This is a genomic window from Nocardia sp. NPDC050435, assembly GCF_040655395.1.
Lineage (GTDB): Bacteria > Actinomycetota > Actinomycetes > Mycobacteriales > Mycobacteriaceae > Nocardia.
Window position 1 is genome coordinate 251,157 of record NZ_JBFAJW010000002.1, and the last position, 56,225, is coordinate 307,381.

Genomic DNA, 56,225 nt, shown 5'->3' on the forward strand with positions numbered 1-56,225 from the left:
GCCCTGCGCACCCACAGAATCCCGAGCCTGCCCGGCCCCGCCCTGCGCACCCACAGAATCCCGAGCCTGCCCGGCCCCGCCCTGCGCACCCACAGAATCCCGAGCCTGCCCGGCCCCGCCCTGCGCACCCACAGATCCCTGAGCCTGCCCGGCCTCGCCCTGCGCATTTACAGAATGCTGAGCATGCCCGGCCCCACTCTGTGCATTCACAGAATGCTGAGCCTGCTCGGCGACCTCCTGCGGCTCCGCAGATGGCCGAGTCTGCTCGAAGTTCGCATGCGCATCCGCAGAATGCGGGGCCCGGCCCTGCCCCTCCGCAGGCGCCTGAGCCTGCCGGGCGAAATCCTGCCCATCTTGCCGCTCCGCGTGCGCACCATGCGAACTCGCACCCTGTGCCGCCCCGTCGCCATCGGCCGAACCGTGCGCAGCCGCTATGGAATCACGGTGCGCCGGCGCGGATGTCTGCTCGGCCGCGACTCCGTCAGGTGCAGTCCGCGCTTCTCGCGCAGCCTGGCTCGAACTCTGGGCGGCCACACCCTGCCCCGCGCCCGTATCGGCTCCGACCGGGTGTCGAGAACCATGAGCGGGCCGGTCGGTTTCCGACGCAGCCGGAGTGGCGGTCGCGGCCCCTTGTGCCACAGACGTGTCGGGAGCAGCGGTCGGCCCGTGCGCCGTAGACGTGTTCTGCGCGGCGGTCGCTCCCTGCGCGGCAGATGTGCCGTGCGCGGCGGACCCAGCGTGCGAGCCCTGAGACGCAGACATGCCCTGCCCGGCAGACCCGGCGACCGCTCCTTTGGCCGCAGACATATCCCGCATAGTGGTCGCCCCTTGGGCACCGGAGATGTCCGGCGCGGCGGTCGCCCCCTGGGCGGTAGACGTGTCCTGCACGGCAGGCGCCGCGGTAGACGCCTGGGCAGCAGACGCGTCCTGCGCGGCAGGCGAGGAGATCGCCCCGGCCGCTGACGTTTCCCGCGTCGCACGGGTCGAAGCCTGATCGACAGGAGCGGCGTGGTCGGTGTGTTCCCGCGCGGGTGCGGCCGGGCCCTGCCCCGAGGCGGAACGCTGCCCGGCGGGTTGACCGGGCTGCGGGCCCGTGGTCGAGGCTCCTTCGCGCTCGGCGCGGAGCGCGGCCAGGGCTTCGGCACCGCGGCGGCGGCCGGGTTCGGCAACGGCCGGGCGGGCCGCCGGGGCCGAATCCGGAGCGGCGGCGGGCGCCGCGCTCGAAGGGGCCGCCGGGGCGATGGCCCCGGTGGCGACGCCGCGTTCGAGGCGCTCCAGGCGCTGGAGGGTGGCCGACTCCGTGTCCGAGACCGAGGGGAGCAGCATGCGGGCGCAGACGATTTCGAGGAGCAGGCGGGGGGCGGTGGCGCCGCGCATCTCGCCGAGGCCCTCGTGCAGGAGTTCGGCGTAGCGGGCCAGGGTGGCCGCGCCGAGGCGCTGGGATTGGGCGCTCATGCGCTCCAGGACATCGCCGGGGCCGGTGACGAGATTGCGTTCGATGGCGTCGGGGACGGCGCGCAGCAGGATCAGATCGCGGAAGCGTTCCAGCAGGTCGACGGCGAAGCGGCGCGGATCGTGCCCGGCCTCCATGACGCGGTCGACGGTGCCGAACAGGGTGGCGCCGTCGTCGGCGGCCAGGGCTTCCACGGCGTCGTCGATCAGGGCGACGTCGGTGACGCCGAGCAGCGAGACCGCGCGGTTGTAGGTGACGCCCTCGGGCCCGGCGCCCGCCAGCAGCTGATCGAGCACGCTGAGGCTGTCGCGCGGGGAGCCGCCGCCGGCCCGGATGACCAGCGGATACACCGCCTCTTCGACGGCGACGCTCTCCTGCTCGCAGATCCGCCCGAGCAGCCCGCGCATGGTGGCGGGCGGCAGCAGCCGGAACGGGTAGTGGTGAGTGCGCGATCGGATGGTGGGCAGCACCTTGTCCGGCTCGGTGGTGGCGAAGATGAAGATCAGGTGCGCGGGCGGCTCCTCGACGATCTTGAGCAGCGCGTTGAAGCCCGCGGTGGTGACCATGTGCGCCTCGTCGACGATGAAGACGCGGTAGCGCGATTCGGCGGGCGCGTAGAAGGCGCGGTCGCGGAGTTCGCGGGTGTCGTCGACGCCGCCGTGGCTGGCGGCGTCGAGTTCGATGACGTCGAGATTGCCGGGCCCGCCGGGCCCTAGCGCCACGCACGAGGGGCAGACGCCGCACGGCGTGGACGTCGGGCCCTGCGCACAGTTCAGCGAGCGCGCGAGGATGCGGGCGGAGGACGTCTTGCCGCAGCCGCGCGGGCCGGAGAACAAATAGGCATGACTGATCCGCCCGGTGTCGAGCGCGGTGCTGATCGGGTCGGTGACGTGCTCCTGACCCACTACCTCAGCGAACGTTGCCGGTCGGTACTTCCGGTACAGAGCCACGGCCAGAGGTTACCGGCGACCACCGACAAAACCCACACCCGCCGCAGCGCCCCGAGACACACGGTGCCGGGCCCGGGCCACCACCAGCCAGTGTGATGCAGATCACCAACAGTACGGCTCCCTTTTCCGGCCCGCCGATCTGCGCGAGTGATAGCTACGTGTCAGCAATCACAAGGTCTCGGGCAGTTGGTTTCCGATTTACACCGGCGAGAGCACCGTCCGATCTGCAATTATTCGGACATCCGCCCCGTTACCGCCGGAAATTTCGGAAGTAACGAATCCATTACCGGGAATGACATCACGCAATCGGCTGGCTACCGTGGCAATCGGCAACTTCGGTAGCCAAACCTTCATCAGGTTGGTGGCCCCGGCCGGTCCCTCATCCCGGCCGGGGCACAACCTGAATCGAGTCCCTTCCGATCTCGACGAACCGCCCTGGAGGAATCTCCACCGTGCCGTCTTGTGACGACATCGCCTCGGCCTGGCTCTCCAGCACCGACTTCGCTGGAAACCGCACTGCGGTCGATCTCCTCAGCCGTGCCATCAGCCCCCAGGACTTCGCCCTCAAGCGCGATTCACTACCGGTAGCCGCGGCCGCCGATCCCGCCACCGCCGCCGCCATCCTCGAACTCCTCGAACGCGGTCAGGTGCCCACCATGGCCGCGATCCGGACCCTCACCGCGCAGAACGAGATGCGCCGCGAGGCCGAGCGGATCGAACGGCTGGGCCGGCGCGCCCAGCGCAGCATCGACGATTTCGGCAAGGTGCTGGCCCGGCTGGCGCACGAACACTGGACCGCGCACGGCACCGGCCCCACCCGCCGGGACGTGCTGTCCTCCGAACCGGTGATGGCGCTGATCGCGGACCGCATCGGCGAGATCGCGCCGTCCGCCGTCAAGCACCTCTGGCTGATCGAGCGCGCCCAGCGCGCGGGCTGGATCGCCTCCAACGCCAATCCCCAATCCCTGTGCGCCGCACGCCGATTCCACGCCGCCAAGTACGGCAACCGGGTCTCGCTGCGGCCGGTGAACACCATCGGCACCCTGGTCGCCGGATTCCTGCGGGACTACCGCGCCGCCAACGGCCGCCCGCCGCGCTGGTCCACGCTGGCGCGGGAGTTGCGCGACGACCGCGGCCGGCGCCTGTTCCACGACACCGCCGACGCCCGGCTGCAGCAACTGTGGCTGACGACCGCGGAGTGGATCGCGCTCGAGGAGGACCTGCCGGTGCCCGGCCGCCGCGGCGTGCGCACGCTCGCCCGCAAGGCCCGAGGCTAGCCCGCCTTACACCTCACAAATCGCCGCGACCACTGGCGAAACAACCGAACGTGACGTAGGTCGCAGGGTGAGTATCAGTTAATTTCCTTGCAACGCATTCCGCGTTGAAGGGAGTTTCTGTGTCCTCGATCGATCCTGCGGCCACCGCGTGGCTGCTCGTCAGCACCGCCCTGGTGTTGCTGATGACGCCCGCGCTGGCCATCTTCTACGGCGGAATGGTGCGCTCCAGCGGCGTGCTCAACATGCTGATGATGAGCTTCATCGCGATCCCCCTGGTGACGGTGGTCTGGCTGCTGGCCGGCTATTCCCTCGCCTTCGGCGAGGACGCGGGCGGCGGGCTGATCGGCAACCTGGACCACTTCGCCCTGGCGGGCATCGACCCGAACTCGGTCAAGGGCACGGTGCCGGAACTGCTGTTCGTCACCTTCCAGCTGACCTTCGCGATCCTGACCGCCGCCCTGGTCAGCGGCGCGATCGCGGACCGCGCGAAGTTCGCGGGCTGGATGGTCTTCGTGCCGCTGTGGACGCTGGCGGTGTACGTGCCGATCGCGCACTGGGTGTGGGGTCCCGACGGCTGGCTGCTGCACTTCGGCGCCCTGGACTACGCGGGCGGCCTGGTCGTCGAGATCGCCTCCGGCGCTTCGGCGCTGGCGCTGGCCATCGTGCTCGGCCCGCGCATCGGCTTCAAGGTGGACGCGATGCGCCCGCACAACCTGCCGTTCGTGCTGCTCGGCGCGGGCCTGCTGTGGTTCGGCTGGTTCGGGTTCAACGCCGGCTCGGCGCTCTCGGCCAATGGCACCGCGGCCGCGGTCTTCCTCAACACACTGGTCGCGGGCTGTCTGGGCATGCTGGGCTGGCTCGCGGTGGAGCAGATCCGCGACGGCCGCCCGACCACCTTCGGCGCGGCCTCGGGTGTCGTGGCGGGCCTGGTCGCGATCACTCCGTCCTGCGGCTCGGTGAACACGCTCGGCGCGATCATCGTCGGCCTGGTCGCCGGCGTGGTGTGCTCGTTCGCGGTGGGCTGGAAGTTCCGGGCGGGTTACGACGATTCGCTGGACGTGGTCGGCGTGCACTTCGTCGGCGGCGTCGTCGGCACCATCCTGATCGGCCTGCTCGCCAACCAGATCATGACCGGCGGCGTCGAGGGCCTGCTCTACGGCGGCGGCCCGGCACAGCTCGGCAAGCAGCTGGTGGGCGTGCTCGCGGTCGCGGCCTTCGCGTTCACCGTCAGCTTCGTGCTGGGCAAGCTCATCGACAAGACGATCGGCTTCCGCATCACCAAGGAGGACGAGACCTCGGGCATCGACTTCGCCCTGCACGCCGAGACCGCGTACGCCGAAGGCGTGCACGGGCATTCGACCGGCAAGAGCGTCTTCGGCAGCAGCCACTGACCGTTCGTCAGCTGACGGCCGCGGCCGCCGCCGTGAAGGTGTTGCACTGGGCGGTGCGGTTCTCGTCGACGCCGATCTCGAACCAGTTGCCGCTGTTCTCGGCACTGCCGTGGTCGCGGGCGTCGGTGGGGCCGTCGCCGCGGCCGTTGGCGTCGCGCTGGGCGACGGTCATCTGACCGCTGGACAGCGCGCCGCCCTTGTTCGCCGAACCCAGGTACATGCCGTTGAAGCACTGGGCCTGCAGTTCCACCCGGCGTGACAGTTCCAGCCCGCGGGCGCTGCGGACGCCGGCGTCGACGCGTTCGGCGTTGGCGCGCCGCAGGATTCCGGACGCAGCCTGCACGTGGTGGCCGTACTCGTGGGCGAACACCGAGAGATAGACCACCCAGTTGTTGCGGAAGATGTCGGTCTGCAGCTGGCTGATCGGCATGTAGATGGTCTTGTTGGCCGGGCAGTAGAAGGCGGCGAAGCTGCTGGTGGTGCCGGTGCACGGGGTGGTGATGCCCTCGGTGCTGGCGCTGACGTTCAGCGTCGGCGGCTCGAAGCTCAGATTCTGCTTGGCCAGCAGCGGTTTCCAGGCGTCCTGCAGGCAGTCGGCGGCGGTTTCGAAGAATGTGCGCGCGGTCTCGACCTCGGTGCTCCAGGCCGTATACGCGCACTTGGCGGGCAGCAGGGTCGCGTCCTGGTCGGTGAGCAGCGGGTTGGCGCCGGGCGAGCCGGTGCCCGCGGCGTCGGAGGCGACGGCCGGTTCCTTGCCGTCGCCGCTGCGCACCGCGTTCAGTACCAGCCCACCGGTGACCAGCACGACCACCACCAGCAGCAAGGCGAACAGGCCACCGCCGCCGCGCTGTTTGCGCGGCGGGCGCGGGGCGCCGCCGGAGGGGCCGTAGGGCAGCGGCGGTGGGATGGGGGGACGGTGTGCGGGCGGCTGATTCGGCCGGAGCGCGGGAAAGCCCTGCGGTGCGCCGTATCCCGGGCCCGGGCGGTAGCCGGGGCCGGGCGGCGTGCCGTAGCCCGGCGGCTGCGGACGATATCCGGGCGCCGGAAAACGCTGTCCACCAGGTGGAATGGATCCATGTCCGTACGGTGGCTGTGTCACTCCCCCGTACCCCCTCGTCTCAGTTTCGTCGTCACGCTCCGCTGACGCAGGATAGCAACCTGTCTAAAGTAGGCTGCCATGCTGACTTTTCGGGGGATCCGGGCCGCAGCGCTGCTGCTCACAGGCCTCGGGTTGATCGCGAGCGCACCGCAGGCACACAGCCAGCCCGCCGCACCCGGCGCGACCATCGTCGCCGACCTGACCCTCACCCCCGACGGCGTCCTGCGGGTCGAAGAGGCGATCACGGTGCCGCCGGGCGGCGATTTCACCATGGCGCTGCCGCTGCGCCTGCAGCTGAAAGACGACGTGTTGCGCAGCTTCCAGGTCACCGACGTCACCGTCACTGGGGCGGGCACGTCGAGAATCGCCGACGACCAGTTCATCGTCGACGCCGATCCGGGCGAGTCCAAGTTCAGTTACACCATTCACAACATGGTCACCGACGCCCCGTCGGCGCAGCAGTTCCGCTGGCTCGGCGTGGTGAACAACGACATCGCCTCGCTCAGCGTGTCGCTGATCAGCCCGAGCTTCGAAATGTCGATCGTGGACTGCAAACTCGGGCCGCCCGGCAATACCCGGGCGTGCGCCGACGTGCGCGTCGAGGCCGACGGCGTGCTGTTCCTGGAGCAGACCGACCTGCGCAAGGGCGACGCCATCGACCTGAGCCTGCAACTGCCCCCGGGCACCGTCGCGGTCGCGGCGGAGAAGGCGAATCCGTTCGCCGTCACCACCCCCGCGCTGCTCGCCTTCGGCGCGCTGCTGCTCGCGCTGGCCGGGCTCGCCGCCTACGCCGCCCGCGCGCGCCGCCAGGACGCCGCGGCCACGGCGGGCGCCGAGGTGATCGATCCGCTGCGCCGCGAGGACGGGCAGGTCCAGTTCACCTCGCCCGGCGGCCTGCTGCCCGGCGAGGCGGGCCTGGTGGTGGACGGTTACGCCGACCCGATCGATATCGCCGCCACGGTGATCGACCTCGCGGTGCGCCGCTACATCTGGGTCACCCCGCTCGGCGCGGACGCCGCCGATTGGCAGATCACCCGGGTGAACACCCCCGACGATCAGCTGCGGGACTACGAGCGGGGCGTCTACACCGCGCTGCTGCCGGACGGCACGGATTCGGTGCGCGTCGGCGAGCTGCGCGGGCGCATGCCGGTCTCCGAGATTCGCAAGGCCATCATCGCCGACGCCGTGGCGCGCGACGCCCTGGTCGACCGCACCCGCCCCGGCCCGGCCACCTGGTTCGGCGGCGCGCTGATCCTGGCCGGAATCGTGACGACGATCGCGCTCGCCGTCACCGCCGGGCACGCGCTGGTCGGTGTGGCGCTCCTGCTGGGCGGTGTGGCGGCCGTGCTGCTGCCGAAGTACCTGCCGGCGCGCACCGCGCTGGGCCGGGAGCTGGCCGGGCAGGTCCGCGCGCTGCAGCGCGGACTGGATGCCATTCGCGCCGAACAGATTCCGGCCGCGGATCAGGAGACGGTCTTCTCCCGCGCGCTGCCCTTCGCGGTCGCCTCGGGCCGCACCGACAACTGGATCCGCACCTTCCGCAACGTCAATCCGGCCGCCGATTCACAACCGGGCATCTATTGGTTCGGCGGTTTCGAGCACGATCGGGATCTGCTGCGGTTCGCGAGCCACTTCCCCTACTTCATCACCGCGATGGAGGGCCTGTTCGGCAAGCAGGGCAGTGACTAGCCGCCCGCGCGCAGTCGTCCGGTGGCGACCAGCTCGAGGGTGAGCAGCACCGCGGCGGCCTCGATCGCCAGCAGCCCGATCAGCACCAGCAGCTGGGTGGCGCCCGCGGCCACCGGACCGGCTCCGCCCAGCAGCACCCCGACGAACGCGCCCGGGAGTGTGACCAGTCCCACCGTGCGGGTCTGATCCAGCGCCGGGGCCAGCGCCGACCCGGCCGCGTCCCGGCACACCTCGAGCGCCGCGTCGCGCGGGAGCAGTCCGAGCGCCAGCCCGCCCTCGTACTCGCCGTGCCGGGTGCGCAGTTCGTCCAGGGCACGGCGGCCCGCGAGCGCGCAGGCGGTCATGGCTCCCCCGACGAAAATGCCCGCGATGGGCAGCACGGCCACCGGGCGGGCCGGCACCAGGGTGGAGCCCACCAGCAGCGCCAGCACCGGCGTCACGCCCGCGAGGATCGGCAGCAGCGTCCACCAGCCGGGCCCGCGCGTGGAGCCGGTGATCCGCCGCCCCGCGGTGCCCGCCGCGACCACGACCATTCCCGTCACGAACAGCGCCGTCCATCCGGTACTGCGCAGCACGGCCGCGATGAGCAGCGCGACGATGGTGAGCTGCGCGGTCGCGCGCACCGCCGCGACCCAGACCTCGCGCGCGGTTCCCGACCCGGCGATCCGGACCAGCACCGCCGCGACAGCGGTGAGCAGCAGCAGGATCATTGCCAGTAAGGGACCGACGGCGACGTTCATCCCGATAACGCTGCGGCGCAACCGGATCGAGAGCAAGAGAAAGGCCCCGATCGAATGATCGGGGCCTTCTCGTGGCGGAGGATAGGGGATTTGAACCCCTGAGGGCTGTTAACCCAACCCGCGTTCCAGGCGAGCGCCATAGGCCACTAGGCGAATCCTCCGTCGAGCAGCATACCGGGTACCCACGGGTGAGTACCAAATGCCCCTGTCAGAGGGCTACTTCTGGAGCCCCGCGAGGGCTTTGCGGACCTGTTCCTTGGCGACCTGGGCGACTTCCTCCTTGTTGAAGGAATCGCCGTCGGCGCGGTCGACGCTGATCTCGACCTTGATCGAGACATTGCTGTCCTGCACCGCGACGGTGTACTCGGTCATGGCGTAGCTGGAGTAGTCGCGCACCTCGGAGTGCCAGTAGCCCTTCTCACCGATGCCGGTGACCTCGCCGGAGGAACGACCGGTGCCGGTGGTGCCGGTGTCGTAGTCCTTCCAGTTGTCGTAGTCGTGCTTGGCGAAGGAGCCGTCGCCGAGGAAGGAGACCTCGAGATCGATATCGGCGGTGTTGGTGTGGTACTTGCTGGTCGAACTGGTTTCCTTGCTCGACGCCTTGCACTTGAGCTCACCGCCGGTGTAGCTCTTGGGCTGGGTCTCGGTGTGCTCCGGCGTGCCCGAGGGTGTCTTGGCCCACTTGGTGATCACGTTGGTGTCGATCAGGCTGCAGGCGTTGGTGATCTTGTCCATCGCGTACTTGCCGTCGGCGTTGCCGCCGCCGGTGTTCAGCGAATCCTTGGCCGAGTCGACCAGTGCCACGCAGCCCGCGAACAGGCCGAGCACCAGGACCAGCGCGACGCCGCCCGCGATGAGCCACGGCGTCTTGCTGGACTTGGGCCGCTGATAGGGCGGCGGCTGCGGCGCGAAGTTCTGCGGCGCACCGTATTGCGGCGGCGGCGCGTAGGACGGCTGCGGTGGCGGCGGCGCGTACGGCTGCGGCGGCGGGGTGTACTGGTCGTATCCGGCGAAAGGCGTTGTGGGACCGCCGATCATGGTCGGTTCGGAACGCGCCGGATCGGGTGCGTCGCCGGCCGCCGTCGGCTGCTCCCACCAGTGCGCGGTCGGCTCGGCCGGACTCGCACCCGCCGGTGTCGAATCGCCGTTGGGTGGATTCTTCTCAGTCACGCGACCGGTCCCCTCGTACCTTCTGCGGGTAATGCCCCTCCGATGTTGGACCGATCGTAGCCACAATGCCCGAATTCGGGGCACCCGATATTCGCCGCCCGGCATCCGCTACACTCGTCCTCGGATCCCGCGCGGCGCGCATCCTGTGAACTCCCCCAGGGCCGGAAGGCAGCAAGGGTCAACGGGCTCTGCCGGGTGCGCGGGGTCCCCTTAAATGTTGAGCGCTCGGCCGTGCCATCCCCTCCCGTGAAACGTCCGGGTGGATCCCATTCCGGCCCTGAACAATCCCCTCCACTTCGGAGCGACACCCGGGTACGGTGTGACGCGGTCCGCCCTACAGGTCCGGGCCGCCAACTACATGCCCCTTCGCCTGCTTGGAAAGGCTGCACAGGATGCCCCGGCAAACGCAGATCGGTTTGATGAGCCACGAGGAGCTCGTGTCCGAACACGAGACCCAGACCGCGAACTACGCGACGCTCCAGACCGAGAAGCTCACGCTGGACCTGACCAGGGGTAAACCTTCACCGGAGCAACTCGACCTGTCCGCCGCCCTGCTCTCGCTGCCCGGTTCGGGCGATTTCCGCGACGGCTCCGGCACCGACTGCCGCAACTACGGCGGCCTGCACGGTCTCCCGGAACTGCGCGCCATCTTCGGTGAGCTCCTCGGCATCCCGGTCGAGAACCTGCTGGCCGGCAACAACGCCAGCCTCGAGCTCATGCACGACGCCATCTCCTTCGCGATGCTCTACGGCACCAACGATTCCGAACGCCGCTGGGCCGCGGAGGAGACCATCAAGTGGCTGTGTCCCGTTCCCGGCTACGACCGTCATTTCGCGATCACCGAGGCGCTCGGCTTCGAAATGATCCCGATCCCGATGGACCACGACGGCCCCGACACCCGCGCCATCGCCGAACTGGTGGCGAACGACCCGCAGATCAAGGGCATGTGGGCGGTACCGAACTACTCCAACCCGACCGGGCACACCCACTCCGAAGAGATTGTGCGCGAACTGGTTTCGATGCCCGCCGCGGCGCCGGACTTCCGCCTCTTCTGGGACAACGCCTACGCGGTGCACCCGCTGACCGACACCGCGGAACCGGTGATCGACGTGCTCGGCCTGGCCGCCGCGGCCGGTCATCCGAACCGGCCCCTGGTGTTCGCCTCCACCTCGAAGATCACCTTCGCGGGCGCGGGCGTCAGCTTCCTGGGCGGCTCGGCGGCGAACCTGGACTGGTACCTCTCGCACGCCGGCAAGAAGACCATCGGCCCGGACAAGATGAACCAGCTGCGGCACCTGCGTTTCTTCTCCGACGCGGCGGGCGTGCGCGCCCACATGCAGAAGCACCGGGAGATCCTGGAGCCGAAATTCGCGCTGGTGCTGAAGATCCTGGAGGACCGGCTGGGCGCGTCGAAGGTGGCGTCCTGGACCGAGCCCAGGGGCGGCTACTTCATCAGCCTCGACGTGCTCGAGGGCACCGCGGCCCGGGTGATCGCGCTGGCCAAGGACGCGGGCATCGCGCTCACCGCGGCCGGTTCGGCGTTCCCGTACCGGAATGACCCGGAGGACAAGAACATTCGCATCGCGCCGAGCTTCCCGAAGCTGCCCGAGCTGGAAAAGGCCATGGACGGCCTGGCCACCTGCGTGCTGCTCGCGGCGACCGAGAAGCTGCTGGACAAGTAGGTCCGAACGACGAACGGCGGGTGCCCCCTGGACACCCGCCGTTCGTCGTTCCGATTCACTCGGGCTTGTGTGCCGAGACCGCGAACATCGTCACCGACAGATGGATGTCGCCGCTCTCGGCGCCGTGCCGCAGCTCCGCGAGCAGGGTGTCGCGCTGCGCCTCGCTGATCGAGCCGCGCGCCACCGCCATCGCCGAGATGCGATGCACCAGCGAACCCGCGCCGACGGAGCGGTCCTGGATCAGCGCGTGCGAGCCGATCTCATCGATGACCAGGCCCGCGGCGCTGAGCAAGCCCGGAAGCCGCCGACCGGAGAACGGATTGGTGGTCGCCGCGACCAGGGTGTCGACCACGCCGCGCACCACGTCGCGGTCGCCCGGGTGCACGATCGCGGTGCCCCAGTCGACGTCCACCACCACCGCGCGGCCGCCGGGGCGCAGCACCCGGGCGATCTCGGCGGCGGCGCGCGCGGGTGCGGTCAGATGCTGGAACACGCGCTCGCACAGGGCGGCGTCGAAGCTGTCGGCGCCGAAGGGCAGGCCGTAGGCGTCGCCGGAATGGAATTTGGCGTGCGACCCGGCGTCCTTGGCACGGCGCTCGGCGGAGGCGAGCAGGTGCGGGTCGGGTTCGACGCCGATCGCCGTGCCGGTCGGGCCGACGGCGTTCGCGAACGCCATCACCTCGGAGCCGGTACCGGAGCCGATGTCCACCGCGCGTTCGCCGGCGCGCAGGGCGAGGGCGTCGTGCGCCCAGTCCCGCAGCCGGTGGATGCCGGGCAGTGCTGCTTGCAGGTCACGCACGTCGACCAGTTGGTCCTGGCCGGCGCGATCGAAACGATCCGGACGCGGCGCGTAGGTGTCGCGGAGCCGATCCGGGGAAGAGGCCGTCGTGTGAGGCATGGCCGGGAGCATACGCCCAGCTGTGACGCAGCGCACTCGGATGATCGCACGGACCGGGGTGGGATGATCGATGCCGACCGCTGGCTACCGACCGGAGAAAGGATCGACGGTGACCGTCACATTGTGTCTCGCCCAGGAACCGGAGGCGGATCGGCTGCTCTCCGAGGATCCGTTCGCGCTGCTGACCGGAATGCTGCTGGACCAGCAGTATCCGCTCGAGCACGCCTTCCGCGGGCCGAAGAAGATCGCCGACCGGATGGACGGCTTCGGCATCGACAAGATCGCCCAGGCGGATCCGGAGGCGTTCGAGGACCTGTGCTCGACCCCACCGGCCATTCATCGCTACGGCCGGTCGATGGCGCGGCGCACCCAGGAGCTGGCCCGCTACGTGCAGGAGCACTACGACGGCAAGACCGAGCGGATCTGGACCCAGGGCGATCCGGACGGCAAGGAAGTGCTGCGCCGGCTCAAGGACCTGCCGGGCTACGGCGATCAGAAGGCGCGAATCTTCCTGGCGCTGTTGGGCAAACAACTCGGAGTCCGGCCCGCGGGCTGGGAGGCCGCCGCCGGCGCCTACTCCGAGCAGAACTCGCGCCGCTCCGCCGCCGACATCGTCGATCAGGAGTCGTTGCTCGAGGTGCGCGCGTTCAAGAAGGAGGCGAAGGCCGCCGCCAAGGCCGCCGGAAAGTAAGAATCGGCCTGCGTTTTTCCCTGGTCACCAGCTATTTGCTCAATGAAGCTGAGCCCTCGACAAGCATCAACCGGATGAGGGATAGCAGTACATGAGGATCAGGAAGCTGGCCGTTGTGGCCGCATTGGTGACGGCGGCGACCGGGGTCACCGCCGGTACGGTCAACGCGGCCCCCGCCGAGACCGACGCGCCGATCAACTACACCATCGACAGCACCGACACCCAGTCGATCCTGTCCATCGACCAGGGCTCCATCGTCGCCGAAGACGGCGCCCTCAAAATCAAGGACGCCGCCGGCAACCTGGTCGCGGGCACCCCGCTGATCATGAAGATCGACGAGTTCGAATTCCCCATCGCCGCCGACATCTCCGGCCGCACCGCCACCCTGACGCCCCAACTCGAGGTGAGCAAGGCCGTCTACAAGCCCGTTGCCCTGCCGTTCGAGAACCAGGCGCCCTGGAAGACCGAGTACGAGCGTGAGCAGGCCGCGTGGTCCCGTTTGACCTCGACCATTTCGATGGGCGCGACCATCGGCACCCTGGTCGGTGGCCTCGGCGGCGCGGCCGTCGGCTGCGTCCTCGGCGGTGCCACCGGCGCGGTCCTGTCCTCGGCTCTGACCGCTCTGCTGGGTCTGCCCGCCGGTTTCCTCGCGGGCTGCGTCGCGGGCGTGCTGCTCGTCGGCGCTCTCGGCACCCTGGCGGGTCAGATCCTCATCACCGGACCCGTCGCGGTCGGTGCGGTGATCCAGTACTTCACCACGATCGGCACCCCCTTCACTCCCCCGGCCCCGGCACCCAAGTAACCGATCCGGAAACCCGCCCCGCCCAGCAGCTTTCGCCGGGCGGGGTTTTCCGCTGCGGAGCGCCGGTGCGTCGCAGCGGCCGCGCACCGGCGCGTCGGTGATGATGCTCGGCATGCCCACCGGATTCCAGACCAAGCGCGCCTACGACGCACCGGAGCCCAGCGACGGCTACCGGGTGCTCGTCGATCGGCTGTGGCCGCGCGGGGTGAGCAAGGAGCACGCCGAGATCGACGAGTGGGCCAAGGACGTGACCCCCTCCAACGAACTGCGGACGTGGTTCCACCACGATCCGGGCGCGAATTTCGCCGAGTTCACCGCGCGATACGAGGCGGAACTGGCCGGCGATGCCCGTCAGGAGTCGCTGCGCGCCTTGCGAAAGCGGGCCGAACACGAGCGCGTCACCCTGGTGACCGCGACGAAGGATCCGGAGCACAGCCATGTGAGCGTGCTGCTCCGCTCACTCCGGTCAGGGCGCTGACCTGCGCAGATAACTGTGGCGTCGCGCACCCCGGCAGAACAGGGCTTGGTCACGGGTCCGGTTCGATGTTAACTTCGTTTGGTGTCTACCAATCCCACCACCGCGATGCGGGTCACCTATGTGACTGCCGCGCTGGGATTGCGGCTGCCCCTCACCCGGGAACTGTGTTGTTCCCGCTGCCGCGGCTGAGTTCTTTCGAATCGGCCGCCTCGTCGCCGACCCCGTAGACATGTCCCGCCGTTCGGCCGGGACTCGAAGCTTGGACTCTCCCATGGCTCTCTCCACCCTCGAGCGGCCCGGTTCCCGGGCCGCCGCCACCGGTCGCACCCGCGTGCAGCGTCCCGTCGTCGCGCCGGAATTCCGGATCGCCGACAACCCCGCCGCGGCCGTGCTGCGGGCCGCCACCGGCGGGCCCGTCTCGCGCGACAATGCCGCGCGGACAACGGGTTCCAGCATCGCGACGGTCAACCGTCAGGTGTCCTCGCTGCTCGCGGCCGGACTGCTGCGCGAGCGCCCCGACCTGGCCACCTCGGGTGCGGTGGGCCGGCCCCGGGTGCCGTTCGAAATCGACAACGACGCCTTCCTCACCCTCGGCGTCCACATCGGCGCGGCCGCGACCAAGATCGTGGTCGCCGACCTGCGCGGCCGCATTCTCGGCGGGCTGGCCATCGCCACCCCGCAGACCGGCCAGGACTTCGCGACCACCACGGTCGCGCGCAGCGCCAAAGCCTTCCTGCAGCGGTGGCACCGGCGAAAACCACTCTGGGCCGGCGCCGCTATCGGTGGCCGGGTCGATCCGGCCACCGGCCTGGTCGACCACCCCAAACTCGGCTGGCAGGGCGCCGCGCTCGGCGCCGTCCTCGGTGACGTGCTGGAACTACCGGTGTCGGTGGCCCCGCACGTGGAGGCCATGGCCGCCGCGGAACTGCTGCTGCCCACCCCGGAGCCGCGCCCGGGTCAGGAGCGCGGCAGCAGCCTCTACTTCTATGTTCGCGAAATGGCCGGTGTCGCGGTGACATTGGACGGTCGCGTGCACACCCCGAGCAACGGCCCCGGCTCCATCGCGCACCTCCCGACCGGATCCCAGGTGCAGTGCACCTGCGGCCGGCGCGGCTGCTTGGAGGTCACCGTGGGTGATCGCGCGCTGCACGCGCGCGCGGTCGGTCTCGGGATCATTCCCGCGCACAACGGGACCGCGGGCACCACCGTCGCCGACCTGTACCGGGCGGCCGAGGGCGGTTCCGCGCCGGCCCGTGAGCTGCTCCAGGAACGTGCCACGATCCTCGGCGACACCGTCGCCCTGGTGCGCGACATGTTCAACCCGGATCGCGTCATCCTCGGCGGCCAGGCCTTCACCGCCTACCGGCCCGGCATCACCCACGTCGCCAACGCTTTCCGCCAGAGCACCACCCTCCCGCCCACCGACATCCGGATCAGCGGTTTCGGCGGCAAGGTCCAGGAGTTCGCCGCGGTCGCCACCTCCCTGAGCGCGATCTACGCCGACCCCCTGGCCGCGGCCCGCCGCATCGGACTCACCGACTGAGCCAACCCGCCGAGGGGCGCGACCGGAACTCCGCCGGCCGCGCCCTCCGGTCTTTCCCGAAGTCGCCTCACGACAACAGCTTTGGCGGCCTACCCGGGAGCGAGGCGGGGCTCCGTTACATCGCGAGCACCGAAGCGTCGGGTTTCGCACAGCGACACCGAGCGGCGACATCGGCCACTCGGCACCTGCGCGCCCTACCGATCGTCGAGTGGGCGCCGGTCGCCAGGCAGGTGCGCAGCCGTCACCCGAGCCACCGCCCCGCGAAGCAGATCGGCGTAGGCGTCGATATCCGGCATGGCGGCGCTGTCGGCATGGATCGAGATCGTGACGGTGTCGCCTAGGCCGTGGACACCGTGGGTGAGGTGCATGACCGTCCCGATGGCGGGGAAGCCCGCGGTGAACAGGGACGGGCCGCCGAAGGTGAGGTCGGCCGGGCCGCGGTGAACGCTGGAGACGACGGTGTGGCCGGCGAGGGCGTCGGGGACGGTGTCCAGGGGGTACCCCGCTACGTCGCGGCGCAGGAGGAGGGCGGGCGTTACCGCGGTGACGGCGTCCTGGGCCGTGAGCAGCGGGTGGGTCGCGCGGACACGGCGGGCGGACTGGTCGGCGGCGATGGCAGCAGAGCGTGCGGTCAGGTCGGATTCGCTGAGGTGCAGGTCGACGCCGAGACTGCGGTAGTGGTTGCGGGCCGCGGATTTTCCGGGGAGCGCCATCGGGACCTGCGCCCCGGAGCGTTCGACCGGCCGGCCGCGCTGGGCGAGATATTCGGAGAGCGCCACCGAGACGGCGGTCAGGGCCGCGACGGTGACCGTGCGGTCCGGCAGCCGTAAGGCAGCGGCGTCGAAGACGAGCATCCGGACGCGGTGCTCCGAATCGGCCGGGGCGGCAGCCGGATTCACCAGGCTGGGCGCGAAACTCGGTGCGGGCCCGGGTAGTCGGCCGGATTCGGACAGCGCAGCAAGCTCCCGCTGCGCACGATACGCCCGATATCCGCTGGTCAATGTCCGCACCGCCTGCACCGGAAAGCGCGATACCCCGAGCGCGGGCGCAAGCGCCGCTGCCACGCTCCGCGCACGATTCAGCCCGACGCCGGTTGTGCCGGGCTTCTTGCCCGACGCGGCCGCGAGCGCGCCCGGCACACTATCGACCGCAGCACCCACGGCAGGTGGGTTCACCGCACCGACCTCTTCCGCACCGAACAACGCCCGGGCAAGGGCCGCCCCGTGCCGCCCGTCGGCCAGCGCGTGCGACATCTGCAGAACCACCACCGTGCACGGATCGTCGGCGGCCATCGGGGCCCCCGCGACACCGCGGAACAGGTGCAGCCGCCAAGGCCGGTCCGCCGCGTCCACTCCGGTGCCGAGCAGGTCGCCCACGGCGGCCTGCAGGTGTGGCCAATCCGGCTGCGGCAAAGGGTGTTCGACGAACTGGTCACTGGCGAAGGCGCACGGCACCCAGGACGGGTAGTCGAGATCGCGCGGCACGGCGCGCAAGCGGACCCGCAGGCCGGGGATGTCCGCCACCCGCCGGAGCACCTGGGCGCGCAGGTCCGCGGTGGGGACGCCGCGGTCGCGGAAGGCGTAGAGCAGGAACAGGTCGTTGCGCGTGCGCTGGGACAGCCAGTACATGGTGGCGTCCGGCGCGGCCACGCGGTGCCGTTCGTACATGCGCTGACTCCCTGCGGCCGGATCACTGACTGCGCCGACCATATCGCCGGCGTCCCCACAGCTCACCACCGCGGCGGCGGAACGACGAATGATCTTGATGGGCACAAGATTTCAGAAAACCATCGATTCCACCGGAACCCACTGCTACCGTCTGTAGTAGAACTATTCGACTCACCCAGGGGCGGGGTGCAGGCCATGACCATTCCGGTAGCTCGCAAAGCCAGTGCGCAGGCCGATGAAGCGGATCAGCGATATCAGGCGGCCGCGTTCCTGAAACGGTCCATCAACAAGGTGTTCCCGACCCACTGGTCGTTCCTGCTGGGCGAGATCGCGCTGTACTGCTTCATCATCCTGCTGCTGTCCGGGGTGTATCTGACGCTGTTCTTCGACCCGTCGATGAGCGAGGTCGTCTACGACGGCGCCTACCAGCCGCTGCGCGGGGTCACCATGTCCCGCGCCTACGAGACCTCGCTCAACCTCTCCTTCGAGGTGCGCGGCGGGCTGTTCGTCCGCCAGGTGCACCACTGGGCCGCACTGCTTTTCGCGGCCTCGATCATCGTGCATCTGCTCCGCATCTTCTTCACCGGCGCGTTCCGCAAACCGCGCGAACTGAACTGGGTGCTGGGCTCGATCCTGCTGATCCTGGCCATGTTCGAGGGCTACTTCGGCTACTCGCTGCCCGACGACCTGCTCTCCGGCACCGGCCTGCGCGCCGCGTTCTCCTCGATCACGCTGGGCATGCCGGTGATCGGCACCTGGCTGCACTGGCTGATGTTCGGCGGCGACTACCCCGGCACCATCATCATTCCGCGCCTGTTCATCGCGCACGTGCTGCTGATCCCCGGCATCATGCTCGCGCTGATCGCGGCGCACATCGCGCTGGTCTGGTATCAGAAGCACACGCAGTATCCGGGTCCCGGCCGCACCGAGAAGAACGTGATCGGCGCTCGCATCGTGCCGGTGTTCTCGCTGGACCAGGGCGCGTTCTTCGCGTTCACGCTGGGCACCGTCGCCATCATGGGCGGCCTGCTGCAGATCAACCCGGTCTGGAACATGGGCCCGTACAACCCGGCGCTGGTCTCGGCCGGCACCCAGCCCGACTTCTACATGATGTGGACCGACGGCATGATGCGGCTCATCCCGCCCTGGGAGATCTACCTGTTCGGGCACACCGTGCCCGGGTCGTTCTGGGGCGCGATGATCATGGGCCTGGTGTTCACGCTGCTCATCGGCTACCCGTGGATCGAGAAACGCCTGACCAAGGGCGTGGCGACGCACAATCTGCTGCAGCGTCCGCGGGACGTGCCGGTGCGCACCGCGATCGGCGCGATGGTGCTGACCTTCTACGTGGTACTCACGCTGACCTGCGTGAACGACATCATCGCCTACAAGTTCGACATCTCGCTGAACGCGACGACCTGGGCCGGGCGCATCGGCGTGCTCCTGCTGCCGCCGCTGGCCTACTTCCTCGCCTACCGGATCTGCCTCGGCCTGCAGCGCAGCGACCGGGCCGTGCTCGAGCACGGCATCGAGACCGGCGTGATCCGGCGGCTGCCGCACGGGGAGTACATCGAACTGCACCAGCCGCTCGGCCCGGTCGACGCGCACGGGCATCCGATTCCGCTGGAGTATCAGGGCGCGCCGGTGCCGAAGAAGATGAACAAGCTGGGCGCGGCGGGCAAGCCGGGCACCGGCGGCTTCTTCCGGCCCGATCCCTGGCAAGAATCCGAACGCAACCTGGCGTTCGATCACGAGGAAGAGCGCAAGCAGCTCGCGGTGCTGCGCCGGGTGCAGGACGAGGCGGCCGGCAACGGCGGCGGTCCGGCCGCGGGCTGAGCCGCCGATAGCGCACACACCAAGGCCCCGAGTCTGTGCCGACCCGGGGCCCCGTGCTGACTATCTCGCAGCGCTACCTGTGTTTCAGGCGCGCCCGAATTCCCCAGCGGATACGCCGCTGAGGAACGCATCCCATTCGCCCGGGGTGAATGCCAACACCGGGCCACAACCGTTGTCTTTGGTGTCCCGAACTGCGACGTTGCCGTCGCCCACCATCGCAACCTCTACGCAGTTCCCGTCGGGACCGCTGTATGTGCTCTTATGCCACACAGCATCAGTCAAATCGAGCTCCACGGCACTAGCTCCTTTGCTATTCGAAACGAGGAATTGTTTGGACCGTTTCCAACTAGCACCGGCACCCGGCAAAACAGCCGAATCCCCGTGCGCGCCCGTTAGCAACGCGCAACATTCACGGTGCGTCGTTTTCGCACTGTAGTTCGAGGTGAATTTCACCCCCGGGGCTGACCCCGCGCGGTAGACACTAGCAGGTATCAACAGCATTTGCCGATATCTTGCTCGGTCAAACATCATTTCTGCCAATGTTGCGAAGTTATCTGGTAGCTACAGCATTGCTAGTACTCCACAATTCTTCCACAGGCCGTCCGCCCGCAAACTTTTGGTCGTCGTGATTACTTTGTAATCCAGGCTTAATGACCCTTTCAAGATCAAGAGAGGTGACGCGGCGGTGCCGTGTCAGGGATGATGGCTTTATGGTCGAACGTCCCCGCGACGAGGCAGGTCGCGCCCGCAACCCCCGTCCCCGTGACCGATTCGGTCGCCCGCTGCCGCTCGGCAGCGTCGGCGTCCCGCGAATTCCGGATGATCTCGATCTTCCGCCCCAGCAAACTCTAATCCTCGCCCAGCAACTGCTGGATGACGGCTTGGCATTCAACGCGCACGAGGTATTGGAGTCCGCATGGAAGAACGGACCGTTCGCCGAGCGGATGCTATGGCAGGGCCTGGCGCAATACGCGGTCGGTATCACGCACATCCAGCGCGAGAATCCCAAGGGCGCGCGCACCCTGCTCGAGCGCGCGGTGACGAGACTGTCCCGCTACGCGCCGGTAGATAGCCACAAAACGGACACCCGGCCGAATGGTGACAATTGCGAAGACAATCCTGGCGACTACCAGAATGCGAAAGCGCCGTACGGGATCGACCGTGACGGCCTGATCGCGCACGCCCGCGGCCTGCTGGCCGCGCTGGACGCCGGTCGGCCGATCGGCCCGGAAGAACTCAAGCCGCGCCTGGCAAAATGATCTTCGTGCCCGCCGACTCCGCCCCGCCGACCGGTCCGGGCGCCGGGCGGTACGCCCCGAGCCCCTCGGGTGATCTGCACCTGGGCAATCTCCGCACCGCGCTGCTGGCCTGGCTGTTCGCCCGCAGCACCGGCCGCCGCTTCCTGATGCGCGTCGAAGACCTGGACCGGGTGCGCCCCGGCGCCGCCGAGCGGCAGCTCGCCGATCTGGCCGCCCTCGGCCTGGACTGGGACGGCCCGGTGGTCCGGCAATCCGAACGACTGCCGCTCTACACCGCGGCCATCGACCGCCTCACCGAGGCCGGCCGCACCTACGAATGCTTCTGCACCCGAAGGGAAATCCAGCAGGCGGCGACCGCACCGCACGGGCCCATGGGCGCCTACCCCGGCACCTGCCGGGACCTCGGCGCGGCGGCGCGGGCCCGGCACCTGGCCGACGGCCGCCCCGCCGCGCTGCGCCTGCGCGCCGAGGCCGCCGATTTCGAGATCGTCGACGAATTGCACGGCCGCTACCGCGGCGCGGTCGACGACCTGGTGCTGCGCCGCGGCGACGGCATGCCCGCCTACAACCTGGCCGTGGTGGTCGACGACGCCGCCCAGGGCATCGATCAGGTGGTGCGCGGCGACGACCTGCTCTCCTCCACGCCCCGGCAGGCCTACCTCGCCACCCTGCTCGGCCTCCCCGTTCCGCACTACGCGCACGTGCCGCTCGCCCTCAACACCGCGGGGCAGCGACTGGCCAAGCGCGACGGCGCCGTCACGCTCGCGGACCGCCTGGCCCTGGGCAACACGCCCGAAGAAGTGTTGAACCTACTGACCGGTTCGCTCGGATATATTGCGAGCTCACCGGCCCAGCTCCTGGACCGCTTCGACCCCGCGCGGCTGCCGCGCGAGCCGTGGATCGTGGATGAGAACGGGTTGGTACAACCCGAGGCAGGTCCGTAACGTACGCAGGCGACCGAAGTTGGCTGATCAACCGATCACGACGCGGACCGAACTCAGGGTCTGGAGGCGGTAGCGCAGCGTGACCACGCAGGACCCAGCGAGGGCCGCACATCCGACACAGAGGGACAACCTATGACTAGCGGTGGCTACGACCCCAACCAGAATCCGCAGGGCGACCAGCCGTATGGGCAGCCCTATCCCCAAGGCGGGCAACAGTATCCGCAGGGCGATCCCTACGGGCAGCCGCAGTACCAGCAGCCACAGTACGGCCAGGATCCGTACGGCCAACCGCAGTACAGCCAGGACCCGCAGTACGGCCAGCAGCAGTACGGTCAGGACCCCTACGCGCAGCAGCAGGGCTACGGTCAGCCCTACGGCCAGGGCTACACCTACGCCGGGTACGGCACCCCGGCGGATCTCGGCGTCCGCGTCGGCGCCCGCGTCATCGACACGCTGATCGTCCTGGTCCCGGTGAACATCATCATGCGGCTCATCTACGACAGCGGCACCGGCTTCTTCGTCGGCGTGAGCGTGCTCGGCGCCCTCGCGCTCACCGCGTATTTCGTGCTGATGGAGACCAAGCAGGGCACCACCCTGGGCAAGAAGCTGCTGGGCCTACGCGTGCTCGGCCCCGGCGGAGCGCCGAAGGTCACCCTCGAGCAGTCGGTCAAGCGCAACCTGTACGCGATCCTCTACGTCCTCCCCTGCATCGGGCAGATCGCCTCGCTCGCGCTCATCATCTACATGATGATCACGACGTCGCAGGATCCGAACAAGCAGGGCTGGCACGACAAGTTCGCCGGCGGCACCCAGGTCGTCAAGGCCTGACGGTCAGATCGTGGTGGCCAGACTCAAGGTCCAGTACAGGATGGTGACCACGATCCCCGCCGCGCCGACCCAGATGCCGGCCTGGGCCATGCCGCGACCCTCCTGATACGGGTTCTCCTTGAGCTGGTTCAGCGCCATCACGCCCAGGACGATGCCCACCAGCGAGCCGATGCCGCAGCTGCAGAACCCGATGAGCGAGGCGACCAGCGCGCCGATCGCCAGGCCGTTCGTCTGGCTCGGTGCGGGCCCGTAGCCGTAGGGCTGATACCCGGGCGGGCTGGGGTACGCCGGCCCGCCGGCCTGCGGAAACGGTTGCGGGCCGGACTGATACGGCGCCGCGGGCTGCTGGGGATACCCCGGCCCGGACGGCGGCTGCGCGGGGTACTGCGGAGCCGACGGGTACCCGGACGGCTCGGAAGTCGGATACTGCGGAGTCGACGGCTGTGCACCGGAATCAGCCGACACGCCTTCACCGCCGTACTGCTTCCACCATTCGTCGGAATCGCCGGGCTTCGTCATGGATACAGCCTAAGTGAGACCTGGTTGTATAAACCTTGTGAGTGACTTACAGACGAACCCAGCACACGACGGGTCTGGACGCCCCGCGCCGAGCCACGCGGCATTCGCCCAGGTTGCGCGGGGGTACTACACAGCGATCGTGGCGCTGTTCACGGCCACGCTGATTATTTCCAATGTCTGCGCCAGCAAGGGCGTGGAGTTCTTCGGCGGCGAATCGCTGACCATCGGCCCGTTCCAGATCCTGCCGATCGGCACCGACGGCGCCTTCTTCCTCTTCCCGCTCGCCTACGTCCTGGGCGACGTGCTCAGCGAGGTGTACGGCTTCCGCGCCACCCGCCGCGCCATCTACTACGGCTTCGCGGCCCTGGTGCTGATGGTGGTGTGCTTCACCATCGCGGTGCGGCTGCCCGCCGCCGGGTTCTACGAGCACCAGGAAGCGTTCCGGACGGTGCTCGGCACCAGCTGGCGGCTCGTGCTCGCCGGGCTGCTCGGATACTTCGTGGGTCAGCTGCTGAACTCCGCCACCCTGGTGCTGATCAAAGAGCGCACCAAGGAGAAACACCTGTGGGCCCGGCTGATCGGCTCCACCGTGGTCGGTGAATTCGCCGACACCCTGATCTTCTGCTCGATCGCCGCCGGCGTCATCGGCATCGACACCTGGGAGCAGTTCCTCAACTACCTGATCGTCGGCTTCCTCTGGAAGACGCTGATCGAGGTGCTGGTCATGCCGATCACCTACCGGGTGATCGCGCTGCTGAAGAAGCACGAACCGACCTACGCCCCCAAGGAAACCGAACCACTGCACGCCTGAGACCCGCTGCGCGCGCCCCCGCCGATCGGCGGGGGCGCGTCGTTGTCTCGGCCCGGCTAAGGTCGGCACTCGTGTCCGCTCCGCATTCGCTCGCCGAAGTCCGCGCCCGTATCGATGCCCTCGACGGCGAACTGATCCGCACGCTCGCCGAACGCCAGGCCCTGGTCCGGGCGGCGGCCGCGTTCAAGACCGACGAGCAGGCGGTGCGCGCGCCCGACCGGGCGGCCCGGGTGGTGGCGCTGGCCCGCGAACGGGCCGCGGCCGCCGGACTCGCGCCCGCGGTCGCGGAAGCGGTGTGGCGCGCCATGATCGGGGCGTTCATCGAGCTGGAGCTGACCGAGCACGCCGCACTCACCCGCGATGCGGACTAGGACGGGACCTTGATGCGGCCCTTCCACGTACCCAGCGTCTCGACCTTGTACTCGTCGAAGTAGCCGCCCAGGATCGACTCCCGGATCCGGTCCACCAGGCGCACCGTGTAGCGCTCGTTGTGGATGGTGCACAGCGTCGCGGCCAGCATCTCCTTCGCCTTGAACAGGTGATGGATGTAGGCCCGGGTGTAATTGGCGCAGGTGTAGCAGTCGCAGGTGTCGTCGATCGGGGTGAAATCGCGGCGAAAACGGCTGGTGTTGATGTTGAACCGCCCCTCGGCGACATAGATCGCGGCATTGCGGGCGACCCGGGAGGGGTTGACGCAGTCGAAGGTGTCGGCGCCGTTCTCGACGGCGGTGAAGATGTCCTCCGGCTCGCTGATGCCGAGCATGTGCCGCGGCTTGTGCTCGGGCAGTTCGGCACAGCACCAGCCGACGATCGTGCCGAGATTGTGCTTCTCCAGCGCGCCCCCGATGCCGTACCCGTCGAAGCCGGTGCCGCCGGCGCCGCGCAGTTCCTCCAGGCCGCGGCAGGCCGAGCGGCGCAGATCCTCGTACTGCGCGCCCTGGATCACGCCGAACAGCGCCTGATAGGGCCGGTGCGACCGCTCGGCGGTCAGCTTCTCGTGCTCGTCCAGGCAGCGCTTGGCCCACAGGCGCGTGCGCTCCAGCGACTTCTCCTGGTAGCCACGGGTATTCAGCAGCGTGGTGAGCTCGTCGAAGGCGAACATGATGTCCGCGCCGAGCTGGTGCTGGATGCCCATCGACACCTCGGGGGTGAACCGGTGCCGGGAACCGTCCAGGTGCGAGCGGAAGGTGACGCCGTCGTCGTCGACGGTGGCCAGGCGCTCCTTGCCCTTGGCGATCACGTCGTCGTTCTGCACGCCGACGGCCTCCATGGCCAGCACCTTCTTGAACCCGACGCCCAGCGACATCACCTGGAAGCCACCGCTGTCGGTGAAGGTGGGGCCGGACCAGTTCATGAACTTGCCGAGACCGCCGGCCTCGTCCACGATGTCCGGCCCGGGCTGCAGATACAGGTGGTAGGCGTTGGCCAGCAGCGCCTGTGACCCCAGCTCCCGCATGGTCTCCGGCAGCACCGCCTTCACCGTCGCCTTGGTGCCCACCGGGATGAACGCCGGTGTCGCCACCTGGCCGTGCGGCGTGCTGATCACCCCCGCACGGCCGTGCCGCCCGCCGTCCAGCCGGGCATCGATGCGGAAGGAGAACTGTTCGGGGTCAGACACCCGCCCATCCTCCCAGGTCCGCTCGATCGGCCCGGTGCGGGCTCGCGCCGGTCAGACGTCGGCGGCCGCGGCAGCCGCGAACTGGGCGTTGTAGAGCCGGTAGTACGCGCCGCGCTCCTGCAGCAATCGCTCGTGGTTGCCGTGCTCGACGATCCGGCCCGCCTCCATGACGACGATCAGGTCGGCGTCGCGGATGGTGGACAGGCGATGCGCAATGACGAAGCTGGTGCGATCACGGCGCAGGGCCGCCGTCGCGTGCTGCACGAGCAGCTCGGTGCGGGTGTCCACCGAGCTGGTCGCCTCGTCCAAAATCAGGATGGACGGCTTGGCCAGGAATGCCCGCGCGATGGTGATCAGCTGCTTCTCGCCCGCGCTGACGCCCGAGCCCTCCTCGTCGATGACGGTGTCGTAGCCGTCGGGCAGCGCGTGCACGAACCGGTCGACGTAGGCCGCGCGCGCGGCTTCCAGCAGCTCGGCTTCGCCGGCGTTCGGATTGCCGTAGGCGATGTTCTCCCGGATGGTGCCCTTGAACAGCCAGGTGTCCTGCAGCACCATGCCGATGCGGGAACGCAGGTGATCGCGGGTGATCTCGGTGATGTCGACGCCGTCGATGGTGATCGCGCCGGAATCCAGCTCGTAGAACCGCATCAGCAGGTTGACCAGCGTGGTCTTGCCCGCGCCCGTCGGGCCGACGATGGCGACCACGTGCCCGGGCTCGGCGACCAGCGACAGCCGTTCGATGATCGGCTTGTCCGGCTCGTACCGGAAGGAGATGCCTTCGAATTCGACCCGGCCGCGGTCCACCGGGCGGGTGTTCTCCATGACCGGATCCGGCGATTGCTCCTCGGCGTCGAGGATCTCGAAGATCCGCTCCGCCGACGCCACGCCGGATTGCAGCAGGTTGGCCATCGCGCCGATCTGGGTGAGCGGCTGACTGAACTGGCGCGAGTACTGGATGAACGCCTGCACCTCGCCGAGCGAGAGGTTGCCCGTCGCGACCCGCAGGCCGCCGACCAAGGCGACCAGCACGAAGTTCACGTTTCCGAGGAACATGATGGCGGGCATGATCAAGCCGGAGATGAACTGCGCCTTGAAGCTCGATTCGTAGAGCTCCTGGTTCCGCTTGTCGAATTCCTGACCGACCTCGCGGCCGCGGCCGAACGCGGTAACCACCTCGTGCCCGGTGTAGGCCTCCTCGACCTGGGCGTTGACCATGCCGGTGTACTTCCACTGGTTCACGAAGTGCGGCTTGGAGCGCTTGGCGATCTGCGCGGTGATGATGATCGCCGCGGGCACGGTGAGCAGCGCGATCAGCGCCAGCAGCGGCGAGATCCAGAACATCATGATCAGGATGCCGATCACGGTGAACAGCGAGGTGAGCAGCTGGCTCATCGTCTGCTGCAGACTCTGCGAGACATTGTCGACGTCGTTGGTGACCCGGCTCAGCAGGTCACCGCGCGGTGCGGTGTCGAAGTAGCGCAGCGGCAGCCGGTGGATCTTGTCCTCGATGTCGCTGCGCAGCCGCTTCACCGTGCGGTTGATGACGATGTTGAGCAGGAACGCCTGCAACCAGCCGAAGACGGCCGCGCCCACGTAGAGCGCGAGCACGAGAACGAGCACCCGGCCGACCGCGCCGAAATCGACGCCGACGCCGGGGGTGACGTCCATCGCGCCGAGCATGTCGGCGAAGGTGTTGTCGCCCTTGGCGCGCAGCTGCTCGATCACCTGCTCCTTGCTGGCGCCGGCGGGCAGCTGCTTGCCGACCGCACCGTCGAACACCAGGTTCGTCGCCTTGCCGAGCAGGTAGGGGCCGAGGGTGTTGAGCACCACCGAGGTGACGACGAGGCCGATGATCACCCCGACGTAGAACCGTTCCGGGGCGAGCCGGCGCAGCAGCCGCTTGAGCGACGGGCCGAAGGACTTCGGCTTCGCGTCCGGCGCACCGGGATTGACTCCGGGTCTCATCGCACTTCCTCCGCGGACAGCTGGGATTCGACGATCTCCCGGTACTCGGGACAATCGCGCAGCAACTGCTCGTGCGTGCCGATGCCCGCCATCGCACCGTCCTCCAGCACCACGATCTGATCGGCGTCGCGGATGGTGGAGATCCGTTGCGCCACAATGACGACCGACGCTTCCCGGGTCACCGGCACCAGCGCCTCGCGCAGCCGCGCGTCGGTGGCCACGTCGAGCGCGGAGAACGAATCGTCGAACAGGTAGATCCGCGGCTGCCGCACCAGGGCGCGGGCGATCGCCAGCCGCTGGCGCTGACCGCCCGAGACGGTGGTGCCGCCCTGGGCGACCGGGGTATCCAGGCCCTGCGGCATCTCCCGTACGAAATCATCGGCCTGCGCGACTTCCAGCGCGCGCCACAGTTCTTCGTCGGTGGCGTCGGGCTTGCCGTAGCGCAGGTTGCTGGCGACCGTGCCGGAGAAGAGATAAGCCTTCTGCGGCACCAGGCCGATCTGTTCGCGCAGCAGTTCCAGATCCAGGTGGCGGACATCGGTGCCGCCGACGTACACCGCGCCGTCGGTGACATCGATCAGGCGCGGGATCAGATTGAGCAGCGTCGTCTTGCCCGCGCCGGTGGAACCGACAATGGCGGTGGTGGTGCCCGGCCGCACCTCGAACTCGATCGCCTTCAGCACCGGCTTCTCCGCGCCGGGATAGGCGAACTCGGCGTAGGAGACGTCCACCGCGGCCGGATCGGCGGTGAAAGGCTGCGGGAACTTCGGCGGCGCCACCGAGGTCTCGGTGTCCAGGACGGCGGCGATCCGGTCGGCCGAGACCGCCGCGCGCGGGGCCATCATGGCCAGGAACGAGGCCATCATGACGGCCATCAGGATCTGCATGATGTAGGACAGCATCGCGGTGAGCGAGCCGATCTGCATCGTCCCGGATTCGATCAGGTGCCCGCCGAACCAGATCACCGCGACCGCGGTGACGTTCGAGATCAGCATGACCGTCGGGAACATCAGCGCCATCAGCCGGCCGACCCGCAGCGAGGTATCGGTCAGCTCATTGTTCGCCAGCCCGAAGCGCCAGGTCTCCTGGCGCTCCCGGACGAACGCGCGGACCACGCGGATGCCGGTGATCTGCTCGCGCAGCACCCGGTTCACCTCGTCGATCCGGAACTGCATCTGCCGGAAGCCCGGCACCATGCGGGCCACGATGAGCGCCATCGAGATGCCGAGCGCGGGCACCGCGATGAGCAGCAGCCAGGACAGCCCGAAATCTTCGCGCAGCGCCATGAAGATGCCGCCGAAACACATGATCGGCGCCATCACCAGGATGGTCGCCGACATCACGATGAGCAGCTGCACCTGCTGGATGTCATTGGTGTTGCGGGTGATCAGCGAGGGCGCCCCGAAGACGCCGACCTCGCGCGCGGAGAAGGTGCCGACCCGGTGCAGCAGCGCGCCGCGCATGTCGCGACCGGCCGCCATCGCGGCCTGCGCGCCCAGGTACACCGAGCAGGCGGAGGCGACGATCTGCACGCCGGTGACCGCGAGCATCCACAATCCGGTGTTCCAGATGTAGCCGATATCGCCCCGGGTGACGCCGTTGTCGATCAGATCGGCGTTCAAGCTGGGCAGATACAGCATCGCGATGACCGAGATCAGCTGTAGTACAACAACCCCGGCCAGCTGGCCGCGGTACGGCGCGAGATGAGTGCGGAGCAGTCGGATCAACATGATGCCAGCGAGGCTACCGGCTGGCGGTGACGCCCGTCGCGTAGATTACCGGCCCGCATATATCCAGGTAGTTCAGCTCGGCTGGACGTGCGGCTCGCGCCGCGCCCAGGCGCCCGGGTCGGCGACGAGATCGCCGACGAAGCCGGGCAGGCGATCACCGGCGATGTCCTCGATCGAGACGTTCTCCAGGACCGCGCGCAGGTTCACCCGCACCGCGATCCAGACCCGCTGCAGCGGCTCGGCCACGCCGTCGTAGCGCACGTCCTCGGGGCGCTCACCGCGCACCGAGGCCAGCGGCCCCTCGACCGCGCGGATCACGTCGGCGACGGAGATGGCCGCGGCCGCGCGCGCCAGCCGGTAGCCGCCGTCGGGACCGCGCCTGCTGATCACCAGTTCGGCGCGGCGCAGCTCGCCCAGCACGGTCTCGAGCACCTTGGGCGGAATCCGCTGCGCGGTCGCGATGGCGTCGGCCTTGAGCGGGCCGGACTGCGCGGCGCGAGCGATCTCGAGCAGGGTTCGCACCGCGTAGTCGACCTTCGCGGTGATATGCACTGACTGCTCCCTGAACGATTCGGCGGGCGGTTCGCTGAGGAATCTACTGCGCTACCGCGTGCCGCAGGCGGTCAGGACACAGGTCGCCGCGTCCAGCAGCGTCGACTCGACGAGCGCCTCGTCCGCCTCGGGCACGGTCTCGCCGGAGAACAGCGCCACCTCGAGCACCTGGAGCGCGGCCGCCGCCCGCAGTCGCGCCTCCGGGCTCGGGTCCGGACCGGCCAGCCAATCCCCCAGCCGCCGGCCGAATTCGAACATGTCGGGGTAGCGACCGGCCATGGCGTTGAGGATCGCGACGGTGTCGCGCACGCACAGCGCGCCGGCGTCGCGGTTGGCGAGCATGCCGCGGATGTAGTTGCGCAGCACGTCGCGCACGCCGTCCGGGCCGTAGGGCACGGTGTCGATTTCGTCGGCCACGGCCTGCATGTGCTCGACGATCGGGCTGATGATCGCGACGAGCAGATCCAGCTTCGAGGGGTAGTGATAGTAGAGCGAAGCCTTTGTGATTCCCACCGCATCGGCGACCTCGCGCAGGCTCGATTGCTCGAATCCCTTGCTGCCGAAGAGCTTCACCGCAGCGTCTCGAATCGCCGTTTTGGTCCCGCTACCTGCGGAAACGGATTCTTCCCTCGCCGAAGTACGCATCGGATGTCCTGTCCTACCTACTGTGCCGCGCCAACAGTGCCACTGAAAATAGAGGTTGTACCTCCGCTTAGTCGCAAGTTAGAGTCTACCTACCGCACGGTAGGCAAAAAACGTCAATTGGAGGCGGGTCGTTCCCCAGTCTGGATATTGATTCCACGACATCGCTGGGCACCCGCGCGAACGCACTGTCTGACCGGCACGACCCGGCCAACCCAGTAATCGCTAGGAGTACCCTCTCGTGTCCGTATTTCTGTACAGATGGGGAAAGTTCGCTTTCCGCCGCAAGTGGATAGTGCTTCCCGTCTGGCTCGTGCTGCTGATCGTCGTCGGCGGCGTCGCCGGCGCGATCAGCAAACCCATGAACGACGACTTCTCCATGCCGAACCTGCCGTCCGAGCGCGCCAGCGACATCCTGGACAAGCACTTCCCGGGCATGTCGGCGCAGTTCAGCATGGACGCCGTGCTCGGCACCTACGTGATCAAGGCGCCGGAGGGGCAGAAGCTCACCGATCCCGCCAACAAGACCGCCATCGACGACCTGATCGCCAAGCTGCGCGAGCTGCCGATCGTCGATACCGCCAATGAGAACAAGCCGCTGGTCAACCCGGTCACGGTCGCCGAGAACATGCCGATCGGCCCCGAGAAGACGCTCGACTGCGTCGCCGTCGACCGCACCAGCGCCGACGCCAAGTCCTACTGCGCCGGAGCGCCGTTGAACGTGCTGGGCGAGCAGCCCGGCACCGTCGCGACGCTGGACGTGCCCTTCAAGATCGCGAACATCTCCGATGTCACCCCGGAGGATCGCAAGCTGGCCTACAACGTGGCCGACGCCGCGCGGCACGCCGGCCTCACCGTCGAGATGAGCGGCTCGCTGCCGCTCGAGCAGGAAGCGCCCAGCGGCTCCTCGGAGGCCATCGGCTTCGCCGTCGCCTTCGTCGTCATGATCATCGCCTTCGGCGCGCTGATCGCCGCGTTCGTGCCGCTGCTCACCGCGATCGTCGGCCTGGGCCTGGCGGTCTCGACCATCACCATGGGCACCTCGTTCCTGACCATCCCCACCTTCACGCCGATCCTGGCGACCATGATCGGCATCGCGCTGTCCATCGACTACGCGCTGTTCATCGTCTCCCGGTACAAACACGAACTGGTGGTACAGGATTCGCCCGAGGAAGCCGCGGGCATCGCCCTGGGCACCGCGGGCTCGGCGGTCGTGTTCGCCGGCCTGACCGTCATCATCGCGCTGGCCGGGCTCAGCATCGTCGGCGTGCAGTTCCTGACCTACATGGGTCTGGGCGGCGCCATCGCCGCGGCGTTCGCGGTGCTCACCGCCGTCACCTTCCTGCCCGCGCTGATGGGCGCGTTCGGCCGGTACCTGTTCAAGCCGAAGGTGCCCCTGGTCGCCAAGCACGACCCGGAGGACGACACCGCCGTCACCAACGGCACCCGCTTCGCCCGCGTCATCGGCAAGATGCCGCTGCTGACCTTCATCCTGAGCATCGTGGTGCTCGGCGCGCTGGCGGCTCCGGCGGCCGGGATGAACCTGGGCCTGCCCGGCGAGGGCAGCATGTCCAAGGAAACGACCGTCCGCAAGGCGTACGACATCCGCACCGAGGGCTTCGGCGAGGGCAGCAACGGCGTGCTGAACGTCGCGGTCGATCTCGGCACCGTCCCGCAGGACCAGCGCGACGCGGCGCTCACCGCGCTGCGCGAGCGGATCGCGTCCTACCCGGACATGGACTACCTGACCGCCACCATCCCCAGCCCCGACGGGGCGGGCGCGATGTTCAACGGCGTGCCGAAGGCGGGGCCGAACGAGCAGGTCACCAAGGACCTGGTCAAGCACGCCCGCGACGCCGAAGGCGAGTTCAAGGACCGGTTCGGCATGGAGTACGGCGTCACCGGCGTGACGGCGATCTTCGCCGACGTCGACAACGTGCTGCTCGGCAAGATCGTCCCCTACCTGGCCATCGTGGCCGGCGCGGCGTTCCTGCTGCTGATCCTGGTGTTCCGCTCGATCCTGGTCCCGCTCACCGCCGCGCTCGGCTTCCTGCTCTCCATGGCGGCCACCTTCGGCGCGACCGTGCTGATCTTCCAGGAGGGCGCGTTCGGCCTGATCGCCGATCCGCAGCCGATCATCTCCTTCCTGCCGATCATGCTGATCGGCCTGGTGTTCGGCTTGGCGATGGACTACCAGGTCTTCCTGGTGACCCGCATGCGCGAGGAATTCGTGCACGGCAAGTCCGCCAAGGAGGCGATGATCAGCGGCTACCACCACGGCGCCCGCGTGGTCACCGCCGCCGCGGTCATCATGATCTCGGTGTTCGGCGGCTTCATGCTCATGCCGGACGCGACCGCCAAGTCGATGGGCTTCGCGCTGGCCGCGGGCGTGCTGTTCGACGCCTTCATCGTCCGCATGGTGCTGATCCCATCGCTGCTGGTGCTGATGGGTAAGTGGTCCTGGTGGATCCCGACGTGGCTGGACCGGATCCTGCCGGACATCGACGTCGAGGGCGCCAAGCTGCAGGCGCTGCAGCCCAAGACCGTCGAACTGAACAAGGAGCCGGTCGGCGTGAGCTGACCCCGGCAGCCCTATGCTCGGCCCCGCATCCGCTCGGATGCGGGGCCGAGTGCGTTTCCCCTTCATAACAGGTGGCCCCGGAGTTCTTGATCTTGTGCGGCCACCGCAGCAGACTCAGGAACAAGTTCTGTTCAGTTCGGTAATCCACCGGTGCGCTCCAGACCGGTGTGGCGTGTCCTTCCAGGCTCGATCCGATCACCGCGAGGAGAACCCGTGTCCGTGTTGCTCTATCGGTGGGGCAAATTCGCCTTCCGCCGCAAATGGCTGGTCCTGCCCGTCTGGTTGCTACTGTTCCTGATCCTCGGCGCCCTGGGCAACGGCCTGAAGGAGCCGATGACCAACGACTTCAGCCTGCCGAACCTGCCGTCGGAACGCGCGACCGAGATTCTGGACAAGCACTTCCCGGGCATGTCGGAGGGCTTCAAGTTCGACGCGGTGACCGGCACCTACGTGATCGGTGCACCGGCCGGGCAGAAGCTGACCGACCCGGCCAACCGGGCCGCGCTCACGGACCTGATCGGCAAGGTCGAGGCGCTGCCGATCGTCGATCGCGCCAAGCCGGTCGTCGACCCGATCGCCGCCACCGAGCAGCTGGGCTGCCTGGTGCCCGACGCCGACCCGAGCAAGTGCAGCGGCGCGCCGCTGAACGTGCTGAACAAGACCGCCCCGGAGACAGTCGCGTTCTTCAGCGTCCCGTTCACCATCACGGATTTCACCAAGGTCACCGACGAGGACCGCAAGGCCGCCTACGACGCGGGCGCCGCCGCGCGGGCCGCCGGTCTGACCGTCGAGCTGAGCGGCACCATCGCCGTCGAGCAGGAGATGCCCAGCGGCAAGTCCGAGATGATCGGCATGGCCGTGGCGTTCGTCGTGATGATCATCGCCTTCGGCGCGATCGTCGCGGCCTTCGTCCCGATCATCACCGCCGTCATCGGCCTGGGCGCGGCCACCTCGCTGATCTTCCTGGGCACCTCGGTGCTGTCGGTGCCGAGCTTCACCACCTTCCTGGCCTCGATGATCGGCATCGCGCTCTCCATCGACTACGCGCTGTTCATCGTCTCCCGCTACAAACACGAACTGGCCGTGCAGGATTCACCCGAGGAGGCCGCGGGCACCGCGCTCGGCACCGCGGGTTCGGCGGTGGTGTTCGCGGGCCTGACCGTCATCATCGCGCTGGTCGGCCTCAGCATCGTCGGGGTGCGCTTCCTGACCTTCATGGGCCTGGGCGGCGCGATCGCCGCGGCGTTCGCGGTGCTCACCGCCATCACGCTGATGCCCGCGCTGCTCGGCGCGTTCGGCCGGTTCCTGTTCAAGCCGAAGCTGCCGCTCGTCGCCCAGGCCGATCCGGAGGACGACAGCGTCGTCACCAACGGCACCCGCTTCGCCCGCCTGATCGCCCGCGCGCCGTGGGTGACGCTGGCGCTGAGCGTGCTGATCCTGGGCCTGCTCGCCGCGCCGGCCGCCGGCCTGAACCTGGGTCTGCCCGGCGAGGACAGCATGCCCAAGACCACCACCGTGCGTAAGGCCTACGACCTGCGCACCGAGGGCTTCGGCGCGGGCAGCAACGGCATCCTGCAGGTCGCCGTCGATCTGGAGAACGTGCCCGCCGAGCGCCGCCCGGCCGCGCTGGCCGCGCTGCGCGACAAGCTCGCGTCCTACTCCGGCATGGATTACGTCACCGAGCCCACGATGAGCCAGGACGGCAGCGGCGCCCTGATCGAGGGCGTGCCCGAGGACGGCCCGAATGCCAAGGCCACCAAGGATTTGGTGGCCGAGGCCCGCGACGCCGAGGGCGCGCTGCAATCGGAGTACGGGATGCAATATGGCATCACGGGCACGACTGCCATCTATGCCGACATCGATCACGTGCTGCTCAGCAAGATCGTGCCCTACCTGGCCATCGTGGCCGGCGCGGCGTTCCTGCTGCTGATCCTGGTGTTCCGCTCGATCCTGGTGCCGCTCACCGCGGCCCTGGGCTTCCTGCTGTCGATGGCGGCCACCTTCGGCGCGACCGTGCTGATCTTCCAGGACGGCAAATTCGGCCTGATCAAGGATCCGCACGCGATCGTGAGCTTCCTGCCGATCATGTTGATCGGCTTGGTGTTCGGCCTCGCGATGGACTACCAGGTCTTCCTGATGACCCGCATGCGCGAGGAATACGTGCACGGCAAGTCGCCGACGGAAGCCGTGATCAACGGTTACCACCACGGCGCGCGCGTGGTCACCGCCGCCGCGATCATCATGATCTCGGTGTTCGGCTCGTTCCTGCTGGAGACCGACGCCACCGCCAAGTCGATGGGCTTCGCGCTCGCGGTCGGCGTGCTGCTGGACGCGTTCCTGGTGCGCATGGTGCTGATCCCGTCGCTGCTGGTGCTGCTGGGCAAGTGGTCCTGGTGGCTGCCGAAGTGGCTGGACCGGATCGTGCCCGACATCGATGTGGAGGGCACCAAGCTGCGGGCGTTGCAGGAGCAGGCGAAGACGGCCGCGCCCGTCTGACCCGGAGGCCGATCGGGCCCCCACGCTACGGCGTGGGGGCCCGATCGCTATTCATTGGCTATCTACTGGCTCGGCTGCGGCAGGTGACAGGTCCCGACCGCCGGGTTGACGCCGGTGTAGTTGAGCGGACCGGCCAGGGCCGTGAGGGCGATGGTGCCGAACCCCGAGCAGGTGATCGGACCATTGGTGAAGTGGCCGCGCTGCCCCGCGGCGAAGATGCCGATGAACAACCAGGCCATCAGGAGCAGACTCATGATTCGAGCGGGGAGACCGTGGTCACGCTCCGGTCGCTGATAGGCGGCACGATCACGCATGGTTATCACCTCGCTTCTTGCTGAGACTCTACCCGGGCGCTCCGGACTGACCGGTGGATATCGAGCAAACAGCAAACGACCGGCTACCTGCGCGGCAGCCGGTCGTTCATGGGTGTGTGGCAACCCTACTGACTGGGCTCCGGCACGTTGCAATCGTCGATCTTGGGATTGACGCCCATGTAGTTGAGCGGCCCCGCGATCACGGTCACCACGATGGTTCCGAAGCCGGCGCAGTTGACCGGCCCGCTGTCGAAGTAGTTGCGCTGGGCGGCGGCGACGATGCCGACCAGCAGCCAGATCAGGACAATTACACTTCCGATTCTCATGTGACTCTCGCGCATCTTCTCGAGCGGACCAGGCGACGCCTCGGTGCGTCACAGCGTCCCGCTGCCTGTTCGGTGGGCGATATACCCACCGCGACGCGGTTTATCCGCCGACTTTCCCGGACTCCGCGCCGATGCCGCTTGACTTCAACATTGCTTCAGGTTGTTGGCTGGTCGCATGGACGTCACGCGGACCGGGCAGCCGGAAAATCAGTGGCCCACAGCCCGCCGCTTTGACACCCTGAGATGTCGGACCCCGGTGGGAACATCACGGGCGTCGCGTTCTTGACACCGCAAACCACTACCCGAGGGGGAGCTATGTCAGTTGCACTGGAGATACCCGCGGCGGAATCGGAAGGCGACAGACAACCGCGGCCGCTCCCGGCCGCGCGGCCCGGCCGGCTGTACTCGCTGCGCCGCTTCGGCCCCTACATCCGCCCGCACCGCAACGCACTGCTCGCGGCCACCGGCCTGGCGTTGCTCAGCGCGCTGACCGCGGTCGTCATCCCGGTCGTGATCGCCCGCATCATCGACGGGCCGCTCGCGCGCGGGGATTTCGCCGGCACGCTCGGGCCGATCGCGCTGGTGCTGGCGCTGGGCCTGCTCGAGGCGCTGGGCGTCTGGGGGCGGCGCTGGCTGGTCTCCAAACCGGCGACCCAGGTCGAGATCACCATGCGCGCCAAGATCTTCCGCAAGCTGCAGGCGCTGGCCATCGGCCGGCACGACGCCTGGGAATCGGGCCAGCTGCTCTCCCGCGCCGTCGACGACATGGCGACGCTGCGCAAGTTCATCGCCTTCGTCGGGCCGTTCCTGCTGATCCACCTGGTTCTCATCCCGGTCGGCCTGATCGTGCTGCTGGCCTTGAACTGGCGGATCGGCCTGATCTTCGCGGTCATCGCCGTCCCGCTCGCCTGGTTCTGCATGCGCTTCGAGCGCCGGTACGCGGTGGCCTCGCGGCGCTCGCAGGACCAATCCGGCGATCTGGCCACCACCGCCGAGGAATCGGCGCAGGGCGTGCGGGTGCTCAAGGCGTTCGGCCGCGGTGCGTTCTTCGGCAGCCGGTGGACCGCGCAGTCCCGGGAGTTGCAGCGGACCGAGCTGCTCAAGGTGCGCCTGGACGCGAACCTGTGGTCGGCGATGGTGGCGGTGCCGCAGCTGGCGATCGCGTTCGCGCTCGGGTACGGCGCCTACGCGGTGGCGCACGGCGAGATGACGCTCGGCACGCTGGTCGCCTGCATCACGCTGGCCAACTTCCTGCAGTGGCCGATCATCTGGACCGGCTTCCTGCTGGCCGAATGGAACGACGCCCGCACGGCCGCGGACCGGTACTGGGAGATCATCGACACCCCGATCGACATCACCGACCCGGCCGATCCGGTGCGGCTGCCGGACCGGATCCGCGGTGAACTGCGTTTGGACAAGGTGCGATTCGGCTTCACACCGGACGCGGACGGCGAGCGCCCGGTGCTGGCGGACATCTCGCTGACCGTGCGCCCCGGCGAGACGGTCGCCCTGGTCGGCGCGACGGGCAGCGGAAAGACCGCGCTGCTCAACCTGATTCCGCGGCTCTACGACGTCACCGGCGGCGTGATCAGCATCGACGGCATCGACACCGCGTCCATGCGGGTCGCCGACCTCCGGTCGCTGGTGTCGGTGGCCTTCGAGGAGCCCGTGCTGTTCTCGGCGAGCGTGCGCGAGAACGTGGCGCTCGGCGACCCGGCCGCGACCGACGACGACGTCCGCCGCGCCCTCGACGTCGCGCAGGCCACCGAGTTCGTCGACAACCTGCCCTGGGGGCTGGACACCCGGATCGGCGAACAGGGCATGAGCCTGTCCGGCGGCCAGCGGCAGCGGCTCGCCTTGGCGCGGGCCGTGCTCAGCGGCACCGGCCGCGACGGCGGCCGGGTCATGGTGCTCGACGATCCGCTCTCGGCGCTCGACGTGGAGACCGAAGAGCGGGTGCAGGAGCGCTTGCGCACCGTGCTCGCCGACGCGACGACGCTGCTGGTCGCGCACCGGCCCTCGACCGCGGCCCTGGCCGACCGGGTGGCGGTGCTGGCCGACGGCCGCATCGTCGCCGAGGGCACGCACGACCAATTGCTGCGTGGCAGCGCCGTTTATCGCGAGCTGATGGGAGGTGACCAGTCGTGAGCGTCGAGACGATCGAATCGAAAGATCCGGCGGCCGATTCGCCGCGCGGCGACGAGGTCGCGGACTGGCAGGGCATCGCCAGCGAAGACAAAGAGGTCACCGCGACCGGCAACGTGGTGCTGGCCGCGCGGTCCCGCCGGCTACTGCTCGATCTGGTCCGGCCCTACCGCGGGCAGGCGATCCTGGCCCTGGTCCTCATCGTGGTGGACAACGCGGCGAAAGTGGCGGGCCCGCTGTTCATCGCCTACGGCCTGGACACCGCGATCACCCGGGGCGGCCAGGGCGATTGGCGTCCGCTCACCTGGACGGTGGCGGGCTACCTGGGCACGGTCGCGCTGAGCATGGTCACCACCTTCGTGTTCCTGCGCGTCTCGGGAAGGCTCAGCCAGAACGTGCTTTTCGACCTGCGGGTGCGGTCGTTCGCGCACATGCAGCGGCTCAGCGTGGCCTTCCACGAGAAGTACACCTCGGGCAAGGTGGTGGCCCGGCTCACCGGTGACATCGAGACGTTGCAGGAGCTACTGGAGAGCGCGCTGAACCAGGCGCTGAGCGCGATCCTCTCGGTGGTGACGATCGCGGCCATCCTGATCTACCTGGATCTCACCCTCGCCGCCATCGTGCTGGCCGGGTTCGTCCCGCTGGTGCTGGTCACCCGCTGGGCGCAGCGGCGTCAGCGCGCCGGGTACCGGCGCACGCGCGGCGCCATCGCCAAGGTCGTCGTGCAGTTCGTGGAATCGATGGGCGGCATGCGCGCGGTCCAGGCGTTCCGGCGCGAGCAGCGCAACGAGTCGGTGCTCGCCGTCGAGGACGACACCTACCGGCAGGCGACCACCGCCGCCATGCGCGGCATGGGCGATTACGCCGGGCTCACCCGGCTGCTGGGCAATCTGACCACGGTCGTCGTCATCGTGGTCGGCGCCTGGCAGGTGATCGAGGGCAATCTCGCCGTCGGCGTGCTCGCCGCCTACCTGCTGTACCTCACCGAGTTCTACGGTCCGCTCGACGAACTCGCGCAGGTCTTCAACTCCTACCAGTCCGCCGCGGCGGCGCTGGAGAAGATCTCCGGGGTGCTGGAGGAGGAGCCGTCGGTGCCGGAGCCGAAAACCCCGGTGGCGCTGGACAAACCGGCCGGGACGGTGCGGATGGACCAGGTCTGGTTCGGTTACGCCGCCGATTCCGCGCCGGTGGAGCTGCCCGACGCCGAGCGGCCGGCCGCCGGGAAGTCCGGGCCGGTGCTGCCCGAGTTCAGTCTGGAGCTGCCGGCCGGGCAGGTGGTCGCGCTGGTCGGCGCGACCGGAGCGGGCAAGTCGACGCTGGCGAAGTTGCTGACGCGGTTCTACGACCCGTCCGGCGGCACCGTCACCCTCGACGGAGTCGACCTGCGCGACCTCGCCGACACCGAGCTGCGGCGGCACGTCGTCATGGTCACCCAGGAGGCATACCTGTTCTCCGGCTCGGTGGCCGACAACATCCGGCTCGGGCGGCCGGACGCCTCCGACGCCGAGGTGCGGGCGGCGGCCCGCGCGGTCGGGCTGTACGACTTCGTGACGGCGCTGCCGCAGGGCTTCGACACCGACGTGAAGAAGCGCGGCGGCCGGTTGTCGGCCGGGCAGCGGCAGCTGGTGGCCTTCGCGCGGGTGTTCCTCGCCGATCCGGCGGTGATCGTGCTCGACGAAGCCACCTCCAGCCTCGACATCCCCAGCGAGCGCCTGGTCCAGCGGGCGCTGGAGACGGTGCTGCACGGGCGGACCGCGGTGATCATCGCGCACCGGCTGTCCACCGTCGCGATCGCCGACCGGGTGCTGGTGCTCGAGCGGGGCCGGATCGTCGAGGACGGGCCGCCCGCGGAACTCATCGCGGGCAGCGGCCGCTTCGCCGGGCTGCACGCGGCCTGGCGCGAGTCGCTGGTATGAGACATGCGCGTCGCGCCGGGCTACGGGGTTGGCCGGGCGCGACGCGCGTGGTTGCGGCCGTGCACTCGGCGGTGGGCGTTCGCTGGTGTGATGCGGTCCCGCTCTGCACACCGTCGTCCGTCGCTTACGGTAGATAGGTGACCAACCCACCCCCCGGCTCCGGCACCGCTTCCCGCTGGCCGGCGATGCTCACGTGGCGCGCACACAACGCGACGCGGATGGAGTCGGTGCGCGTCACCCTCAACGGGAACCGCATCCGGGCCGCCGGTCGCATGATCGGCGGGGCCTGCGACGAACATCCCGCGTTCAGCGCCTCCTACGATCTGGTCACCGACGAGAGCGGCGTCACCAAGCGTCTGTCGCTGCGCACCACCACGCCCGCCGGGGAACGGCACGCCTCGCTCGCGCGCGACGAGGAGAACTACTGGCTGGTCGACGCGGGCGGCTCGCACGTGCGCTCGACGTTCGCCGGAGCGCTCGACGTGGACGTGGTGCTCAGCCCGTTCTTCAATACCCTGCCGATCCGCCGCTTCGGCCTGCAGAACGCCGTCCAGGACGTGCAGGTGCCGGTCGTCTACGTGCGCCTGCCGGACCTGCTGGTGCAGGAGGCCAGCCTGACCTACAGCAGCGGCCCGCACGGGATCAACGTGCTCTCCCCCGTCTCCAGCGCCACCGTCACCGTCGACGCCGACGGCTTCGTGCTCGACTATCCCGGTCTCGCCGAACGTATTTGAACCCGAGCGTGTTTCGTGCGGGCGTCACGGGTAGTCACGCACCCGGCGGTCTGCGCCCGGCAGGCACCCGGGTTCTACCCGGCCGGGGTCGTGCCCGGGACGCCGGTCCGCTCGCGCAGCTCAAGGGCCATCGGGAACCGTCACACCTCAAAGCAGTTCGGTCAGCACTCCCCCGCGCTGCCCGGCGTCGCGCAGATTCTCCAGCCAGTCGTGGTCACCAGGGCGCACACCGGTGATCTCCCAGCGTTGCGCGGTCTCGTAGTCGCGGCGGCCGTCGTGCCCGGCGTCGACAAGATCGGCCAGGGAACCGTTGGCACGCAAGCTATCTCGGGCCGCTTGCAGCACCGTCAGGGTATTGTCCAGAACCTCCAGCAGGGCCGCCGCGTTGGGTTCGCAGATGGCGCGGACCAGATCGGGCGCGGTGCCGGCGACGCGGGTGCCGTCGCGGAAGGAGCCCGCCGCGAGGCCGAGGGCGAGCGGTCCGCCGCTCGCCCCGCTGATCGCGAGCGCCTCCGCCAATACATGCGGCAGATGCGAGATGCGGGCGACCGCGCGATCGTGGTCGGCGGCGGTGACCGGCACGACCACCGACCCGCAGTCCAGGGCCAGCCGCGCCACCCGGGTCCACGGCTCGGCGCGGGTGCCCTCGTCGACGCCCACCGCCCACACCGCGTCCCGGAACAGTTCCGGAAAGGTTGCCGCCCAGCCGGATTCGGCGGTGCCCGCCATCGGATGCCCGCCCACGTAGTGCGCGGCGAGCCCGTGCGCGCGCACCGCCGCCAGCACCGGCCCCTTCACGCTCACCACATCGGTCAGCGGGCAGCGCGGTGCGTAGGTGGCGACGGCGGCGAGCAGGTGGTCGACGGCGGGCATCGGCACCGCGACCACGATCAGCGCCTCGGACTCGGCGGCCCGGGTCAGTGCGGCCACCAGATCGGAGCCGACATCGAACCCGTCGGCGCGGGCGCCCCGCGTACCCTCCTCGGACCGGTTGTACGCCCAGGCCGAGTAGCCCGCCGCCGTGGCGGCACGCAGCAGGGAACCGCCGATCAAGCCGGTCCCCAGCACGCACAGGGGTCCTTTGGTGTCACGGGTCATCGGAACAGATTGGCATACGACTTCAACATTTCGGGTCGGGCAGACTACCGTTGCGACCATGGCAGCACAGCGCTCGGGCACCAACGGTGCGGCGTCGGATGACAATGACGCCGTGGACGGGTTCGCCGTGGCGGTAGTCCGGGAAGAAGGCAAATGGCGCTGTAGCCCATTGACCCAGGGCGCCCTCGTCGATTTGTCCACCGCCGAGCACGAGTTGAAGGCTTTGCGCAGCTCGGGTGCGGTCTTCGGGCTGCTGGACGTGGACGACGAGTTCTTCATCGTGCTGCGGCCCGCGCCCAGCGGCACCCGGATGCTGATCTCGGACGCCACGGCCGCGATCGATTACGACATCGCCGCCGACGTGCTCGAGGCGCTGAACGTGGAGATCCCCGATATCGACCCGGACGAACTGGACGATGTCGAGCCCTGGGAAGAGGGCGATCTCGGCGTGCTCGCCGATCTGGGCCTGCCGGAGCCGGTGCTGAGCGTGATCGTCGCCGACACCGATCTGTACCCGGACGAGCAGCTGCACATGATCGCCCAGCGCCTCGGTTTCGACAACGAACTATCGGCGGTCCTGGACAAGCTCTCGCTCGACCGCGGGTAGCGGTGCCGTGATCTCCGACACGGAGATGGTGCGCGCCGCGATCTCCGCGGCGGCCGCGGCCGATCCCCGTGACGTCCCGGTGGGCGCCGTCGTCTTCGACGCGTCCGGCCGGGAACTCGCGCGGGCCGCCAACGCCCGCGAGGCGCTCGGCGATCCGACCGCGCACGCGGAAGTACTGGCCCTCCGCCGGGCCGCTCAGGTGCACGGCGACGGCTGGCGCTTGGCGGGCACGACCTTGGCCGTCACCCTCGAGCCCTGCACCATGTGCGCCGGCGCCCTGGTCCTGGCCCGCGTCGACCGCGTCCTGTTCGGCGCCTGGGAACCCAAGACCGGTGCCGTCGGCTCCCTCTGGGACGTCGTCCGCGACCGCCGCCTCAACCACCGCCCCCAGGTCCGCGGCGGCCTCCTCGAACCCGAATGCGCCGCCCTCCTCGCCGCCTTCTTCGAGCGCCAACGGTGACCGATCTCACCCCGTTCCCCCTGCTCCCACCCATCTTCCAGGCGATTTAACGATCCGCGCCCACTCCGGTATGGTAGTCGGCGGTGGCGTGTCCGAGCGGCCTAAGGAGCACGCCTCGAAAGCGTGTGAGGGGTAACCCCCCTCCGAGGGTTCAAATCCCTCCGCCACCGCTTATGCCCCTCACCTGTTCGCACAGGTGAGGGGCTTTTTGCTTCTCCGTAGAACTCGCGCGTAACCTCCGTTCCCACATTTTGACCACAATCGGTAGGCGCGTATGCCTTATCCATGGCGTTCGCGAGCTTGTCGAGATCGTCATGGAACAGGTTCGCGTAGGTGTTCAGCGCGCCGTCAAGGTAAGCCCAATCCAGGTAATGCGCGGCTCGGGCTACTGCGGCGGGGGTGCCAGAAGTGACCGGGTGCGCGTTAGCGCTGCCCCCGCATCGTGGGTCAAGTCCTGCATGTCGGCCTTGGTGGTGGCCCGGATGGTTCGCTGGATCTGATGGGGCAATCGGTGGTGCTCGGCGGACTTGATGGCGTCGGCGAACGCATCGGCGGCGGCGTCTCGTTCGTTGATCGCAACCAGAACCTCACCGCTGGTGACTCGCTCGATGATTCGCCATTGTGGAGCGGAAGGCGTTCCGACAGAGATGCTTACAAGCCGACCCGCTTCCGACACGCGCCCAGTACCCAGCAACCCGCGAAGTTCGATTTCGCGGAGCGTGAACGGCTGAAATAGCAAGCCGCTGCCAGCGTTGCGGTCCAGAAGTCGCCGATATTCCGCCAGGGCAGCGTCGAATCTTTCTGCGTCGCCGAGCTCGCCAGTAGCGCGGCAGAGGAACGCCAGCGTCCCGCCCAGTTCGGCGGGCTGCGACGACAACTTGGCCGACTGCTCCAGGCGCGCGACACCTGCGCCGACGTGCCCGGCCTTGCGCAGTTCGTTGCCATGCATCCGGAGCGTGTGGGCGTAAAACGTTTGGTCATCGAGCCGGGAGGCCACGGCGACGGCAAGCCCCGTCCATCGCGCCGCCGAGGACAAACGTTCTTCCGGCAGCACCGTCCCTAGTGACACACCGAGAGCCACGCGCGCCTGCGCCAGTAGTACGAGGCTGTCCCGTTCTAGGCGACCTTCGGCCGCTCGGGCTTCCAATCGCGCTACCAGCGGCCATAATTCGTTGACAGCTTCGACCGCGTGACCAGCTTGGCGCGCTACTTCGGCAAGGCGGACGGTGGAGTCGCCGAACTGGAGCATCGCCCTGTACTCGGCGTCGTCGGTGCCGGTGACTCCGAGAACGTGAGCGGGCAGTCCGAGCCGCGCGGCGATGTGCCGGCGCGAGGCAACATCCGTAATCGCCCGCTTGCCGGTCTCGATCATCGAGACGTACGAGTTGTCATAGCCGAGCACCTGCGCCATCGCGGTTTGACTGAGCCGATTGATTCGGCGGTAGGTGCGCAGGATCGTCGGTAGATCGCGGGTCGCGATTGCCGTCGTCGCCTCTGGAGTCGCCCACAACCAGATGGCGGAGGCGATCGGAGCGGCAACATGCACCGATACCTGTTCGGTGTTGTTGCTGGCGGCGCAGGTGGGGCATACGGGCTCGTTCGCGTAGCGGCTGATGGTTACGCCGCATGCCTGACACCTGCTGCTGCCCATGGCTTTTCCTTAGACGCTCTCCGCCGCCCGAAGCTGCGCGAACCACGTCATGATCGACTGCTTGTAGCCGTCCGGCATCTTCAAGCCCGCAATTTGATCTTCGCTGAACAGTCCGACCTCTTTGTGTTCATGCGACAGAATGGGGTCGGCGTCGGTGTCCGGATAGCAGCCGTAGGTCACGATGAACACGTGCCGTTCGGCCTGGTTGATGTAGTAGATCCAGGAATCCAGAATCGGTCCGGTGGTGACCGCCCACTGGGTCTCCTCGGTGATCTCCCGGGCCAGGCACTCCTCGGGAGTCTCGGTGGGTTCGATTCTGCCGCCGGGCAATTCCCACTCGTCGCGCTCGTTCTTCAGCAGGAGCACCTGTCCGTCACGGATCACCACGCCCTTCACCGAGATCGAGTACATGTGCGGCACGTATTCGGAGGCAGTCATATCCGCGACGCTAGCACCGCTGACCACGCAATTTGGCTGGTTGACGGTTGACAGTCTGTCAGTGGACGGGGGCTAAAGCGGCGCGCACGGTTGGGGGCATGTTCGTGGACTTGCAGCAGGAATGGGCGGCGGGAGTAGCCGCGCAGCTGGCCGCGTGTGGGCTGGCAATGATCGAAGGCATCCGCACCCGAGCGCAATTGCTCACCTTCGCGGCCTCGCTCGGTCACGTTGTCCCGCACAGGGATAGCAATCCAGATGGCGTGACAACTTTGATGCATCGCGGCGTCGTCGCCGGGCGCGCCGGGTTCGAGGGCTTTGGCAAGGGCGCGTTGCCTCCACACACGGACCGGTCCGGGATTCCGGAGCCGCCAGCGCTGCTGTTGGTGGTATGCGGGCGAAAAGGCAGCTCGGGCGGCGAGTGCATCGCTATCGACGGGTCCGCCGTCTACGTCGAGATGATGCTGATGAATCCCGATGCCGCACAGGCGCTGTCGCAGCCTAGGACCGTGCTGTTCGGTGGCGCTGCCGGATACCTCGGCTCGATATTCGAGCACACTGCGGACGGCCGCATTCGAGTCCGCTACCGCCGGGACGAGCTTGCCAAATTCTCGCCCGGGTTGGCCAGGTGGCTTCCAGCTCTGGACGATGCGATCGAGCACCACACGACGAAGTTCGTCCTGGAGCCAGGACAGGGATACGTGCTGCACAATCACCGTTGGCTGCACGGCAGGGCCGCCTTCACTGGGGAGCGCGTCATGTACCGGCTCAGCATGAATCCGTACCCGGGGTTCGCCATTCCGTCCGGGTTCGTCGCTCCGAGCATCCTGGGAGTGCAGTCGTGAACGTCGACTACGCGACGGTACGTGTCGCGGTTCGCTTCGAGAACGGCTCGGATGATCCGAATCACTATGCCTACTACGACCATTGCGCCTTCGATCCCGGGCCACTCTCGAATGACCAGGCGCACAAACTGTTTCAGATCCACCTACACAACGAGTCGGTGCGGTGCAGGCAGCGGGAAGCGGCGGTGTCCGCCTTGGAGGCCGCCGGGCTCCTCCATCGTGCAACACCTTGCGGGCCGCCGTCATGAACGAGGCCTTCCGGCGAATCCTGCCAGGCCGGGCGAAGCTCGACGCGGACCACTTCGCGGAGATGCAGTCGATTCTGCGATCGGCAAGCCGGGCAGATCCAGAGACCTGGAGCCGGGTCGCGGCCGAACTCCGGGCGCAGATCTCGGATGGACCGCCACGCCTGCAAGCCGAGATAGACAGAGTGATCGCCAAGTACCGGGAGACGCATCCCGAAAGGATGAGGGGAAGTGAGAACGCCGTGCACGGACCTATGCAGCTAGGGCCGGATGATTGCGACGATGCGACCGAACAGAGCTGACTACTGTCCGGCTGGATACGCAAGAGACGCCCAGCCCAGTTGCCCCGACGGGCGTTCGTGCTGCTTCGCTGGTAACTGGGCATGTTCGGCTTGCGATAGTCCCAGCATGAGTGAGGAAACAAGTCCTGGGGAAGTCCCGGACTGGATCCGCGCACTAGGTTTCGTCGACATTGAAACTGGCCGGGAACGTGCGCGATCCTCGCGGCATCGAATCGAGTCCGCTGTAAGGCACGGCATAGGTCACGACCAGAGCGCGCGCGATATTAGCGCGGAGCACATGCACGCGCTTGTGGTCTTTACCGGCTTGGTCACGCGGGCGAACGGACTACACGACGGAGCAGTCGCGGCACTCGAATCCGACAACCCATACGCTGCGTTTACTCTGTTGCGCTCGTATGCCGAGAACGCTGCGGCGATCGGGTACCTCCTCGACCGGCCGGCTGCGATGAACCGGTTCTGGTCGTCAGAGCGGCCGATCTCGATCGGGAAGATCGTCAGCCATGCAAGCCAACCCTCAAGTCGTTTCGGCAACTTCAAGCACATCTATGGCGAACTGAGCCAGTTCTCACATCCTGCGGGACTTTCGATCACTCACTCATCTGTGATGTCGGGCGATGACTGGCAGTGGTCTTCGATGCCTCGCTTCAAGTCGACAGATGACTACCTGGCAGCCTGCGGGTGGGTGATCGAGCTTGCCGACGCACACCACCACCTGCTCAGACACTTTGCAGAGGACTTCCTCGATGCTTCGCCGGACGGGGGCGAATAGGCCGTGAGCGGCACGGCAGCGCATCCGCTGTCATCGCGTCTACACCTACCGGCCGTGCCCACATTTTGCCCACAATTGCCCATAAACCGGTGTGATTCCCAGTGAACGACAATAATGTGTTTTAGCTGGTAGAGCCTCTATCAGGGCTCTCACCAGGGGGTTCGGAAGGGTTCAAATCCCTCCGCCACCGCCAAAAATGCCTCCGCCCTGATCTCTCAGGGCGGAGGCATTTTTCATACTCCCGTCGAGCGGCTACTGGAGATCGCGCAGAGCGTCACCGCACTTCAGCCGCTCCAAGAGCTCATCCCAGCGGGTGAATTCGTCGTCGAGGATCGCCTCGACCTCACCGTCGGCGCTCATACCCGATCACGTGCTCCTCGATCGCTTGTCGATGACGTCTCTGATGGAGTGCCCTCTTGTTCAGCCTATTTCGCAACCCGGACCTCGTTGTCGCCGGTGAACCCGAGGTTGATCGCCATACCTCGATGACACCGGCCTGCCGGCGGGCACGCGCTCAGGGGGCCCGGCGGGGCAGGATGGCGCGGTGGGTGGTCAGGTCTATGCCGGGGGTGGGTGGGGCGGCTCGGGTGTCTTCGTCGCGGAGCATGGAGACCGAGGCGCGGTGGTCCAGTTCCATGCGCTTGGTGCTGTAGAGAAGTGCCGTCATCTCGTCGGTGAAGGCGCCCGAGAGTGGGGTGCGGCGTTTGCGGCGCTTTCGGGTCAGGGACTCGAAGAGGGCGACCGCGAGGAGTAGGAGGACCCAGCCGGGGATCATCCAACCGAGCAGACCCGTCATGGAGTGGGAACGGGTCTGGCTCGGGTGGGGTTCCCGGGATCAGCGGACGCCGGCGCGCTCCGGCTCGCGGTCCACCGCGTCGGGGAACGCCTGCTGCTGGTAGCCGCCGCGCAGGGTGCCCTCCAGGTAGGCGGTGCGGCAGGCGCGGCGGGCGATCTTGCCGCTGGAGGTGCGCGGGATGGAGCCGGCGGGGACCAGCAGGACGTCGCGGACCATGACGCCGTGCCGCTGCGCGATCGCGGCGCGGACCTCGTCGGCGACCGGCTGCTGATCGAGTTTGGCGGCGCCGGTGCCGCGTTCGGCGACGATCACCAACTGCTCGGAGGTGTCCTCGGCGTCGAACTTCAGGCCGGAGTGGCTGCCCTGCTCGAAGACCAGCGCGGGCAGCTGGTTGGCCGGCACCGAGAAGGCGGCGATGAAACCGGGCCGCAGCGCCGAACTCGCCTCCTGCGCGGAGTATTCGAGATCCTGCGGGTAGTGGTTGCGGCCGTCGACGATGACCAGATCCTTGACCCGGCCGGTGATGTAGAGCTCACCGTCGAGATAGGCGCCGTAATCGCCGGTGCGCATCCAATTCGCTTCCGCGGCAGTGCCTTCGGCGTGGCTGTGCGGCTGCCGGGAGGCGAGCTTGTTCCGGAAGGTGGCTTCGCTCTCCTCCGGGCGCCCCCAGTAGCCGATGCCCATGTTCTCCCCGTGCAGCCAGATCTCGCCGACCTCGCCCTCGGCCCGCTCGTCCCCCGTCTCCGGGTCGACGATCACGGCCCACTGCGACAGCGCCACATAACCGCAGGAGACCTGCGCGATCGCGTTGTCGGCGGTGGGGTCGGTCTCGACCATGCGGCCCGCGTTGAGCTCGCCGCGGTCGACGTAGACGACCTTGGCCTCGTCCTCGGCCTTGGTGGCCGACACGAACAGCGTCGCCTCGGCCATGCCGTAGCAGGGCTTGATCGCGGTGGCGGGCAGCCCGTAGGGCATGAACGCCTCGTTGAACTTCTTCATCGACGACACCGACACCGGCTCGCTGCCGTTGATCAATCCGATGACGTTGGACAGATCCAGCTCTTCACCAGCCTTGGGCAGGCCGCGCGCGGCGGCGTGTTCGAAAGCGAAATTCGGTGCGGCGGCGAAGGTTCCGGCGCCATCGGAGACCGCCGCCAGTTCCTTGATCCAGCGGTAGGGGCGGCGCACGAACGCGCTCGGCGACATGATCGTGATGAATCCGCCGCCGATGGTCGGCAGGATGACGCACAGCAGCCCCATGTCGTGGAACAGCGGTAGCCAGGTGACGCCGCGCGAATTCTCCTTCACGCCAATGGCATCGATCATCTGCAGCAGGTTGGTGCCGACCGCGCGGTGGGTGATCTCCACACCGGCGGGCGTCCGGGTGGACCCGGAGGTGTACTGCAGGTACGCGACGTGATCGATGTCGATATCCGGGCGTTCCCAGGTCGCGCCGACGCTGTCGGGGATCGCGTCGACGGCGATGATGCGCGGCCGCTGCGGGGCGGGCAGGTGCCGGAAGAAGTTCCGCACGCCGGCCGCCGAGGTGGATACGGTCAGGATCGCCGCGGGCGTGCAGTCGCCGAGCACGGCGTGCAGCCGGTCGGTGTGGCCCTGCTCCTCCGGATCGAACAGCGGCACAGCGATATTGCCCGCGTAGACCGCCGCGAAGATCGACACCACGTAGTCGAGACCCTGCGGTGCGAGGATCGCGACCCGCTCGCCGGGCTGCGTAACCTGTTGCAGCCGTGCGGCTACCGCGCGCAACCGCACGCCGAACTCGCGCCAGGTGAGCTCCTGGTACTCGCCGTCGCGTTCCCGCGAGTAGTCGATGTAGCGGTAGGCGAGGGCGTCGCCGTTCTCCGCGCTGTGCTTGTCGACGAAGTCGATCAGGGTTTTGTCCCCGAGGATTTTGATATTGCCCTGTTCGTCCAAATAGTCGTCAAAGGTCTCGCCGATCATTCGCTTTTATCCTTCATCCAACGCACGCACCGGGAGTGCCGTGACACCGAACACAGATCGACCATGGAGCGCCGGGAAGGTTAGCAGGTTATCCGCCCAGAGTCATTCCGGCTGGATATAACTCAGCTTCCCCGCCCGGCTCAGTACCGTCCGAAGGTGATCGCGACGTTGTGGCCGCCGAACCCGAAGGAGTTGTTCACCGCGTAGTCGATCCGGCCCGGGCGGGCCTGCCCCTTGACGATGTCGAGATCCACGTCGGGGTCCTGGTTCTCCAGGTTGAGTGTGGGCGGGACGATGCTGTCGCGGACGCTGAGCACCGTCAGCACCGACTCCAGCGCGCCGACCGCGCCGATGGAATGCCCGAGCGCGGACTTGGGCGCGTAGACCGAGGCGTGGTTGCCCACGGCCTTGCTGATCGCGTTCGCCTCAGCGGTGTCGCCGATGGGTGTAGCGGTGGCGTGCGCGTTGATGTGGTTCAGGTCCTGCTTGCTGATGCCCGCGGTCTGCAGCGCCCGGGTGATCGCGCGGGCCGCGCCCGAGCCCTCGGGATCCGGTGCGACCAGGTGGAATCCGTCGGAGGTGACGCCCGCGCCCAGGATCCGGGCGTGGATGGTGGCGCCGCGCGCCTTGGCGTGCGCCTCGGTCTCGATCACCATCATCGCGCCGGCCTCGCCGAAGACGAAGCCGTCGCGGTCCATGTCGAACGGCCGCGAGGCCGCCTTCGGATCGTCGTTGCGGGTGCTCATGGCGCGCATCATGGTGAACGCCGCGATCGGCACCGCTTGGATGGAGCCCTCCACGCCGCCGGTGACCACCATGTCGGCGTCGCCCATCACGATCATCTTCCAGGCGTTCGCGATCGCCTCCGAGCCGGAGGAGCAGGCCGAGACCGGTGTGCACACGCCGGCGCCGGCGCCGAGCTCGAGGCTCACACAGGCGGCCGGGCCGTTGGGCATGATCCACTGCACGGTGAGCGGGGATACCTTGCGGTAGCCGCCGTTCTGCATCTTGTCGCGCTGGTCGATGATCGCCTCGGCGCCGCCGAGGCCGGTGCCGATCGAGACGCCGAGCCGGGTCTTGTCCACCTCCGGGCTGCCCGCGTTGCGCCAGACCTCGCGGGCCAGCACCGTCGCCATTTGCTCGCAATAAGCCAGACGACGAGATTCACCCGGCGTCAGCCCCGCCGACGGCGGCACCTTCAGGTGCCCGCCGATCCGCACCGGCAGTCCGAACTGATCGATGAAGGAGTCCTCCAGGACATCGATCCCGCTCTCACCGTTGAGCAGGCCCTTCCAGGTGGAATCGACATCGCCGGCGATCGAGGTGGTGGCGGCGAGGCTGGTCACGACGACATCGGGAAAGTTGCCGCGCTTGGTGGACGGTGTCTGCATAGGGCTCGTTCTCCTGGCATCAACGGGTGGATCCGGGGACTGCGCGGGAAGATCGGCAAAGCGCCGCAAGCCTAGAACGGCTCGGGCTGAAAGGAATTATCGGGGAGATCGAGCTAATCCGCAGCAAGACACGCAACCTGGTACGGCCGTACCGAGTTGTGGCCGGTCTCCGCGCTCCCGCCACTGTGCGCCGGGGGGTGCCCTCGAGTAACCTGCACGGGCGGTAGCGGGTCGGCGCGGCGGAAAGGTGGACGGTGACGGGCGGGCGGATGGTCGGGCTGTTCGCCGGTATCGGCGGGCTGGAACTCGGCCTCGGCGCGCACGGCTGGCGCACCGAGCTGCTGTGCGAAATCGACCGGGGCGCACAGGGTGTGCTCGCCGCGCGCTTCCCCGAGGTCGACCTGCACGCCGACGTCACCCGGCTGCGCGCACTGCCCGCGGGCATCGATCTGGTGGCGGCCGGCTTCCCGTGCCAGGACCTGTCGCAGGCCGGGCGCACCGCGGGCATCACCGGCGCGCGGTCCGGCCTGGTCGACGAGGTGTTCCGGCTGGTCCGCCGCAAGCGCGGGCCGCGCTGGCTGCTCATCGAGAACGTGCCGTTCATGCTGCAACTGGGCCGCGGGGCGGCCATGCGCCACATCACCGGCGTGCTGGAGGAACTCGGCTACACCTGGGCCTACCGGGTGGTGGACGGTCGCTCGTTCGGCCTGCCGCAGCGCCGCCAGCGCGTGCTGATGCTGGCCTCGCGCACCGAGGATCCGCGGCCGGTGCTCTTCGGCGCCGACGCCGGGCCGATGGAAGTCGGTGACCCGGACCGGGATCCGTGCGGTTTCTACTGGACCGAGGGCGTGCGCGGGCTGGGCTGGGCGGTGAACGCGGTGCCCACGCTCAAGGGCGGCTCGGCGCTCGGGATCGCCAGTCCCCCCGCGGTGCGGCTGCCCTCCGGCGAGCTCGTGACGCCCGGGGTCGTGGACGGCGAGCGCTTACAGGGCTTCGACGCCGGCTGGACCGCGCCCGCGACCGAGGTGGCAGGGGTGCGGCCGGGCCACCGGTGGAAGCTGGTCGGCAACGCGGTGAGCGTGCGGATGGCCGAGTGGATCGGGTCGCGGCTGGCCGTGCCCGAGGGCGAGTTCCCGTCGGGCGTCGCGCTGTCCGAGGGTGCGGCCTGGCCGTCCGCGGCCTGGGGCCGCGCCGGGGTTGCCGAGCGTGTGCCGGTGTCCACCTGGCCGGTCCAGCAGCCCTACGAGGACCTGAAGAACTTCCTCGCCGATTCCCGATTGCTCTCGGCCCGGGCGACGGCGGGTTTCCTGCGCCGGACCACCATGGGCAACCTGCGTTTCCCGCCCGGTTTCCTGGACGACGTGCACAGCCACCTCGAACGCATGCGGACCTGAGTAACTTGGAGGCCGATGAGCAGCGCGAGGCCGACGACCGACGCGGCGACCAGTGCCCGGATGGCGCGGCAGCGGCGCACCGGCACCAAGCCCGAGCTGGCGCTGCGCCGGGAGCTGCATCGGCGCGGGTTGCGCTACTTCGTCGATCGCGCCCCGCTGCGCGGCCAGCGCCGCCGGGCCGACGTGGTGTTCCCGCGCCTGCGGATCGCGGTCTACGTCGACGGCTGCTTCTGGCATCGCTGCCCGCGGCACGCGACGGATCCGAAGAACAACGCGCAGTGGTGGGCCGAGAAGCTGGCCGGGAACGTCACCCGCGACCGCGCCACCGACACCGCCCTGGCGGCGGCCGGCTGGCAGGTGATCCGGATCTGGGAGCACGAGGACGCGACGGTCGCGGCCGACCGCGTGCAGGCCGCCGTGGCGGCTAGCGGCGGCGGCGCTGCACCAGCCCCGACGGGGCGTGCGCGGCCAGGTATCCGGAAACGACCAGCGCCACCATGAGGGCCAGCCCGGCGAAGGCTGTCATCATGCCGTTCATGCCACACCTCTTCTGTCCGTCGATCACTTGCTTCCTCCAGAATCGGCCCTGAACCTGGCAGGACTCTGAGGTGACCATGGCAATGACGTGCGAATCCCGCGCGGTGGCAGAGAATGGACCCGTGACCGATAGCTCAGAGGTAGCCATACCGTGGCACCGGGTCGTCGCGTGGTGCATGGCGGTGGCGCTGGTGCTGGCCGGACTGTGCTACTCCTCCTGGGTGCTGCAGTTCGTGCTGCCCGTGCACGCCGACCCGGTCACCACGTTCCTGAGCGAACTGGACGCCGAGGGCAAGCCTTTCCGCTGGGTGTTCGCCACCGGCGACAAGATCACCGCCGCCCTGCTCGTGCCCACCGCGATCGCCGGGCTGTGGATCTTCCCCAGACGACGGCTGACCACCGTCGGCTGGGTAGCGCTGCTCTGCTTCGGCGCGGCCACGATCGGTGACGTGCTGCTGCCGCTGCGCGACTGCGGCACACCGGGCGCGCCCGCCTGCGGCGCCGGCAGCGCCCTGTTCCCGCAGCTGGAACAGCCGCACGCGCTGACCAGCACGCTGGCCGTCACCTCGATCGCGGTCGCGGTCTTCGCCTTCAGCCTCGCGGCGTTCCGCTATCGGCCGCACTGGCGGATCCTGCGCGAGCTCGGCCTCGCCTTCCTCGTCGTCGGGGCGGCGGCCACGATCTGGATGCTGGTGGCCGACAACCTGCCCGGCGACTACGCGCTCGGCATCGCCCAGCGCATCCAGGTCGGTGCGATGTCGCTGTGGCTGGCCACCCTCGGCTGGGCCGTGCTGCGCGAAACCCGTGACCCGGGTGCGATGCTGTCGCGGTGAGCGCACGTGTGAACATCTCCTCGGCTTCGGATTTCGAAGACGTCGTCGGCTACTCCCGCGCCGTGCGGGTCGGGAACGTCATCGCCGTCAGCGGCAGCACCGCCGCGGCGCCGGGCGGCGGCGCGGTCGGGGGCGACGACATCGGCGAGCAGGCGCGAGAAGCGCTGCGGCGCATCGCGACCGCACTCGACGAGGCCGGCGCGAGCCTGCGCGATGTCATCCGGACGCGGATCTTCGTCACCGACATCGCCCGCTGGCCCGAGGTAGCGCAGGCGCACCGGGAGTTCTTCGGCGACATCAAACCGGCCGCGTCCATGTACGAGATCCGCGCCCTGATCACCCCGGCGCTGCTGGTGGAGATCGAAGCCGACGCCGTGCTCGCGGAGTAGCTACTTCCAGGCGGGCAGGGCGGGCAGCGTCCCGTCGAGCTCGGCGCCGTCCGATCGCCCGAGCAGCCAGGCCAGCAGGGCGTTCGACGGCCCCGAGACGGTCTGCTCGGGCTCGCCGTTACCGATGACGGCCCGGAAGCCGGTGTCGGTCGCGGCGACCGCGAAAGCCGTTGCCGGAGTTTCGGATTTGCCCGCCGCCTTGCCGAGATCGATCGCGGCCTCCGGCAGCAGCCGGGTGACGAACAGTTCCGGCCAGTGCCGCGGCCGATAGTCGAGCCCGAGGTCGACGTGGTGGATCTCGACCTCCCGCAACCGCATCCACGGCACCAGCGAGCCCGGCATCGCACCGCCCTGCCGGTTGCGCACGGTGGCCGCCCACGCCTGCTCCGGCATCGCCCGCGCCATGTCGAGCCACCGCTGCGCCGTCGCCTCGAAGTCGGCGAGCTGCTCGCCCAGCGGGCGCGGCGCGCCCTCCTCGATATCCCGGTCGCGCGCGTCCACACTCACGTACTGCGGCGTCTCGACACCCGTGCGCGCCCACGTCAGCAGATTCACCAGGCTGTCGGCGTTGCGCGCCATGTGCGCCAGCACATGCCCGCGCGTCCACCCCGGCAACAGCGACGGCGCATCGATGTCCTTGTCGCTCATTCCCTTGACGGTCTCGAGAAACCGCGCGGTCCCCACCGCAACCTGCTCGATCACCTCGACGGGCGCCCCTGAGTTCGTCATCCCCCGACCCTAATCCGCCCCGCTCGCGACCGGCAGGCCGAACCGGGGAAAGAAATAGGCTCCGATTCGCGAGAATCGGAGCCTATTTGCGTGCGCCCGAAGGGATTCGAACCCCTAACCTTCTGATCCGTAGTCAGATGCTCTATCCGTTGAGCTACGGGCGCATGGTTATTCAGTTTTCTTCACCCGGCGAACCGGGTTTGGCGGAGGCGAGAGGATTTGAACCTCCGGTCCCCGTGAAGGGACAACTCATTAGCAGTGAGTCCCATTCGGCCGCTCTGGCACGCCTCCTGGAGCCTTCTCTTCGAGGGCACCGGTCCTTTCGAACCGCCGAGCATGAAGATTACAGTAGGCACCGTACAGAGCACAAAACGCCTGGTTAACTACCGTAAGTTGCTGTCGAACCAGTCGAAGATGCGGGTTTGGGCGGCGATGAAATCGGGGTCGTCCTCGGCCTCGTAGGCGGGATGGTCCGCACGGTGGTTCAGGCCCGGATAGCTGACGACGAGCGAGGCGACGGAGGCGAGCGCGGTGGCCTCGCGGAGCTGATCGATGTGCGCCGGCGGGATCTCCGGATCGTCGCCGCCGTAGAGCCCGAGCCAGGGCGCCTGCAAACCCGGCGCGGCCTGCACCAGGGCGTCGCAATCGTCGGTGAGCGGCTCGACGATGCCGGGGGCGGCCACGCTGACCGCGGCGCCGACGGGCCGGTTGGTGGCGACCAGGAAGGCGGCGGTGCCGGCGTGGTCGAAACCGAGAACGCCGATGCAGTCCGGGAAGACGCCGTGCGCGGTGAGCCAGTCGTGGCAGGCGTCGAAGTCGTCGAACAATTCGTCGCCGAAGACCTCGTGAGAAGGATCACCGCCGGCGCGATGGAACAGGTTGGGTGCGACCACGGTCCAGCCGTCGAGGGAGAGCGCCTGCATCAGGTGCAGCAACGGCGTGGTGAACTCCCGGGACTCGTGCAGGACGACGATCGCCCCGCGGGCATTTCCGTCCGGCTCGATCACCATGATCGGTACCTGGGTGTCGGCCTCGG

General features: G+C 68.6%; 51 protein-coding genes, 4 tRNA genes and 1 other RNA gene (1 of these 56 only partly in view). 30 read left to right on the forward strand and 26 right to left on the reverse strand.

The features are described 5' to 3' along the window. Positions 1 to 2,403 (reverse strand): DNA polymerase III subunit gamma and tau (locus AB0I43_RS05535; protein ID WP_357431474.1); only part of this gene is annotated, 2,403 nt, incomplete at its 3' end. A 452-nt stretch (positions 2,404 to 2,855) separates the two neighbouring features. On the opposite strand from AB0I43_RS05535, the gene AB0I43_RS05540 reads away from it, so the two are divergent. Together AB0I43_RS05540 and AB0I43_RS05545 are read left to right on the forward strand one after the other, a co-directional pair. Next, positions 2,856 to 3,680, forward strand: a complete 825-nt coding sequence (locus tag AB0I43_RS05540; protein WP_356971565.1) for a hypothetical protein — start codon at positions 2,856 to 2,858, stop codon at positions 3,678 to 3,680. A 119-nt stretch (positions 3,681 to 3,799) separates the two neighbouring features. Then, positions 3,800 to 5,071 (forward strand): ammonium transporter, encoded by a 1,272-nt coding sequence (locus AB0I43_RS05545; protein ID WP_356971567.1) that lies wholly within the window; start codon positions 3,800 to 3,802, stop codon positions 5,069 to 5,071. Between the two features lie 7 nt (positions 5,072 to 5,078). Here the strand turns inward: AB0I43_RS05545 and AB0I43_RS05550 are convergent, their stop codons facing one another. Further along, complete coding sequence (locus AB0I43_RS05550; protein WP_356971569.1) at positions 5,079 to 6,170, reverse strand: neutral zinc metallopeptidase; 1,092 nt, start codon at positions 6,168 to 6,170, stop codon at positions 5,079 to 5,081. Positions 6,171 to 6,248: 78 nt separating this feature from the next. Here AB0I43_RS05550 and AB0I43_RS05555 point away from each other — a divergent pair, with 78 nt between their 5' ends. Continuing rightward, positions 6,249 to 7,859 carry a DUF2207 domain-containing protein gene (locus tag AB0I43_RS05555; protein ID WP_356971571.1) on the forward strand — a complete coding sequence of 537 codons (1,611 nt, stop codon included), beginning with the start codon at positions 6,249 to 6,251 and terminating at the stop codon, positions 7,857 to 7,859. Here AB0I43_RS05555 and AB0I43_RS05560 read toward each other — a convergent pair. The 3 genes from AB0I43_RS05560 to AB0I43_RS05570 all read right to left on the reverse strand — a co-directional run bounded on the left by AB0I43_RS05560 (position 7,856) and on the right by AB0I43_RS05570 (position 9,769). Next, on the reverse strand, positions 7,856 to 8,599 hold the full coding sequence (locus AB0I43_RS05560; RefSeq protein ID WP_356971573.1) for an ABC transporter permease: 744 nt from the start codon (positions 8,597 to 8,599) through the stop codon (positions 7,856 to 7,858). The two genes, AB0I43_RS05555 and AB0I43_RS05560, sit on opposite strands and share 4 nt — an antisense overlap. 72 nt (positions 8,600 to 8,671) lie before the next feature. Then, positions 8,672 to 8,760, reverse strand: a tRNA-Ser gene (locus AB0I43_RS05565). A 55-nt stretch (positions 8,761 to 8,815) separates the two neighbouring features. After that, positions 8,816 to 9,769 carry a hypothetical protein gene (locus AB0I43_RS05570; protein WP_356971575.1) on the reverse strand — a complete coding sequence of 318 codons (954 nt, stop codon included), beginning with the start codon at positions 9,767 to 9,769 and terminating at the stop codon, positions 8,816 to 8,818. 119 nt (positions 9,770 to 9,888) lie between these two features. Between AB0I43_RS05570 and ffs the strand changes: the two genes are divergently transcribed. After that, positions 9,889 to 9,983, forward strand: an RNA gene (gene ffs / locus AB0I43_RS05575) — signal recognition particle sRNA small type. 178 nt (positions 9,984 to 10,161) lie between these two features. After that, a complete protein-coding gene (locus tag AB0I43_RS05580; protein WP_356971577.1) occupies positions 10,162 to 11,451 on the forward strand; it encodes an aminotransferase class I/II-fold pyridoxal phosphate-dependent enzyme in 1,290 nt (429 codons plus the stop codon). A 55-nt stretch (positions 11,452 to 11,506) separates the two neighbouring features. Here AB0I43_RS05580 and AB0I43_RS05585 read toward each other — a convergent pair whose 3' ends face one another. Then, entirely contained in the window at positions 11,507 to 12,349 is an 843-nt protein-coding gene (locus AB0I43_RS05585; protein ID WP_356971579.1) for a methyltransferase domain-containing protein, read from the reverse strand. 109 nt (positions 12,350 to 12,458) lie between these two features. On the opposite strand from AB0I43_RS05585, the gene AB0I43_RS05590 reads away from it, so the two are divergent. From AB0I43_RS05590 to AB0I43_RS05605, 4 genes are all read left to right on the forward strand, one after another. After that, positions 12,459 to 13,040: an HhH-GPD-type base excision DNA repair protein gene (locus AB0I43_RS05590; protein ID WP_356971581.1), complete on the forward strand. Its 582-nt coding sequence runs from the start codon at positions 12,459 to 12,461 to the stop codon at positions 13,038 to 13,040. A gap of 91 nt (positions 13,041 to 13,131) precedes the next feature. Continuing rightward, a complete protein-coding gene (locus AB0I43_RS05595) occupies positions 13,132 to 13,842 on the forward strand; it encodes a hypothetical protein (RefSeq protein ID WP_356971582.1) in 711 nt (236 codons plus the stop codon). A gap of 112 nt (positions 13,843 to 13,954) precedes the next feature. Next, the gene (locus tag AB0I43_RS05600; RefSeq protein WP_356971584.1) at positions 13,955 to 14,320 is read left to right on the forward strand and encodes a DUF488 family protein; all 366 of its coding nucleotides are present in this window, start codon (positions 13,955 to 13,957) and stop codon (positions 14,318 to 14,320) included. Positions 14,321 to 14,591: 271 nt separating this feature from the next. Next, on the forward strand, positions 14,592 to 15,863 hold the full coding sequence (locus AB0I43_RS05605; protein ID WP_356971586.1) for an ROK family protein: 1,272 nt from the start codon (positions 14,592 to 14,594) through the stop codon (positions 15,861 to 15,863). Between the two features lie 194 nt (positions 15,864 to 16,057). On the opposite strand, the gene AB0I43_RS05610 is transcribed toward AB0I43_RS05605, so the two are convergent. Continuing rightward, the gene (locus AB0I43_RS05610; RefSeq protein WP_356971588.1) at positions 16,058 to 17,530 is read right to left on the reverse strand and encodes a wax ester/triacylglycerol synthase domain-containing protein; all 1,473 of its coding nucleotides are present in this window, start codon (positions 17,528 to 17,530) and stop codon (positions 16,058 to 16,060) included. 195 nt (positions 17,531 to 17,725) lie between these two features. On the opposite strand from AB0I43_RS05610, the gene AB0I43_RS05615 reads away from it, so the two are divergent. Continuing rightward, entirely contained in the window at positions 17,726 to 19,366 is a 1,641-nt protein-coding gene (locus AB0I43_RS05615; RefSeq protein ID WP_356971590.1) for a cytochrome bc complex cytochrome b subunit, read from the forward strand. A gap of 84 nt (positions 19,367 to 19,450) precedes the next feature. On the opposite strand, the gene AB0I43_RS05620 is transcribed toward AB0I43_RS05615, so the two are convergent. Continuing rightward, a complete protein-coding gene (locus AB0I43_RS05620; protein WP_356971592.1) occupies positions 19,451 to 19,660 on the reverse strand; it encodes a DUF397 domain-containing protein in 210 nt (69 codons plus the stop codon). A 416-nt stretch (positions 19,661 to 20,076) separates the two neighbouring features. On the opposite strand from AB0I43_RS05620, the gene AB0I43_RS05625 reads away from it, so the two are divergent. From AB0I43_RS05625 to AB0I43_RS05635, 3 genes are all read left to right on the forward strand, one after another. Next, entirely contained in the window at positions 20,077 to 20,625 is a 549-nt protein-coding gene (locus tag AB0I43_RS05625) for a DUF309 domain-containing protein (RefSeq protein ID WP_356971594.1), read from the forward strand. Further along, the gene (gene gluQRS, locus AB0I43_RS05630; protein WP_356971596.1) at positions 20,622 to 21,569 is read left to right on the forward strand and encodes a tRNA glutamyl-Q(34) synthetase GluQRS; all 948 of its coding nucleotides are present in this window, start codon (positions 20,622 to 20,624) and stop codon (positions 21,567 to 21,569) included. Before AB0I43_RS05625 ends, gluQRS begins: the two co-directional genes overlap by 4 nt. Before the next feature lie 132 nt (positions 21,570 to 21,701). Next, positions 21,702 to 22,397, forward strand: a complete 696-nt coding sequence (locus tag AB0I43_RS05635; protein WP_356971598.1) for an RDD family protein — start codon at positions 21,702 to 21,704, stop codon at positions 22,395 to 22,397. Between the two features lie 3 nt (positions 22,398 to 22,400). Here the strand turns inward: AB0I43_RS05635 and AB0I43_RS05640 are convergent, their stop codons facing one another. After that, positions 22,401 to 22,916: a DUF4190 domain-containing protein gene (locus tag AB0I43_RS05640; protein ID WP_356971600.1), complete on the reverse strand. Its 516-nt coding sequence runs from the start codon at positions 22,914 to 22,916 to the stop codon at positions 22,401 to 22,403. A gap of 37 nt (positions 22,917 to 22,953) precedes the next feature. Here AB0I43_RS05640 and AB0I43_RS05645 point away from each other — a divergent pair, with 37 nt between their 5' ends. Both AB0I43_RS05645 and AB0I43_RS05650 read left to right on the forward strand, forming a co-directional pair. Next, positions 22,954 to 23,727 carry a queuosine precursor transporter gene (locus tag AB0I43_RS05645; RefSeq protein WP_356971601.1) on the forward strand — a complete coding sequence of 258 codons (774 nt, stop codon included), beginning with the start codon at positions 22,954 to 22,956 and terminating at the stop codon, positions 23,725 to 23,727. 71 nt (positions 23,728 to 23,798) lie between these two features. After that, complete coding sequence (locus AB0I43_RS05650) at positions 23,799 to 24,098, forward strand: chorismate mutase (protein ID WP_356971603.1); 300 nt, start codon at positions 23,799 to 23,801, stop codon at positions 24,096 to 24,098. Here AB0I43_RS05650 and tgt read toward each other — a convergent pair. From tgt to AB0I43_RS05675, 5 genes are all read right to left on the reverse strand, one after another. Then, on the reverse strand, positions 24,095 to 25,345 hold the full coding sequence (tgt, locus tag AB0I43_RS05655; RefSeq protein WP_356971604.1) for a tRNA guanosine(34) transglycosylase Tgt: 1,251 nt from the start codon (positions 25,343 to 25,345) through the stop codon (positions 24,095 to 24,097). The genes AB0I43_RS05650 and tgt overlap by 4 nt on opposite strands. A gap of 51 nt (positions 25,346 to 25,396) precedes the next feature. Then, positions 25,397 to 27,310: an ABC transporter ATP-binding protein gene (locus tag AB0I43_RS05660; RefSeq protein ID WP_356971606.1), complete on the reverse strand. Its 1,914-nt coding sequence runs from the start codon at positions 27,308 to 27,310 to the stop codon at positions 25,397 to 25,399. Then, positions 27,307 to 29,040: an ABC transporter ATP-binding protein gene (locus AB0I43_RS05665; RefSeq protein ID WP_356971607.1), complete on the reverse strand. Its 1,734-nt coding sequence runs from the start codon at positions 29,038 to 29,040 to the stop codon at positions 27,307 to 27,309. Before AB0I43_RS05665 ends, AB0I43_RS05660 begins: the two co-directional genes overlap by 4 nt. Positions 29,041 to 29,112: 72 nt before the next feature. Continuing rightward, entirely contained in the window at positions 29,113 to 29,592 is a 480-nt protein-coding gene (locus AB0I43_RS05670; RefSeq protein WP_356971609.1) for an Rrf2 family transcriptional regulator, read from the reverse strand. 51 nt (positions 29,593 to 29,643) lie between these two features. Continuing rightward, a complete protein-coding gene (locus AB0I43_RS05675) occupies positions 29,644 to 30,237 on the reverse strand; it encodes a TetR/AcrR family transcriptional regulator (protein ID WP_356971610.1) in 594 nt (197 codons plus the stop codon). 238 nt (positions 30,238 to 30,475) lie between these two features. Here AB0I43_RS05675 and AB0I43_RS05680 point away from each other — a divergent pair, with 238 nt between their 5' ends. Continuing rightward, entirely contained in the window at positions 30,476 to 32,815 is a 2,340-nt protein-coding gene (locus AB0I43_RS05680; RefSeq protein ID WP_356971612.1) for an MMPL family transporter, read from the forward strand. Between the two features lie 213 nt (positions 32,816 to 33,028). Next, positions 33,029 to 35,311 carry an MMPL family transporter gene (locus tag AB0I43_RS05685; RefSeq protein ID WP_356971613.1) on the forward strand — a complete coding sequence of 761 codons (2,283 nt, stop codon included), beginning with the start codon at positions 33,029 to 33,031 and terminating at the stop codon, positions 35,309 to 35,311. Positions 35,312 to 35,373: 62 nt separating this feature from the next. On the opposite strand, the gene AB0I43_RS05690 is transcribed toward AB0I43_RS05685, so the two are convergent. Together AB0I43_RS05690 and AB0I43_RS05695 are read right to left on the reverse strand one after the other, a co-directional pair. Next, the gene (locus AB0I43_RS05690; protein ID WP_356972222.1) at positions 35,374 to 35,565 is read right to left on the reverse strand and encodes a hypothetical protein; all 192 of its coding nucleotides are present in this window, start codon (positions 35,563 to 35,565) and stop codon (positions 35,374 to 35,376) included. Between the two features lie 185 nt (positions 35,566 to 35,750). Beyond that, positions 35,751 to 35,951: a hypothetical protein gene (locus AB0I43_RS05695; protein ID WP_356972224.1), complete on the reverse strand. Its 201-nt coding sequence runs from the start codon at positions 35,949 to 35,951 to the stop codon at positions 35,751 to 35,753. Between the two features lie 315 nt (positions 35,952 to 36,266). Here AB0I43_RS05695 and AB0I43_RS05700 point away from each other — a divergent pair, with 315 nt between their 5' ends. From AB0I43_RS05700 to AB0I43_RS05710, 3 genes are all read left to right on the forward strand, one after another. Next, positions 36,267 to 38,099, forward strand: a complete 1,833-nt coding sequence (locus tag AB0I43_RS05700) for an ABC transporter ATP-binding protein (RefSeq protein ID WP_356971615.1) — start codon at positions 36,267 to 36,269, stop codon at positions 38,097 to 38,099. After that, positions 38,096 to 40,012 carry an ABC transporter ATP-binding protein gene (locus AB0I43_RS05705; protein WP_356971616.1) on the forward strand — a complete coding sequence of 639 codons (1,917 nt, stop codon included), beginning with the start codon at positions 38,096 to 38,098 and terminating at the stop codon, positions 40,010 to 40,012. The genes AB0I43_RS05700 and AB0I43_RS05705 overlap by 4 nt, the downstream gene beginning before the upstream one ends. Before the next feature lie 185 nt (positions 40,013 to 40,197). Next, positions 40,198 to 40,746, forward strand: coding sequence for a putative glycolipid-binding domain-containing protein (locus tag AB0I43_RS05710; RefSeq protein WP_356972226.1), 549 nt, complete (start codon positions 40,198 to 40,200; stop codon positions 40,744 to 40,746). A 147-nt stretch (positions 40,747 to 40,893) separates the two neighbouring features. Here AB0I43_RS05710 and AB0I43_RS05715 read toward each other — a convergent pair whose 3' ends face one another. Next, a complete protein-coding gene (locus AB0I43_RS05715; RefSeq protein WP_356971618.1) occupies positions 40,894 to 41,844 on the reverse strand; it encodes a prephenate dehydrogenase in 951 nt (316 codons plus the stop codon). 58 nt (positions 41,845 to 41,902) lie between these two features. On the opposite strand from AB0I43_RS05715, the gene AB0I43_RS05720 reads away from it, so the two are divergent. The 3 genes from AB0I43_RS05720 to AB0I43_RS05730 all read left to right on the forward strand — a co-directional run bounded on the left by AB0I43_RS05720 (position 41,903) and on the right by AB0I43_RS05730 (position 43,081). Next, a complete protein-coding gene (locus AB0I43_RS05720) occupies positions 41,903 to 42,451 on the forward strand; it encodes a tRNA adenosine deaminase-associated protein (RefSeq protein WP_356971620.1) in 549 nt (182 codons plus the stop codon). Positions 42,452 to 42,476: 25 nt separating this feature from the next. Further along, complete coding sequence (locus AB0I43_RS05725; protein WP_356972227.1) at positions 42,477 to 42,911, forward strand: nucleoside deaminase; 435 nt, start codon at positions 42,477 to 42,479, stop codon at positions 42,909 to 42,911. Between the two features lie 82 nt (positions 42,912 to 42,993). Beyond that, a tRNA-Ser gene (locus AB0I43_RS05730) sits at positions 42,994 to 43,081 on the forward strand. A 215-nt stretch (positions 43,082 to 43,296) separates the two neighbouring features. Here the strand turns inward: AB0I43_RS05730 and AB0I43_RS05735 are convergent. Then, positions 43,297 to 44,562 carry a helix-turn-helix transcriptional regulator gene (locus tag AB0I43_RS05735; protein WP_357431476.1) on the reverse strand — a complete coding sequence of 422 codons (1,266 nt, stop codon included), beginning with the start codon at positions 44,560 to 44,562 and terminating at the stop codon, positions 43,297 to 43,299. Between the two features lie 9 nt (positions 44,563 to 44,571). Next, positions 44,572 to 45,000 (reverse strand): NUDIX hydrolase, encoded by a 429-nt coding sequence (locus tag AB0I43_RS05740; protein ID WP_356971624.1) that lies wholly within the window; start codon positions 44,998 to 45,000, stop codon positions 44,572 to 44,574. A 98-nt stretch (positions 45,001 to 45,098) separates the two neighbouring features. On the opposite strand from AB0I43_RS05740, the gene AB0I43_RS05745 reads away from it, so the two are divergent. The 3 genes from AB0I43_RS05745 (at position 45,099) to AB0I43_RS05755 (ending at position 47,158) form a co-directional block, all read left to right on the forward strand. Continuing rightward, a complete protein-coding gene (locus AB0I43_RS05745) occupies positions 45,099 to 45,842 on the forward strand; it encodes a TauD/TfdA family dioxygenase (protein WP_356971626.1) in 744 nt (247 codons plus the stop codon). Continuing rightward, the gene (locus AB0I43_RS05750) at positions 45,839 to 46,090 is read left to right on the forward strand and encodes a hypothetical protein (protein ID WP_356971628.1); all 252 of its coding nucleotides are present in this window, start codon (positions 45,839 to 45,841) and stop codon (positions 46,088 to 46,090) included. The genes AB0I43_RS05745 and AB0I43_RS05750 overlap by 4 nt, the downstream gene beginning before the upstream one ends. Before the next feature lie 405 nt (positions 46,091 to 46,495). Next, positions 46,496 to 47,158, forward strand: a complete 663-nt coding sequence (locus tag AB0I43_RS05755; protein WP_356971630.1) for a hypothetical protein — start codon at positions 46,496 to 46,498, stop codon at positions 47,156 to 47,158. A gap of 514 nt (positions 47,159 to 47,672) precedes the next feature. Here the strand turns inward: AB0I43_RS05755 and AB0I43_RS05760 are convergent. From AB0I43_RS05760 to AB0I43_RS05770, 3 genes are all read right to left on the reverse strand, one after another. Further along, positions 47,673 to 47,933: a DUF6191 domain-containing protein gene (locus AB0I43_RS05760; protein ID WP_356971631.1), complete on the reverse strand. Its 261-nt coding sequence runs from the start codon at positions 47,931 to 47,933 to the stop codon at positions 47,673 to 47,675. 60 nt (positions 47,934 to 47,993) lie between these two features. Further along, a complete protein-coding gene (fadD32, locus tag AB0I43_RS05765; RefSeq protein ID WP_356972228.1) occupies positions 47,994 to 49,913 on the reverse strand; it encodes a long-chain-fatty-acid--AMP ligase FadD32 in 1,920 nt (639 codons plus the stop codon). Positions 49,914 to 50,056: 143 nt separating this feature from the next. After that, positions 50,057 to 51,307: a KasA/KasB family beta-ketoacyl-ACP synthase gene (locus AB0I43_RS05770; RefSeq protein ID WP_356971632.1), complete on the reverse strand. Its 1,251-nt coding sequence runs from the start codon at positions 51,305 to 51,307 to the stop codon at positions 50,057 to 50,059. A 269-nt stretch (positions 51,308 to 51,576) separates the two neighbouring features. Between AB0I43_RS05770 and dcm the strand changes: the two genes are divergently transcribed. The 4 genes from dcm (at position 51,577) to AB0I43_RS05790 (ending at position 54,460) form a co-directional block, all read left to right on the forward strand. Continuing rightward, entirely contained in the window at positions 51,577 to 52,701 is a 1,125-nt protein-coding gene (dcm, locus tag AB0I43_RS05775; RefSeq protein ID WP_357431598.1) for a DNA (cytosine-5-)-methyltransferase, read from the forward strand. Positions 52,702 to 52,716: 15 nt separating this feature from the next. Beyond that, the gene (locus tag AB0I43_RS05780; RefSeq protein WP_356971633.1) at positions 52,717 to 53,202 is read left to right on the forward strand and encodes a very short patch repair endonuclease; all 486 of its coding nucleotides are present in this window, start codon (positions 52,717 to 52,719) and stop codon (positions 53,200 to 53,202) included. A 158-nt stretch (positions 53,203 to 53,360) separates the two neighbouring features. Next, entirely contained in the window at positions 53,361 to 54,071 is a 711-nt protein-coding gene (locus AB0I43_RS05785; protein ID WP_356971635.1) for a DUF998 domain-containing protein, read from the forward strand. Next, on the forward strand, positions 54,068 to 54,460 hold the full coding sequence (locus tag AB0I43_RS05790; protein WP_356971637.1) for a RidA family protein: 393 nt from the start codon (positions 54,068 to 54,070) through the stop codon (positions 54,458 to 54,460). Before AB0I43_RS05785 ends, AB0I43_RS05790 begins: the two co-directional genes overlap by 4 nt. Here the strand turns inward: AB0I43_RS05790 and AB0I43_RS05795 are convergent, their stop codons facing one another. The 4 genes from AB0I43_RS05795 to AB0I43_RS05810 all read right to left on the reverse strand — a co-directional run. Further along, complete coding sequence (locus AB0I43_RS05795) at positions 54,461 to 55,189, reverse strand: maleylpyruvate isomerase family mycothiol-dependent enzyme (RefSeq protein ID WP_356971639.1); 729 nt, start codon at positions 55,187 to 55,189, stop codon at positions 54,461 to 54,463. Positions 55,190 to 55,280: 91 nt separating this feature from the next. Further along, positions 55,281 to 55,353, reverse strand: a tRNA-Arg gene (locus tag AB0I43_RS05800). Positions 55,354 to 55,390: 37 nt separating this feature from the next. Continuing rightward, a tRNA-Ser gene (locus AB0I43_RS05805) sits at positions 55,391 to 55,480 on the reverse strand. A 92-nt stretch (positions 55,481 to 55,572) separates the two neighbouring features. After that, positions 55,573 to 56,225, reverse strand: the 3' portion of a protein-coding gene (locus AB0I43_RS05810) for a dienelactone hydrolase family protein (RefSeq protein WP_356971641.1). It continues 61 nt past the right edge of the window; 653 of the gene's 714 nt are visible here — the last part of the coding sequence; its start codon lies beyond the right edge, outside the window; its stop codon occupies positions 55,573 to 55,575.

Bases quoted from the DNA above. Each gene is read 5' to 3' on its own strand.
- AB0I43_RS05710 (WP_356972226.1), top strand. From the start codon at position 40,198: ATGCTCACGTGGCGCGCACACAACGCGACGCGGATGGAGTCGGTGCGC.
- AB0I43_RS05740 (WP_356971624.1), bottom strand. From the start codon at position 45,000: ATGACTGCCTCCGAATACGTGCCGCACATGTACTCGATCTCGGTGAAG.
- AB0I43_RS05795 (WP_356971639.1), bottom strand. From the start codon at position 55,189: ATGACGAACTCAGGGGCGCCCGTCGAGGTGATCGAGCAGGTTGCGGTG.
- AB0I43_RS05585 (WP_356971579.1), bottom strand. From the start codon at position 12,349: ATGCCTCACACGACGGCCTCTTCCCCGGATCGGCTCCGCGACACCTAC.
- AB0I43_RS05635 (WP_356971598.1), top strand. From the start codon at position 21,702: ATGACTAGCGGTGGCTACGACCCCAACCAGAATCCGCAGGGCGACCAG.
- AB0I43_RS05640 (WP_356971600.1), bottom strand. From the start codon at position 22,916: ATGACGAAGCCCGGCGATTCCGACGAATGGTGGAAGCAGTACGGCGGT.
- dcm (WP_357431598.1), top strand. From the start codon at position 51,577: ATGGTCGGGCTGTTCGCCGGTATCGGCGGGCTGGAACTCGGCCTCGGC.
- AB0I43_RS05560 (WP_356971573.1), bottom strand. From the start codon at position 8,599: ATGAACGTCGCCGTCGGTCCCTTACTGGCAATGATCCTGCTGCTGCTC.
- AB0I43_RS05595 (WP_356971582.1), top strand. From the start codon at position 13,132: ATGAGGATCAGGAAGCTGGCCGTTGTGGCCGCATTGGTGACGGCGGCG.
- AB0I43_RS05610 (WP_356971588.1), bottom strand. From the start codon at position 17,530: ATGTACGAACGGCACCGCGTGGCCGCGCCGGACGCCACCATGTACTGG.
- AB0I43_RS05580 (WP_356971577.1), top strand. From the start codon at position 10,162: ATGCCCCGGCAAACGCAGATCGGTTTGATGAGCCACGAGGAGCTCGTG.
- AB0I43_RS05725 (WP_356972227.1), top strand. From the start codon at position 42,477: ATGGTGCGCGCCGCGATCTCCGCGGCGGCCGCGGCCGATCCCCGTGAC.
- AB0I43_RS05745 (WP_356971626.1), top strand. From the start codon at position 45,099: ATGTTCGTGGACTTGCAGCAGGAATGGGCGGCGGGAGTAGCCGCGCAG.
- AB0I43_RS05660 (WP_356971606.1), bottom strand. From the start codon at position 27,310: ATGAGACCCGGAGTCAATCCCGGTGCGCCGGACGCGAAGCCGAAGTCC.
- AB0I43_RS05555 (WP_356971571.1), top strand. From the start codon at position 6,249: ATGCTGACTTTTCGGGGGATCCGGGCCGCAGCGCTGCTGCTCACAGGC.
- AB0I43_RS05625 (WP_356971594.1), top strand. From the start codon at position 20,077: ATGGTCGAACGTCCCCGCGACGAGGCAGGTCGCGCCCGCAACCCCCGT.
- AB0I43_RS05690 (WP_356972222.1), bottom strand. From the start codon at position 35,565: ATGAGTCTGCTCCTGATGGCCTGGTTGTTCATCGGCATCTTCGCCGCG.
- AB0I43_RS05715 (WP_356971618.1), bottom strand. From the start codon at position 41,844: ATGACCCGTGACACCAAAGGACCCCTGTGCGTGCTGGGGACCGGCTTG.
- AB0I43_RS05720 (WP_356971620.1), top strand. From the start codon at position 41,903: ATGGCAGCACAGCGCTCGGGCACCAACGGTGCGGCGTCGGATGACAAT.
- AB0I43_RS05615 (WP_356971590.1), top strand. From the start codon at position 17,726: ATGACCATTCCGGTAGCTCGCAAAGCCAGTGCGCAGGCCGATGAAGCG.
- AB0I43_RS05675 (WP_356971610.1), bottom strand. From the start codon at position 30,237: ATGCGTACTTCGGCGAGGGAAGAATCCGTTTCCGCAGGTAGCGGGACC.
- AB0I43_RS05700 (WP_356971615.1), top strand. From the start codon at position 36,267: ATGTCAGTTGCACTGGAGATACCCGCGGCGGAATCGGAAGGCGACAGA.
- AB0I43_RS05695 (WP_356972224.1), bottom strand. From the start codon at position 35,951: ATGAGAATCGGAAGTGTAATTGTCCTGATCTGGCTGCTGGTCGGCATC.
- AB0I43_RS05755 (WP_356971630.1), top strand. From the start codon at position 46,496: ATGAGTGAGGAAACAAGTCCTGGGGAAGTCCCGGACTGGATCCGCGCA.
- AB0I43_RS05760 (WP_356971631.1), bottom strand. From the start codon at position 47,933: ATGATCCCCGGCTGGGTCCTCCTACTCCTCGCGGTCGCCCTCTTCGAG.
- AB0I43_RS05605 (WP_356971586.1), top strand. From the start codon at position 14,592: ATGGCTCTCTCCACCCTCGAGCGGCCCGGTTCCCGGGCCGCCGCCACC.
- AB0I43_RS05665 (WP_356971607.1), bottom strand. From the start codon at position 29,040: ATGTTGATCCGACTGCTCCGCACTCATCTCGCGCCGTACCGCGGCCAG.
- AB0I43_RS05770 (WP_356971632.1), bottom strand. From the start codon at position 51,307: ATGCAGACACCGTCCACCAAGCGCGGCAACTTTCCCGATGTCGTCGTG.
- AB0I43_RS05735 (WP_357431476.1), bottom strand. From the start codon at position 44,562: ATGGGCAGCAGCAGGTGTCAGGCATGCGGCGTAACCATCAGCCGCTAC.
- AB0I43_RS05600 (WP_356971584.1), top strand. From the start codon at position 13,955: ATGCCCACCGGATTCCAGACCAAGCGCGCCTACGACGCACCGGAGCCC.
- AB0I43_RS05780 (WP_356971633.1), top strand. From the start codon at position 52,717: ATGAGCAGCGCGAGGCCGACGACCGACGCGGCGACCAGTGCCCGGATG.
- gluQRS (WP_356971596.1), top strand. From the start codon at position 20,622: ATGATCTTCGTGCCCGCCGACTCCGCCCCGCCGACCGGTCCGGGCGCC.